This window comes from Virgibacillus sediminis (genome assembly GCF_042643265.1).
In the GTDB taxonomy this organism is placed as follows: domain Bacteria; phylum Bacillota; class Bacilli; order Bacillales; family Amphibacillaceae; genus Virgibacillus_O; species Virgibacillus_O sediminis.
The window spans coordinates 57,672-115,342 of the sequence record NZ_JBHRRZ010000038.1 but is presented as its reverse complement, the minus strand read 5'-3'; the positions used below and the strand labels follow the sequence as shown (position 1 = coordinate 115,342).

General features: G+C 47.2%; 52 protein-coding genes (2 of these 52 cut by a window edge). All 52 read left to right on the top strand.

What is annotated here, in order from left to right; translation table 11 throughout:
• Positions 1-794, top strand: the 3' portion of a protein-coding gene (locus ACFODW_RS15440; RefSeq protein WP_390307688.1) for an adenylyltransferase/cytidyltransferase family protein. It extends 28 nt beyond the left edge of the window; only the last 794 of its 822 coding nucleotides appear in the window; the start codon falls outside the window, past its left edge; its stop codon occupies positions 792-794.
• Positions 795-818: 24 nt separating this feature from the next.
• Complete coding sequence (locus ACFODW_RS15435) at positions 819-1,601, top strand: 2-keto-4-pentenoate hydratase (RefSeq protein WP_390307687.1); 783 nt, start codon at positions 819-821, stop codon at positions 1,599-1,601.
• 321 nt (positions 1,602-1,922) lie between these two features.
• Positions 1,923-2,876 carry a VOC family protein gene (locus ACFODW_RS15430; protein WP_390307686.1) on the top strand — a complete coding sequence of 318 codons (954 nt, stop codon included), beginning with the start codon at positions 1,923-1,925 and terminating at the stop codon, positions 2,874-2,876.
• A gap of 70 nt (positions 2,877-2,946) precedes the next feature.
• On the top strand, positions 2,947-4,326 hold the full coding sequence (locus ACFODW_RS15425) for an FAD-dependent oxidoreductase (RefSeq protein ID WP_390307685.1): 1,380 nt from the start codon (positions 2,947-2,949) through the stop codon (positions 4,324-4,326).
• 31 nt (positions 4,327-4,357) lie between these two features.
• Positions 4,358-5,224 (top strand): aspartate/glutamate racemase family protein, encoded by an 867-nt coding sequence (locus tag ACFODW_RS15420; protein ID WP_390307684.1) that lies wholly within the window; start codon positions 4,358-4,360, stop codon positions 5,222-5,224.
• A gap of 39 nt (positions 5,225-5,263) precedes the next feature.
• Entirely contained in the window at positions 5,264-6,040 is a 777-nt protein-coding gene (locus tag ACFODW_RS15415) for an SDR family NAD(P)-dependent oxidoreductase (protein WP_390307683.1), read from the top strand.
• 34 nt (positions 6,041-6,074) lie between these two features.
• Complete coding sequence (locus ACFODW_RS15410; protein WP_390307682.1) at positions 6,075-6,803, top strand: metal-dependent hydrolase; 729 nt, start codon at positions 6,075-6,077, stop codon at positions 6,801-6,803.
• 11 nt (positions 6,804-6,814) lie between these two features.
• The gene (tcuA, locus tag ACFODW_RS15405) at positions 6,815-8,242 is read left to right on the top strand and encodes an FAD-dependent tricarballylate dehydrogenase TcuA (protein ID WP_390307681.1); all 1,428 of its coding nucleotides are present in this window, start codon (positions 6,815-6,817) and stop codon (positions 8,240-8,242) included.
• Positions 8,243-8,432: 190 nt separating this feature from the next.
• A complete protein-coding gene (gene tcuA, locus ACFODW_RS15400; RefSeq protein ID WP_390307680.1) occupies positions 8,433-9,944 on the top strand; it encodes an FAD-dependent tricarballylate dehydrogenase TcuA in 1,512 nt (503 codons plus the stop codon).
• Between the two features lie 112 nt (positions 9,945-10,056).
• Complete coding sequence (locus tag ACFODW_RS15395) at positions 10,057-10,896, top strand: alpha/beta fold hydrolase (RefSeq protein ID WP_390307679.1); 840 nt, start codon at positions 10,057-10,059, stop codon at positions 10,894-10,896.
• A gap of 260 nt (positions 10,897-11,156) precedes the next feature.
• Positions 11,157-12,413, top strand: coding sequence for an MFS transporter (locus ACFODW_RS15390; protein WP_390307678.1), 1,257 nt, complete (start codon positions 11,157-11,159; stop codon positions 12,411-12,413).
• Between the two features lie 39 nt (positions 12,414-12,452).
• The gene (locus tag ACFODW_RS15385) at positions 12,453-14,747 is read left to right on the top strand and encodes an arylsulfatase (protein WP_390307677.1); all 2,295 of its coding nucleotides are present in this window, start codon (positions 12,453-12,455) and stop codon (positions 14,745-14,747) included.
• 89 nt (positions 14,748-14,836) lie between these two features.
• On the top strand, positions 14,837-15,778 hold the full coding sequence (locus ACFODW_RS15380; protein WP_390307676.1) for a formylglycine-generating enzyme family protein: 942 nt from the start codon (positions 14,837-14,839) through the stop codon (positions 15,776-15,778).
• Between the two features lie 120 nt (positions 15,779-15,898).
• Positions 15,899-16,906, top strand: coding sequence for a TRAP transporter substrate-binding protein (locus ACFODW_RS15375; RefSeq protein ID WP_390307675.1), 1,008 nt, complete (start codon positions 15,899-15,901; stop codon positions 16,904-16,906).
• A 75-nt stretch (positions 16,907-16,981) separates the two neighbouring features.
• Complete coding sequence (locus ACFODW_RS15370; protein WP_390307674.1) at positions 16,982-17,473, top strand: TRAP transporter small permease; 492 nt, start codon at positions 16,982-16,984, stop codon at positions 17,471-17,473.
• A complete protein-coding gene (locus ACFODW_RS15365; protein WP_390307673.1) occupies positions 17,470-18,747 on the top strand; it encodes a TRAP transporter large permease in 1,278 nt (425 codons plus the stop codon). The genes ACFODW_RS15370 and ACFODW_RS15365 overlap by 4 nt, the downstream gene beginning before the upstream one ends.
• 143 nt (positions 18,748-18,890) lie before the next feature.
• A complete protein-coding gene (locus ACFODW_RS15360; protein WP_390307672.1) occupies positions 18,891-20,087 on the top strand; it encodes an acyl-CoA dehydrogenase family protein in 1,197 nt (398 codons plus the stop codon).
• 179 nt (positions 20,088-20,266) lie between these two features.
• Complete coding sequence (locus ACFODW_RS15355) at positions 20,267-21,679, top strand: hypothetical protein (protein ID WP_390307671.1); 1,413 nt, start codon at positions 20,267-20,269, stop codon at positions 21,677-21,679.
• A gap of 393 nt (positions 21,680-22,072) precedes the next feature.
• Positions 22,073-22,501, top strand: a complete 429-nt coding sequence (locus ACFODW_RS15350; protein WP_390307670.1) for a MaoC/PaaZ C-terminal domain-containing protein — start codon at positions 22,073-22,075, stop codon at positions 22,499-22,501.
• 26 nt (positions 22,502-22,527) lie between these two features.
• Positions 22,528-23,499 carry an NAD(P)H-dependent flavin oxidoreductase gene (locus tag ACFODW_RS15345; RefSeq protein WP_390307669.1) on the top strand — a complete coding sequence of 324 codons (972 nt, stop codon included), beginning with the start codon at positions 22,528-22,530 and terminating at the stop codon, positions 23,497-23,499.
• A 160-nt stretch (positions 23,500-23,659) separates the two neighbouring features.
• Positions 23,660-24,076, top strand: coding sequence for a hypothetical protein (locus tag ACFODW_RS15340; RefSeq protein WP_390307668.1), 417 nt, complete (start codon positions 23,660-23,662; stop codon positions 24,074-24,076).
• A gap of 3 nt (positions 24,077-24,079) precedes the next feature.
• Complete coding sequence (locus tag ACFODW_RS15335; RefSeq protein WP_390307667.1) at positions 24,080-25,396, top strand: sigma-54 interaction domain-containing protein; 1,317 nt, start codon at positions 24,080-24,082, stop codon at positions 25,394-25,396.
• A gap of 270 nt (positions 25,397-25,666) precedes the next feature.
• Positions 25,667-26,983 carry a GntP family permease gene (locus tag ACFODW_RS15330; protein ID WP_390307666.1) on the top strand — a complete coding sequence of 439 codons (1,317 nt, stop codon included), beginning with the start codon at positions 25,667-25,669 and terminating at the stop codon, positions 26,981-26,983.
• Between the two features lie 18 nt (positions 26,984-27,001).
• Complete coding sequence (locus ACFODW_RS15325) at positions 27,002-27,439, top strand: MaoC/PaaZ C-terminal domain-containing protein (protein WP_390307665.1); 438 nt, start codon at positions 27,002-27,004, stop codon at positions 27,437-27,439.
• A gap of 131 nt (positions 27,440-27,570) precedes the next feature.
• Positions 27,571-28,794, top strand: a complete 1,224-nt coding sequence (locus tag ACFODW_RS15320; RefSeq protein ID WP_390307664.1) for an acyl-CoA dehydrogenase family protein — start codon at positions 27,571-27,573, stop codon at positions 28,792-28,794.
• Complete coding sequence (gene menB, locus ACFODW_RS15315; protein WP_390307663.1) at positions 28,781-29,581, top strand: 1,4-dihydroxy-2-naphthoyl-CoA synthase; 801 nt, start codon at positions 28,781-28,783, stop codon at positions 29,579-29,581. The genes ACFODW_RS15320 and menB overlap by 14 nt, the downstream gene beginning before the upstream one ends.
• Before the next feature lie 17 nt (positions 29,582-29,598).
• Positions 29,599-31,230, top strand: coding sequence for an AMP-binding protein (locus tag ACFODW_RS15310; RefSeq protein ID WP_390307662.1), 1,632 nt, complete (start codon positions 29,599-29,601; stop codon positions 31,228-31,230).
• A 29-nt stretch (positions 31,231-31,259) separates the two neighbouring features.
• Positions 31,260-32,009 carry an SDR family NAD(P)-dependent oxidoreductase gene (locus tag ACFODW_RS15305; RefSeq protein WP_390307661.1) on the top strand — a complete coding sequence of 250 codons (750 nt, stop codon included), beginning with the start codon at positions 31,260-31,262 and terminating at the stop codon, positions 32,007-32,009.
• 49 nt (positions 32,010-32,058) lie between these two features.
• Positions 32,059-32,805, top strand: a complete 747-nt coding sequence (locus ACFODW_RS15300) for an SDR family NAD(P)-dependent oxidoreductase (protein WP_390307660.1) — start codon at positions 32,059-32,061, stop codon at positions 32,803-32,805.
• A 230-nt stretch (positions 32,806-33,035) separates the two neighbouring features.
• The gene (locus tag ACFODW_RS15295; RefSeq protein ID WP_390307659.1) at positions 33,036-33,905 is read left to right on the top strand and encodes a 3-hydroxyacyl-CoA dehydrogenase; all 870 of its coding nucleotides are present in this window, start codon (positions 33,036-33,038) and stop codon (positions 33,903-33,905) included.
• Entirely contained in the window at positions 33,898-34,674 is a 777-nt protein-coding gene (locus ACFODW_RS15290) for an enoyl-CoA hydratase/isomerase family protein (RefSeq protein WP_390307658.1), read from the top strand. The genes ACFODW_RS15295 and ACFODW_RS15290 overlap by 8 nt, the downstream gene beginning before the upstream one ends.
• Positions 34,675-34,688: 14 nt before the next feature.
• Positions 34,689-35,852 carry an acyl-CoA dehydrogenase family protein gene (locus tag ACFODW_RS15285; RefSeq protein ID WP_390307657.1) on the top strand — a complete coding sequence of 388 codons (1,164 nt, stop codon included), beginning with the start codon at positions 34,689-34,691 and terminating at the stop codon, positions 35,850-35,852.
• Between the two features lie 68 nt (positions 35,853-35,920).
• On the top strand, positions 35,921-37,600 hold the full coding sequence (locus ACFODW_RS15280; RefSeq protein WP_390307656.1) for a sigma-54 interaction domain-containing protein: 1,680 nt from the start codon (positions 35,921-35,923) through the stop codon (positions 37,598-37,600).
• An 18-nt stretch (positions 37,601-37,618) separates the two neighbouring features.
• A complete protein-coding gene (locus tag ACFODW_RS15275) occupies positions 37,619-38,566 on the top strand; it encodes a ketopantoate reductase family protein (RefSeq protein ID WP_390307655.1) in 948 nt (315 codons plus the stop codon).
• 294 nt (positions 38,567-38,860) lie between these two features.
• Positions 38,861-40,009: an acyl-CoA dehydrogenase family protein gene (locus ACFODW_RS15270; protein WP_390307654.1), complete on the top strand. Its 1,149-nt coding sequence runs from the start codon at positions 38,861-38,863 to the stop codon at positions 40,007-40,009.
• An 8-nt stretch (positions 40,010-40,017) separates the two neighbouring features.
• Positions 40,018-40,788 carry an SDR family oxidoreductase gene (locus ACFODW_RS15265; RefSeq protein WP_390307653.1) on the top strand — a complete coding sequence of 257 codons (771 nt, stop codon included), beginning with the start codon at positions 40,018-40,020 and terminating at the stop codon, positions 40,786-40,788.
• Positions 40,789-40,806: 18 nt separating this feature from the next.
• On the top strand, positions 40,807-42,768 hold the full coding sequence (locus ACFODW_RS15260; protein ID WP_390307652.1) for a TRAP transporter permease: 1,962 nt from the start codon (positions 40,807-40,809) through the stop codon (positions 42,766-42,768).
• A gap of 18 nt (positions 42,769-42,786) precedes the next feature.
• Positions 42,787-43,788: a TAXI family TRAP transporter solute-binding subunit gene (locus ACFODW_RS15255; RefSeq protein WP_390307651.1), complete on the top strand. Its 1,002-nt coding sequence runs from the start codon at positions 42,787-42,789 to the stop codon at positions 43,786-43,788.
• A gap of 42 nt (positions 43,789-43,830) precedes the next feature.
• Positions 43,831-45,447, top strand: a complete 1,617-nt coding sequence (locus ACFODW_RS15250; protein WP_390307650.1) for a long-chain-fatty-acid--CoA ligase — start codon at positions 43,831-43,833, stop codon at positions 45,445-45,447.
• Positions 45,448-46,311, top strand: a complete 864-nt coding sequence (locus tag ACFODW_RS15245) for a 3-hydroxyacyl-CoA dehydrogenase family protein (RefSeq protein ID WP_390307649.1) — start codon at positions 45,448-45,450, stop codon at positions 46,309-46,311. It begins immediately after the preceding gene.
• Between the two features lie 17 nt (positions 46,312-46,328).
• Positions 46,329-47,102: an electron transfer flavoprotein subunit beta/FixA family protein gene (locus tag ACFODW_RS15240; protein ID WP_390307648.1), complete on the top strand. Its 774-nt coding sequence runs from the start codon at positions 46,329-46,331 to the stop codon at positions 47,100-47,102.
• Positions 47,103-47,141: 39 nt separating this feature from the next.
• Positions 47,142-48,119, top strand: a complete 978-nt coding sequence (locus tag ACFODW_RS15235) for an electron transfer flavoprotein subunit alpha/FixB family protein (RefSeq protein WP_390307647.1) — start codon at positions 47,142-47,144, stop codon at positions 48,117-48,119.
• A 16-nt stretch (positions 48,120-48,135) separates the two neighbouring features.
• Positions 48,136-49,326 (top strand): thiolase family protein, encoded by a 1,191-nt coding sequence (locus tag ACFODW_RS15230; protein WP_390307646.1) that lies wholly within the window; start codon positions 48,136-48,138, stop codon positions 49,324-49,326.
• Between the two features lie 33 nt (positions 49,327-49,359).
• Entirely contained in the window at positions 49,360-49,761 is a 402-nt protein-coding gene (locus tag ACFODW_RS15225; RefSeq protein WP_390307645.1) for a PaaI family thioesterase, read from the top strand.
• A 366-nt stretch (positions 49,762-50,127) separates the two neighbouring features.
• Entirely contained in the window at positions 50,128-51,708 is a 1,581-nt protein-coding gene (locus tag ACFODW_RS15220; protein ID WP_390307644.1) for a long-chain-fatty-acid--CoA ligase, read from the top strand.
• 73 nt (positions 51,709-51,781) lie between these two features.
• The gene (locus ACFODW_RS15215) at positions 51,782-52,957 is read left to right on the top strand and encodes an acyl-CoA dehydrogenase family protein (protein WP_390307643.1); all 1,176 of its coding nucleotides are present in this window, start codon (positions 51,782-51,784) and stop codon (positions 52,955-52,957) included.
• A gap of 27 nt (positions 52,958-52,984) precedes the next feature.
• Positions 52,985-53,749 carry a 3-oxoacyl-ACP reductase FabG gene (gene fabG / locus ACFODW_RS15210; protein ID WP_390307642.1) on the top strand — a complete coding sequence of 255 codons (765 nt, stop codon included), beginning with the start codon at positions 52,985-52,987 and terminating at the stop codon, positions 53,747-53,749.
• A gap of 18 nt (positions 53,750-53,767) precedes the next feature.
• On the top strand, positions 53,768-54,217 hold the full coding sequence (locus tag ACFODW_RS15205) for a MaoC family dehydratase N-terminal domain-containing protein (RefSeq protein ID WP_390307641.1): 450 nt from the start codon (positions 53,768-53,770) through the stop codon (positions 54,215-54,217).
• Positions 54,214-54,618, top strand: a complete 405-nt coding sequence (locus ACFODW_RS15200; RefSeq protein ID WP_390307640.1) for a MaoC/PaaZ C-terminal domain-containing protein — start codon at positions 54,214-54,216, stop codon at positions 54,616-54,618. The genes ACFODW_RS15205 and ACFODW_RS15200 overlap by 4 nt, the downstream gene beginning before the upstream one ends.
• 67 nt (positions 54,619-54,685) lie before the next feature.
• Complete coding sequence (locus tag ACFODW_RS15195) at positions 54,686-55,891, top strand: acyl-CoA dehydrogenase (protein WP_390307639.1); 1,206 nt, start codon at positions 54,686-54,688, stop codon at positions 55,889-55,891.
• Positions 55,892-55,909: 18 nt separating this feature from the next.
• A complete protein-coding gene (locus tag ACFODW_RS15190; protein ID WP_390307638.1) occupies positions 55,910-56,683 on the top strand; it encodes an SDR family oxidoreductase in 774 nt (257 codons plus the stop codon).
• A 39-nt stretch (positions 56,684-56,722) separates the two neighbouring features.
• Positions 56,723-57,671, top strand: the 5' portion of a protein-coding gene (locus ACFODW_RS15185) for a thiolase family protein (RefSeq protein WP_390307637.1). Its footprint extends 221 nt past the window's final position; 949 of the gene's 1,170 nt are visible here — the first part of the coding sequence; the start codon lies at positions 56,723-56,725; its stop codon lies beyond the right edge, outside the window.

Here is a 57,671-nt window from a genome sequence, read left to right as displayed (position 1 = left end):
ATCTTGAATACTGGCAACGGCAATCCGACAGGAATGTGATTGCATTAGGTTTTTTTGACGGTATTCATAAGGGACATCAGGAAGTGATAAAAACGGCAGGCAGGAAAGCGGAAGAACTGGGAGCATCCCTGGCAGTTATGAGCTTCTTCCCGCATCCGAAGACGGTGCTGTCCAATGGAGACGTTGCATTTGACTACCTCATGCCATTGGAGGAGAAAGCGCAAGTGCTCCGATCACTAGGGGTCGACCGGTTTTATATTGTATCATTCAATAAATCGTTCGCCTCCCTCTCTCCGGAGGATTATGTCAATCAATATCTTCTTCAGTTCGGCACGATCCATGCTGTTGCAGGTTATGATTTTTCCTACGGTTTTAAAGGAGCAGGCAATATTGACCGCCTGGAAGAAGATGCCGGTGGCCGGATAGGGACGACAAAGGTTGGAAAAGTGGAATATCGGGGAAGGAAAATCAGTTCGACTTGGATTCGCGAGTTGATCGCCGAAGGGAATGTCGAGGAACTGCCACAGTTGGTTGGAAGGCTGTATGAAGTCAAAGGCCAATGGAATGGCGACTCCCTCGAGGCATTTTCCTGCTACATGCTTCCCGCACCAGGATGCTATACGGCTACTGTAAAAACGAAAGACGATATTATCATGACAAACGTATGTGTAGAGCATTTGCAAAACCGCATCTATTTTCCGGCAGACAGTGAAGTGCGCTGCCAGGTCGGTGACGAGGTCTCTGTTACACTACGCCATCAGGTGCGTGAAGGGGCCGTCTACGCATATTCGTAAATTTAACGGAAAGTTGGTGCAAACATGCCAGTAACCATTGATGATGCCGTTTCCTCTTTAGTGGAAGCGGAAAGAACCAAGAAACCCATAGAAGCATTTCATTTTTCCTCAAGAGGAATTTCCGTTCAAGAAGCATACCAGATCCAACTAGGCTATGTACGAGAGAGAAAGGCCAAGGGGGCAGCAATTGTAGGGAAGAAAATCGGCCTTACTAGTAAAGCCATGCAGGAGATGTTGAATGTGGACCAGCCTGATTATGGCCATCTGCTGGATGATATGGTGCATGAGAATAATTCCGTTATCTCCCTAGACCCCTACATTAAGCCTAGGGTGGAGTTTGAGATAGCCTTCGTATTAAATAAAGATTTGAAGGGCCCCGGGGTGACTGCTGAAGATGTCATCAATGCAACTTCCCATGTAGTTCCGGCAATCGAGATTATTGACAGCCGGATCAGCGATTGGAAAATCAAGTTTGAGGATACAGTTGCGGATAATGGCTCATCAGCAGGCGCCATTTTTGGAGAAGGAACCCGTTCGCTGGATACTATTGATTTGCCGAATGTAGAGATGAAGGTATATCGAAATGGAGAATTCCTGGACGAGGCCACAGGGGCTGCTGTCATGGGGAATCCTATTTCTGCGGTAGCATGGCTTGCCAATGCTGTCGGTGAATATGATATCTCTCTTAAAGCAGGAGAAAAAATCCTAGCGGGCGCCCTTTCCAAGGCAGTAGATGTAGAAGGCGGGGATGAATTCAAGGCTGAATTTTTAGGACTTGGAACAGTTCATGCTGCGTTTGAAAAATAACAGGATAATAGAACAGACCCTAAAAAAAGAATGCATCGCGCATTCTTTTTTTGTGTGTACGGCAAACTGCTTATTGCCGATTGGTAAGAGGCTGCCGATAAAGGTCGCGTACCAGGCGATAGCCAGCACGTGCTGGAGATAAACTCATGCACCTGCTGATACCCTGCACGTACTGCCGATACATCTACTCACCTACCAATAAAAATCTCTTAAAAAGAAGAAGAAGTTGAATATTTTTTACTCTAGAAAGGGAATAACAAATTTTCTAAACTTTAAGTAAGATAATTTTTGATAGTAATAGATGAAAGAGGAGGTCAACAGATGACTTTACCAGAGATTGCTAAATTAGGACATGTTGCGTTGGTTACCCCGGACTTGGATAAATCCCTTTGGTTTTTCCGCGATGTCATCGGCTTGGAAGTGACAGAAGAAAAGGACGATACCATTTATATGAGAGCTTGGGGAGACTTTGAGCATCATACGTTTTCCTTGAAAGCGGGAGAGAAGGCGAAGGTAGATCATATAGGATGGAAAGCGAAGCGGCCAGAAGATGTACAAGGGTTTGCACTGCTGCTTGAGAAAGCGGGGAACGAGGTGGAATGGGTAAAGGCAGGGGAGGAAACAGGCCAGGGAGAAGCAATCCGTTTCAAACTGCCAAGCCAGCATGCCTTTGAGATCTACTATGATATGGATAAACCTCTGGCAGAGGAAGATAAGCGGTCCATTTTAAAGAACCAGCGATATAAATCCTGGAGGAAAGGGATTTCTCCACGAAGGATTGATCATGTCAACATAGCTACCTCCATGGATATTTCCGAGATTCATGACTATTTGGCCAATCAACTGGGATTCAAGCTGCGTGAATATGTGAGCGGCAAAGATGAACCAATGAAAGCTGCTTGGATGAGCGTTACAAATCTTGTACACGATATTGCCTTGAGTCCACGGCCGAATGCTGCCACTCCTAATCAGTTCCACCATATTTCCTATTGGCTGGACGACTCGCAGGACCTGTTAAGGGCAGCTGATATCTTGAGCGAACAAGGAATTAAGTTCATTGGGCCTGGAAAACATGGAATATCCCAAGCACTGTATCTATATGTTATGGATCCGGGCAGTGGATGCCGGGTGGAATTGTTCAGCGGCGGCTATTTGATTTTTGAACCGGATTGGGAGCCGATTGTATGGACAGAGGAGGAACGCAGTGTAGGTAACACATATTGGGGGGATACGGTACAGGACAAAGAGGAGAACCAACTGACCATCGAAGCGTGACCATCCAATCAGAGAAAAATATTCATTTAAATGAAACCGGTTCCAAACAAAGGTGAAGGATGTGAAGTGGATGGATGATTATGAGCTGGTGATTGTGGGAGGAGGTTTGGCTGGTCTTTGTGCCGCAGTGGAAGCGGGCGAACAGGGTGCTGAAGTTCTCCTCTTAGAAAAGGAGGGGAAAGTTGGCGGCAGCTCCGTTCTCAGTGGCAGGTATATGGCTTTTGCCGGTACAGCTATGCAGAAGGAACAGGGAATGGAAGACACTGCAGAGATGTTAGTCGACGATATGTTGGAAGTGGGGGGAAGAGCAAACGACGAGAAGCTTGTTGCAGCCTACGGAGAATTGCAGCTTGATACCTATAACTGGCTGGTGGAACACGGCGTTGAATTCCTCTCCATCCAAGCTGTGAGCGGACATAGTGTGCCAAGGGGGCATACCATTGATTCCAACCAGGCAATACAGGCGTTCTATGACCACGCAGTATCGATGCCGAATGTAACAATAGCTGTCGATTCCCCGGTGATCAGGCTGGGGAGAAGTGCTCGTGGCCATGTCGAACAGGTCTTCTACGAACAAGGAGGGCGGAGGAAGACGGCCAATGCAGCGAAAAGAATTGTCCTTACTAGCGGTGGTTTTTCCCAGAGCAAGGAGCTGCTTGGGCATTTTGCGCCACATCTGAAGCGGACCATCCGAATCGGTGGTCCTGGCAATAAAGGGGAAGGCATCCGGATGGCATGTGAGCATGGAGCCTGGATGAAGGATATTCCATATTTGAGCGGTACATATGGATTTCATCCAACAGCCGAAGGGCCGGAGAAATCCCAGGCTCTCGCGTTCTATAAAGGAGCAATTATTATCAATAGAAGAGGAAAGCGTTTCGTCAATGAATCCCTCTCCTATAAGCTCCTCGGAAATGCTGCATTGCGGGAGAAAGAGAACTCGACATATCAAATATGGGATCAGACGGTGATGGATCAAAGTGTTCCCGGGGACAAGCTTTATGATTTCGAGAGGCTGCTGAGGAAAGGGCTGATCAAGAAAGCGGAAAGCCTGCAAAAGTTGGCTGAACAGATCGATGTATCCCCTGATGCTTTGCGGCGCACGGTTGCTGAATACAATGAAGGGGTCCAGAATGGCGAGGATGAATTCGGCCGCCATACGCTCACCCACCATTTTGGAAAGCCGACTCCTATTCGCACTGCCCCATTCTATGCGTTTGAAACAAAGGTGGCTATGCTTGCTACTTACGCCGGCTTATCCGTCAGTACAAAAGCCGAAGTGTTGAACCCGTATGACGAACCGATTTCCGGGCTGTATGCAGCTGGTGAGATTGCCGGCGGGTTTCATGGTGCAGGATATATGACCGGAAGCTCTCTTGGCAAGGCGGCTATTTTCGGGCGTGTAGCAGTAAAAAGCGCATTAGGCAAGTTCCAGCAAACAATAACTTAAATTATAAAGCATTATCCAGGAGGTGTATTTAATGAAAATTTGGCATCAGAGCTTAACCACCATTGACCGTGTGCCGGCATACCGCGATGCCATCCTGCATCATATTGATAAGGTCGCACGCCCCGATGTCGAGGTGGTCATGCACGGAATGGACGAAGAAACGTATCCGACCCATTACCCGGGTCATTTTATTACACATTCCTATCTCCAGAATCTGCATAAAGAACAATTTGTCAGGGCAGCACTTATTGCCGAAAAAGCAGGGTATAATGCCATGTTCATTGCCACTATTCCGGACGTGGGGCTGCTGGAAGCACGAACCCTTGTGGACATTCCGGTGGTTGGCTATGGGCAGGCTTCCTTCCATATGGCCTCCATGCTAGGAGATAAAATCGGTGTAGTCAATTTCCTCCGTCCATTGGCCGATGAACTGCGTGAAAATGCCACCCGTTACGGACTGGGCGATAAACTCGGACCGATTGTTCCCTTAGAATCCGAATTTGATGACGTTCTTGCCGGATTTGAGGATCCAGAGCCAATCATCGCATCATTTAAAAAGTCTGCAGAACAAGCTATTTCTGAAGGCGCAGATGTAATTGTACCGGGGGAAGGCCCAATGAACGTCTTCCTTGCAACCCATGGCATTTCCCGGATCGGCGAGGTGCCGATTGTGGATTCCTTTGCATCCGGCATCAAAATGTGTGAATCCCTTGTCGATTTACAACAAAACTCCGGCGTCTATATGACCCGGAAAGGATATTTCAATGCCAAACCGCCCGCTGAAGCGGTGGATAGGCTTCGGGAAATGTACGGCTTTGACGGCAGTCCAGGGGTTGAAAAAGATAAGGGCCTGGCCGTGAGGGAAACACTGAAGAATCTTTCGGAAGCAGGAAAATAAATTCCGCTAACGCTAGGAAATATGTCGGGAGGAAATAGGATGTCATCATTATTCGATTTGTCCGGTAAAACGGCTTTTATCACCGGTGCAGGAATGGGAGGGCTTGGTGCCCAGTCCGCCATGGCATTGGCAGAAGCTGGATGTAAGATGGCGGTGGCTGACCTGCCTTCCCGGGAAGAGGATCTCCATCAAACAATGAAAGCCATTCAGGAAACCGGCGGGGAAGCAATCACTGTTCCCATTGATGTCACCAGCGAGGACAGCGTGGATCAAGCGGTCCGTACTGTCGTGGATACTTATGGAAACATCGACATTCTGCATAATAATGCAGGTGCCATGCTGCGTAAGCCTACTGTCGATACAAGTCTGGAGGAATGGCAGCGGATCATCGATGTCAATCTGACTGGATCATGGCTGGTGGCACGGCGGGTCGGCAGGGAGATGCTCGGGCAGAATTCCGGGAAGATCATCAATGTTTCTTCCCTGTATTCCAACCTGGTCGGACCGCTGCCGGAACCCGCCTACTATGCGTCCAAATCGGGGGTAGTCAACCTTACCCGCGGCCTGGCCTCCGAATGGGGCAAAAATAATATCCAGGTGAATTGTATCGCTCCGGGTGTCTTTTACCCGACCAATATGACGCAGCCGCTGGCGGATCAGCCTGGCCGTCTGGAATCCATGGCGGAACGGACCCTGCTTGGACGGCTGGGCAAGCCGGAAGAAATCAAAGGGGTTGTACTGTTTCTGGCATCACAGGCATCTGACTATATGACCGGCCAGCTTCTGCTGATAGACGGTGGATGGAGTGCCTGGTAATAAAGGAAAAACATGTAAAGGAGAGGAATAAACAATGGCAGAAAATTATCTTAAAACAAGGTGGATGGGACATTCCTCCTGGGAATTGGAAACCGCAAAAGGAAAGAAACTGGTCATCGATCCATGGTATACGGACAATCCAAAGAACCCCGGCGATGTGGAGGAGGTCGAGGCCGATTATGTCTTGATCACCCATGACCATTGGGATCATGTGAAAGACGTTCCGGAGCTGATTAAGAAAGGGGCCAAGGTAGTGGCACAGCCGGAAGTGGAGAAACGGTTCGTGCAGGACCACGGAGTGAGCGGAGAGTCCTTTATCCGCATCAACATGGGAGGAACAGTAGGATTGGAGGAAGACTTGAAAGTGACCCTTTTCCATGCGTTCCATAGTGCGGACAGCGGGGCGCCGGGCGGTCTCATCATCCGCAGCGGTGGCGTCACCATCATGAATGTGGGGGATACGGCACTTCATAAGGATTTGGAACTCTATGGGGAAATCTATCAGCCTACTTTATTGATGCTGCCGATCGGGGACCGTTTCACCATGGGGCCTCGTGATGCTGCCCGGGCCGTCTCCATGGTGCAGCCGAAGCATTATGTGCCGATGCACTATAGCACATTCCCGGCTATCGATCAGAATCCAAAGGAATTCGAAAAGTTGGTGAAAGAAACCGGTGTGAAAGCAGACAGCTGGATACCAGAGCCGGGCGAAGAAAAATCCTGGACAAAAGATGGCTCGAAAGAAACGACATCTGTTAAATAAGGAGGATTATCATGGCAAAAAATACCGAGGAGATGGATTTCGATATAGTTGTAGTGGGATGCGGTGTGGCCGGAACCGCTGCTGCATTGGCAGCAGCTGAACAGGCAAAGGATCTCGGCAGGCCATTGCGTGTGGTGGTCCTAGAACGCTCCGGCTATGAAACAAGAGGAGGAAATTCTCGTGATACCGCAGCCTATCTGCGGATGGAGGATGAAACGAAGGTGGCCGAAAACTTTGTCGAAGAAATGATGGAGTTTTCCGGAGGACGCAGTGATGAAAGTTATATCCGCACGCTCAGCGAGAAAGCAGGAGAAACGATTTCTTGGATAAAGGAAAGAGGAGTGGAATTTGATTATCTGCCGACCCTCTTCTTGACTGCCAACAGGCCGCGCCTCTTGCCTGTCGGCGGTGGGAGGGCCATCCTCGACCAGCTTTCCAAGCATGCAGAGCGGCTCGATGTACAGATTGCCTACCATTCTACCGCATGGCGGCTCGGTATTGGGGAAGACGGCAGTGTCAGTGAAATCTGGATCCGCGGAGAAGACGGAAGGTCGACAAAGGTTACGACAAGGGCTATCATCCTTGCTAATGGCGGATTTCAAGGAAATGCAGAAATGCTCACCAGATACCTTGGAAAAGAAGCCTATAAGCTTCCTACTATCGCACCAGGCGGCATGTTCAACAAGGGTGAAGGCATTCATATGGCATTCAATATTGGGGCGAAGAGCTCGGGGCAGCTCGATTCCTTCCATGCGGAGCCATCAGACCCACGCAGCAACCGTGGAGATGCTGCCGTTATGACCTATCCATACGGCATTCTCGTGGATCAATCCGGCAACCGCTTTGTTGATGAAGGGATATCCACCATTGATGAGCAGTACGAAGCAGTAGCTAGAAGAATATTTGATCTTCCAGAGCATGTTGCGTATATGATCAGTGACCAGAGGATGTTTGATATAGAGGATTATGAAAATGCGATCCAAACGGAGAAGCCGCCAATAGAGGCGGATACGATTGAAGAGCTTGCCGAAAAAATCAATATTCCCCCGGAGCAGCTGAAGAAAACAGTAGAGGACTATAATACAGCAGTCCAGCCGGGTGAGTTTGATCCGAAGAACCTGGACGGTAAGTGTACGAAAGGGCTGTCACCGGAAAAGTCCAACTGGGCTGTCCCGATTGATAAGGGGCCATATATCTGCTACCCAATCCAATGCTCCAATGTATTCACCTATGGAGGTGTTGCGACGGATAACCGGAGCCGTGTCCTTTCACAGGATGATTATCCAATCCCCGGCCTGTATGCAGCTGGAGAAATAACAGGGCTTTACCATGGCAAGTATCCGGGCGGAACCTCCGTCCTACGTGGGGTAGTCTTCGGCAGGATTGCTGGAGAGGAAGCAGCTAAATACATTGTCAGTGAACCGGAAACAGTACGGTAAGGCAAAACATATGAACAGGAGGACTGGGTTCCTCCTGTTTTTTTAACAATCGAGGAAGCTGTTTAGCAATGGGCAGCCAAAAGGGGATGCAGGCTGACTTGCAAACCTGTGCAGATCAGATTGCACGCACCGTGCTGCCCACACTGACACAAGCCAGTAAATAAAAATCAGGAAAGGCAGGGGATTTCATTTGAGTGAACGAGAATACTTGGAAACAGACGTAGTGATCGTAGGTGCCGGTAACGCAGCCATGTCCGCCGCTATTTCTGCGAGTGAGCAAGGTGCCCGGGTGCTGGTTCTGGAAAAGTCGCCTGAGAAATATAAGGGAGGGAACAGCTCACATACCCATGGATCGATCCGTTTTGCATATGATGGAGTGGACGATATAAAGGAAATTGTGCCGGATCTGACTGAACAGGAATTGCAGACGACTGATTTTGGCAGTTATCCGGACGAACAGTTTTTTGAGGATATGTGTCGTTTGACGGATTATCGGACTGATCCGGAACTGGCTTCATTGCTGACCAGTGAGAGCCTGGAGACGATGAAATGGCTGCATTCTCATAAGGTTCGTTTTGTACCTATATATGGGCGGCAGGCATTTAAAATTGATGGCATGTTCAAATTTTGGGGAGGAATGATCCTTGAATCTGTAGGCGGCGGACAAGGACTGGTGGATATCCTTCATAAAGAAGCGGTTGAACATGGAACGAAGGTACTGTTCAATGCTATGGCAACAGAACTGCTGCACGACGATGAAGGGGTCTATGGAGTGGTGTTCAAACACAATGGCAAAACGGCAGAGGTACATGCCAAGGCGGTTATTCTTGCATCGGGCGGCTTCCATGCCAATAAAGAGATGCGTACCAGGTACCTCGGACCGGGGTGGGATATTGCAAAAACCCGAGGAAGCCGCTATAACACAGGAGACGGTATTCGAATGGCCCTTGAGATAGGGGCAGGATCGACAGGAAACTGGTCCGGGGCCCATTCGGTCGGCGGTGATATGAATGTGCCGGACTTTACAGAAGGCTTTCAGAAGCTCAGTTATCCATTCGGCATCATCGTTAATGCAGAGGGAAAACGATTTGTGGATGAAGGAGCGGATTTCCGGAATTATACGTATGCCAAATACGGCAAGAAAATCCTGGAACAGCCTCGTCAGTTTGCCTGGCAGATATTCGACCAAAAGGTGACTGGATTGCTTCGTGAAGAATATAAGGGCAGACAGGTCACGAAGGTAAAAGCCGATACACTGGAAAAATTGGCAGAAAAACTGGTAGGAGTTGATCAACAGACCTTCCTGAAGACTGTCGAAGAGTACAATCAAGCAGTGCGGGAGGATATTCCTTTTCATCCGAATGTGAAAGACGGCCGCCGTACCGAAGGATTGGAAGTAGAGAAGACCAACTGGGCAAACACGCTGGATGAAGGACCGTTCGAGGCATATCAGGTCACTTGCGGAATTACCTTCACCTATGGCGGTCTGAAGATTAATACAGCCGCGGAAGTGCAGGATCTTCTGGATCACTCGATACCTGGCCTGTTTGCGGCAGGAGAATTGGTCGGCGGCTTGTTTTATTTCAACTACCCTGGTGGTGCAGGATTGATGGCAGGATCCGTATTCGGAAAGATCGCCGGCAAGAATGCGGCAGAACTAATGAAGAGAAGGCAAGAGCAGGAAGCAGCCATGAATAATTAAAATTAAGCAACTAGTAAAAATTGTTGGAAATTATATAAGACTTGAGTAATTTTTCACCTAGATTTAGTAGGTGGAATCTTCCTAAAATTATAAACAAGGAGGCGGAAATAATATGACCAACAACACAATGCAAACCATTCAAACAAAGAATTTCAAAACATATGTGAACCGGTCCGGGGAAGGAAATTCGGAAACGGTTCTATTCCTCCATGGGTCGGGGCCAGGAGTGACGGCATATGCCAACTGGAGATACCAATTAGAAGAATGCAGTGGCCAATACGACTGTCTTGCACCGGATCTATACGGGTTCGGCGACAGCGGCCATCCGGATCCGCTGCCGGAAAATAGGCAAGGTTGGATGCGTTACTGGGTAGACCAGATGATCGAGCTTCTGGATGAATTGAAGGTGGAAAGAGCCCATGTAGTCGGAAATTCTTTGGGCTGTTCCGTAGCACTGGAACTGCTGCTTGAACATCCGGAAAGATTCGACCGGGTGATATTGATGGGGCCGGGGGGCACCCCAAATACCAAACTGAGCCCGGAATTGGCCCGTGCAAAAGGCTTCTATAATGAGCCGTCCCCACAGAAAATGCGTCAGATACTAAGTTGGTTTGTCCATGATTATAAGGGTATGGCCGATGAAATCGAATCCGTCACGGAGATGCGCTATGAAACGGCAATGCGCCCTGAAATCAAGCGTTCCAATGCATCCATCTTCTCTACAGCAGCCGTTCCGGTTCCTATTACTGCCTTGGAGCGTATTGAACAGGAGGTCATGCTGGTTCATGGCCGGGACGACTGTGTTTGCTCCATAGATTCCAGCTATTATTTATTATCACATTTGCCGAATGTCCAAATGCATGTGTACAGCAGATGCGGCCATTGGACACAGATTGAACATCATGAGAGTTTCAGTAATCTGCTGAAGGATTATTTTTCAAGAAGTATCTGAAGGAATAGGTAAAGCTAGCTATTTCCAGCCGTGGTTTGTTTAGTACAGCAGGGCAAATCACGGCTATGATATAGGGTGGAAGGAGGGGCTGTTAGTAAAGGTGGAAGGGATGTTTATGGCATAAATTCACAGAATCTTCCGCGTATAATACATTTTTTGATAGCGTTTTCTAAAGTGCTGGACATGTAAGGTTGCATCGGACGGGTATTCTGTATCATGAGCAGCTAAATAAAAATCAAATATGGGAAGTAGGTCTGTTAATGAATTTGAAAACGAGTGAAGCAAAGTATGAGTCCATGCTTGTCCTGCTGTTTTTTCTAGCCTGGGGATTTTTGTTTTTGGATAGACAGGCCTTATCGATGCTGATGCCCTTGATAATTGAAGATATTGCTTTGACCAATACGCAGATCGGCCAGGTGAACATGTGGCAGACCATTGGATTTGCTTTATCTGCTCCAACCTTTGCCATATTATCAGATAGGCTCGGCCATAAAAAGCAGATCATCTTCTGGGCGACGATGGTTACCTCCATTTTGGCTCTGATCACCATGTTTGCCAATTCATATGGCTACTTATTGGTTGTTCGCACTCTGTTGGGAGCGAGCGAGGGGGTCATTCTGCCGATTGCTATTTCGATGCTCGCTGCAGTATCCCGGCCGAAAAAGCTGGGCAGGAATATGGGGCTTATCTATGCGGGGAGTGCGGTAATTGGAGTAACCATAGGGCCCGTAGTAGTTACCCAGTTAGGAGAACTGTTCAGTTGGAGATGGTCCTTTTTCTTTGTAAGCTTCCCAAGTTTTGTAACCGCTTTATTAATGCTCAAATACATTAAGGACGAGCTTTCATCAACTGCAGGGCAACAGACAGGCAGTGAGTCGGTCAGTTTCCAGCAGATTCTCTCCGTGCTGAAAAACAGAAATATCCTTATCTGTGTGCTGCTAAGCATTTGCTGTATGGGGGCTATGTGGACATTCAACTCGTTTATACCTTTGTATCTGACACAGGTCAGTTTATTATCTGTAACTAACATGGGGTTAGTTATGGCGATGTTCGGCTTGCTCACCATTTTCTGGCAGGTGTTCATCCCTTTTTCTTCGGACAAAGTGGGCAGGAAACCGGCAATGATCGGGTACGCTTTCTTGGGAGTAGGTGCGCCAATTATGCTCTTTTTGTACCCGGAGTCATGGATGAGCCTGGCAATATACGTGATGATCGGCGGAGTGATTCTCGCACTGAACACGATTTATCAAAGCATTATTCCGGTGGAAAGTGTACCTGGATCAGTAATGGCTACCGCAAATTCCCTCATTATGGGAACTGGAGAGTTGATTGGCGCCATCTCTATCGGCGTCTCAGGAGTACTGGCTGATGCCTATGGGCTAACGGCAGTCATGCTGGTGATCGCCGTCTGCTTTACCGCAGCCTCCATCATATCTTTTACCTTGAAAGAAACATTGAAAGGAAAGGAGAAAACGAAGGAAAATGTCCCATTGCCTGAAGTGGCTGGCGGTGACTAGAAGTGAGGAGAATTATAAATGAAGGAGTGATTGTTTCAAATGCCAAAGGAAATATCTTGGTCATCACCGACTAAAAAATTAACCGCAACGGTGGCAACGTTAGCTATGATCTCGGGTTGCGCCACTGGTAATACAGCTCCTGATCTTGCGGGAGAAACGGCAGCTAAATCGGCATCCGAAAACCAGAATGCAAGCAGAGAGAGCGAAATAAAACCTGATACCAATATTGCCTATATCGTGCTGGATGATTTGGGGTTCTCAGATCTCGCAAGTTATGGGTCAGAAATAGAGACACCTCATACGGATGCGCTTGCCGACGAGGGTCTACGTTACAATAACTTCCATGTGAATCCGACCTGCTCACCGACCAGAGCAGCTTTACTTACGGGAAGGCAAGCCCACTCAGTAGGAATGGCTACGGTGGCCAATTTTGATATGGGGCCTGATTATCCAAACAAGCGAGGTAGGATCAATCCTGAAGCAGGAACCATTGCCGAGGTGTTGGGCGAGGAGGGGTATACCAGTTATGCTTTGGGCAAATGGCATCTGTCCCCATCCCATCAGGCGACCCCGTCTGGTCCATATGAAAATTGGCCGCTCGGGAAAGGGTTTGACCGGTTCTATGGATTCCTGGAGGATTCTACCGATCAATTCCAGCCTGAAATTGTAAATGATAATAGCTTTGTGGATGTCACAGGGGAAGATGATTATCATTTCTCCGAGGCAATGGTCGACCAAGCTAACCAATACATTACCGACCATGTATCGACAAATGATGCCCCCTTCCTTATTACATTGAACTTCGGTTCCCAGCATCAGCCGGTACAGGTGCCGGATGAATATATTGAAATGTATGAAGGGAAGTATGATGAAGGCTGGGATGTTATAAGGAAACAACGGTTTGAGAGGCAGAAGGAACTTGGAATCATTCCGGAATCAGCAGAATTCGTGGATAGAAACCCGGGAATCCCAGCGTGGGAGGATCTGTCTGAGGAGGAGCAGAAGCTCTTTGCCCGTTTTCAGGAAGCTTATGCAGGGATGATGACACATACGGATGAGCAGATTGGCCGGTTTGTTGAACATCTCCGTTCAGTAGGTGAGCTCGATAATACCATCATCATGATCATGTCCGATAATGGTGCAAGTGTATTGGGGGGGCCAAATGGTTCTGTTAATCACACATTGACCTATAATGTGATCCCGCAGGAAATGGATATGCTTATGGAACATTATGACAAGATTGGCACCAATGCAGCAAAGGCAGAGTTCCCGAATGGCTGGGCACAGGTTAGCAATACCCCATTCAAGATGTATAAGGCAACGACATATGAAGCAGGCATCCGTTCTCCGCTGATTGTCCATTATCCAGAGGGGATCAAGGATAAAGGAAAAATTAGGGACCAATATGCACATGTCAGCGATATTACTCCAACCATCTATGAGCTTCTTGGTGTGGAGCCACCGAAAGAAATTGACGGGGTCAAGCAAATGGAACTTCATGGAGAGAGTTTTGCTGAGTCCCTAACTAATCCGGAAACAGAAGGTAAACAAACTCAAGTCTATGAATCTAATGGGGTCAGGGCTATTTATGATGATGGTTGGAAAGCAATAGCCAATCATCAGCTTGGAGAACCATTCGAGGAGGATCCATGGGAACTCTACCATGTAGCTGAAGATGCAACTGAGTCTAATAATCTTGCTGAAGCAGAGCCGAAGAAGCTTGAAGAGATGAAAAAGTTGTTTGAGAAGGAAGCAAAGCAGTATGATGTACTGCCGATGACGGACCTAGGGCCGGATGGATTTCTTTCTGTGCCAGAGGATTCACAGCGGGCAAAAGATAGATTTGTCTTCTATCCCGACATGTCCCAACTTCCGGAAGCTGCCAGTCCATTCATTTTGAACAGGTCCTTTTCTATTACCGTACCACTCTTTAGGGACAGTACAGAAGAGGATGGTGTACTTGTAGCCTTGGGAGGATACCAAAGTGGTTATACTTTCTACTTGAAGGACAATCGGCTGGTCTATGAGTACAACATGGGAAATGAAATCTACCGGGTGGAATCAGATACGGAAATACCTACAGGAGAGACGACCGTAAAAATGCAGTTTGATAAAACAGGAGACCATATTGGCACAGCTTCTATATATGTGGATGGCAAACAGGTCGGCAGCGGAGAAATAGATCAGACACATCCATTTAAACTCTCCTTCGAAGGACTGAGTGTTGGAAAGGACAGTCTCTATCAAGTAACACCTAACTATGGAGAAGAAGGCATATTTGAGTTTGAAGGCGAGATAGAAAAGGTCATCTATGAACTAGAAAGTCAAAAATAAGTATAACTAATTCAGGTGCTTCTATCCGGAACCTAGAGGTACGGGTGGAAGCAACCTTGCATGTTGGAGAGAAGGGGGGACACTTAAGGATGGAAAAAAGTTGCTGTGCTGCCAGCCGAGGGGGGACCCAAGGAAATATAAATATTAAAGAAATGACCGAAACTGATTACGCGGACAAGCGGGGTATGGCCTACATTCCCGGCAGAAAATTTTTAATGGGAACGGATTATAAATACAGTTTTCCGGCAGATGGCGAGAAACCGGTTCTTGAGATGGAAGTATCTCCTTTCTATATGGATACCCATGCGGTGACCAACAGGGATTTCCAGCAATTCGTAATGGACACAGGTTACAAAACAGAGGCCGAAAGATTTGGATGGTCCTTTGTCTTTTATCAATTTATTAGTCATAGGACAGCCAAAAAAGTCACTCAAAAGGTAGATTCCACCCCATGGTGGTGGGTGGTGCAAGGAGCATATTGGAAAAGGCCGGAGGGACCAGACTCCAATATATATGACCGGATGGACCATCCGGTAATCCATGTGTCCTGGAATGATGCTAACGCCTATTGCAGATGGGCAGGGAAGCGGCTGCCAACTGAAGCAGAATGGGAGTTTGCAGCCCGGGGAGGATTGGAGCAGAAAATGTTCCCATGGGGAAATGAACTTACCCCGGACGGCATTCATCAATGTAATATTTGGCAGGGGAAGTTCCCTGTTAAGGATGAAGCAGGAGATGGATATGCCGGGACATGTCCCGTAAACACGTATGCTCCCAATGACTATGGATTGTATAACATGGCCGACAATGTATGGGAATGGTGTTCGGATTGGTTCACCAACCGCTCCGGTAAACGCGGGGGACCTAGAAACCCGAAAGGTCCGAAAAAAGGTGAGACAAAAGTGATGAGGGGAGGATCCTATCTTTGCCACCACTCTTACTGTAACCGCTATAGGGTGGCGGCCCGCACATCCAATACACCAGACAGCTCAACAGGGAATATTGGCTTTCGTTGTGTAGCGGACATCTGAAAATGTTCAATGGAGGGAGGAGGAAAATTAGAAATATACTCTCTCATAATTCAATGTCCGAGGATAATACCAAGCTGAATAGGTAGAACAACTAAAAAATATGAAAAGGGAGGGTACTATATGAAGAAATTGATGTTATTGGCTGTCACGGTACTTTTCGCCACAGTAATTACAGCCTGTGGGGACGGCTCGGAGGAGACAAATGCCAATGGGGAAGCCATTACACTGAAATATGGACATTCGGCCCCGGCTGAGGATCCGGGCGGCATGTTTGCGGATAAAGTAGCTGATGATGCAAGGGAGGCAACTGGCGGAGGATTGGAAATAGAGGTGTTCCCGGCAAGCCAGCTTGGGGGAGAAGTGGAAATGGTGGAACAGCTGCGTTCTGGCACCATAGATATTACTTTTGTGACGAGCGGGGCATTGTCCAACTTCGTCCCAGAAATCGGTGTACTGGACATGCCTTTCCTGTTCCGGGATCTTGATCATGCCCACAAGACATTGAATGGGGAAATCGGAGAGGAATTGAAAGACCTGGCCCGGGAGCAGGGATACGAGATTCTGACCTTCCTTGATTATGGCGAGGGCCATCTGGTAAATAACCAACAGGAGATACGTACACCTGAGGATGTGAAAGGGCTGAAAATGAGGACACTGGAAAATGACATTTTCGTTGATACCTTCAAAGCACTTGGAGCGGATCCAGTACCCATTCCTTTTCCTGAGTTGTATACCTCGATCCAGCAGGGGGTCGTTGATGGAACAGATGCTGTCAACGTAGTGATGACGGGAGGCAAGCTGTACGAAGTAACGGATCATTATACGGAAATTGCGATGAATTACCGTTCCGGTGTCCTGCTGATGGATAAGGAACAATTTGATTCCCTTGAGGAAGGGATACGGGAAACATTGATGCAGGTCGTGGATGATAATAACACTTATTATCACGACGTCATTTATAAAGAGTATGAAGAAGGAGCACAAGAGCTGATCGCTGAAAATGGCGTAAAAATTATTCCGAAAGAGGAGATTGACCGTGAGCCATTCAGAAAAGCTGTACAATCTGTCTATGACAAGCATGAAGACAGGTTTGGAGATCTGGTGGAAAGAATAGCGGAAGTGAAGTAAGACAGGAAAACCAGAAAATGCTCAGAAGCAGAAAGCAGGCGTCCAGCTTGCTTTCTTGCATGAAGGGGGAAGTTGATGGGTAAAATTTTGCATGCTGTAAACAAAGGGACGGAAATGATTACCATGTCCCTGCTCTTTGCCATGGTTCTTTTGGTTTTTGTACAAGTCTGTACCCGTCTCCTGCTGGATTCTTCTTTTTCCTGGACGGATGAACTGGCACGCTACATGTTTATATGGGTAGTGTTCTTGGGAGGGGGCATTGCTTTCCAGCACGGAGCACATATCAGCATCGAGGCTGTAAAGGAACGGCTTCCCATCCATTTGCAGCGCTGGATGCGGGCGCTGGTAGCGGTTCTGTCCATTGTTTTTTTTCTTCTGTTAATAGGGACGGGTATCCAGCTGATCAGTTCCTCGATGAACCAGACTTCACCGGCACTGACACTGCCGATGGGTGTGGTTTATTCCGTCATACCGCTTAGCGGAGTCCTGCAGATTTGGAATGTGATAGATATTAGTAGAAGACACTGGAACAATTCATCTGCTGACACAGGGAGGGTGGAACTATGATTATAACCCTGCTTGTCATCCTGTTCATCCTATTCATCATTAACGTGCCGATCGCTGTAGCATTGGGGCTGGCTACGTTTATTGTTGTGTTTTTATCAGGAAGTGTGGATGTCAGTACGATGCCGCAGCGGATGTTTTCGGCGCTTGATTCTTTTCCGCTTCTCGCCGCCCCTTTCTTTATCCTGGCTGGGAAAATCATGGAGCACGGGGGGATTTCGGAAAAGCTGGTCCAGTTTGCCGGAAGTCTGGTAGGTCATCTGAGAGGCGGACTGGCACATGTATCGATTGTTACATGTATGTTCTTTGCCGCATTGTCCGGTTCCTCTGTCGCCACGACTGCTGCAATTGGGGCTATTTTGATACCGGCGATGGTCAAGGCAGGATACGACCGTAATTTTTCAGCGGCTGTACAGGCTGCTGGCGGGACTACAGGAATTATCATTCCCCCGAGTGTGCCGATGGTATTATTTGCTGTTACAGGGGGAGTTTCGATTGGAGACCTTTTTCTTGCAGGAATTATTCCCGGTATCATTGTTGGGCTCTCACTTATGGTTGTTGCCTATATTTACTCGGTCATGAAAGGCTATAAAACAAGCGAACGGCAAAAATTCGGGCAAATGGGCAGAAGTTTCCTTGATGCGATTCTGGCACTCTTTATGCCAGTAATCATTCTTGGTGGCATCTACGGCGGCTTCTTTACTGCTACGGAAGCCTCGGTGGTAGCAGTTGTCTATGGACTGCTTATCGGAATCTTTGTCTACCGGAAAATTACGCTTCCCGTCTTTAAGGAAATACTGCTCAGCACTGTGCTTACGGTTTCGGCCCTTTCCCTGATCATTGCTTCGGCATCATTTTTTGGCCTATGGCTGACAGTGGAGAGAGTGCCTCATATGATGGGAGAATATATCACCAGTGCAAATCTGCCGGCCTTCGCCATCTTTTTGATGATTGTAGCTGTTCTGCTGGTAGTGGGGATGTTTATGGAAGCACTTTCGGCGATCATTATCCTCACACCAATTCTGCTGCCGATTGTCACCACGCTGGGAATGGACCCAGTTCAATTCGGCATTATCATGGTGGTCACCCTTTCCATTGGATTAATCACACCGCCGATTGGGATGAACCTGTTCGTTGCCGCCAAGGTTGGCAGCACTGGTTATGAATCGTTGATCAGACCAGCAGTGCCATTTATCGCCATACTTATTCTGGACGTCATCATTTTCATCCTGTTTCCGCAGATCAGCGCGGGTATAGCCGCATTCGTGAATCAATAAATGCTGGAATCGCCAAAAACAAGTAAATTTCCTTTGAAACGCAACAAATGTTCAATGCTTTTTCATCTATCATTGGAAGTATTTATTACTTAAAATTTACTTATAGATAAATTTACGAGTCAGGATGAAAAGGAGAGATTATTATGGCGAATATGACACAAGTGGAAGTATCCTTTCTGGAAAAGGCCAAGGCAATGGTTCCGAAGCTGAAGGAAAGGGGAAAAGAGACGGAGGAATTGGGGAAACTGCCACAGGAGACGATAGATGAGTTGAAGGAGAGCGGGCTGTTTACCCTGCTGCGCCCGAAAAGGTACGGAGGCCATCAAACGAATATCCAGACATATGCAGATTGTGTCGTGGAACTATCCAAAGGATGTGCTTCCACCGGATGGATCATGGCTCTTTGCGGCATCCGCGAATTAATGGTGGCAGAGTCCTTCTCGGAAAAGGCCCATGAAGAAATTTTCGGCGATAACCCGGAAAATGTATTGTTTGCAGGGGTATATGAACCAAGGCAATGCAAAGCCCAGAAAATTGAAGGCGGTTACATGGTGGAGGAAGGTTTCTGGATGTTCTGCTCCGGTTCCCGCCATGCAACTTGGGGGTATTTCGGCATGCCGATCACCAATGAAAAAGGAGAACTGGTTGACCAGGTGCTGATGACCCTGCCATTTGATCAGATGGAAATCCAGGATGACTGGTATGTCATGGGATTGAAAGGTTCGGGAAGCAATAGTGTCAAAATGCATAATGTCTTTATTCCGGATCATCGGGCGGTTTCGTTTACAGAGGCATTGAGCGGCAACTTCGAATCAGATCATCTGCGTGATATCCCTTTATACAATACGGCTCTGTTTCCGGCATTGATCCTGTCATTGGGACTGCCTGCACTTGGTCTGGCCAAAGCGGCTCATGAATCCGTCATCGAATTCCTGCCGAAGCGGAAAGCGGCCCATATCGGAGTGGAATATTTGCGTGATGCACCAAGCATGCATCTCCAATTATCCGATGCTGCCATGAAAATTGATTCAGCTGAAATGCACTTTAAACGAGTTGCGGAGGACCTCGATAAATGGGCAGCCAGTGGAAAGTACATGGACCGCCATGCACGGGTGAGGACGCTCGCTGACATCGGCCATGCCAATGAACTATGCAGGGAGGCATTTGATATTGTAATGCTTTCAAGCGGATCGGGCTATGTATATGAAGGACACCCGCTACAACGCTTATTCCGAGACTTTTGGACCCTGCATTCCCATCGTTCCCTCTCCCCATCCATCAACAAAGAGAATTATGGACGGGTCCTTGTTGGCTTGGAATCCAATGCATTAAGGTACTAGAATGCCAATATAATAGATATGAAGGCTGGGGTCCCAAGGATTTCCAGTCTTTTACTATGTTCTTTTTTTCTTCCGTTCACATAAAATGCATAGCACCTACGGCATCTTGCGCTTTTATCCATACATGGTACCATGGAGAAGTCGAAGTTCGTTAATTATCAGGAAGAAGGGGAAGGAATATGCAGGCTTATATAAAGGCAGCTTTACGGGTGTTCATCATTATCTATGCTTTGCTGCATTTCTTTACATATTTCTATGAAATTGAGTTTTTGATACTGCTGTTGGGGTTGGCCGGTTTCGGCATTTTTCTTTGTGCTGTGCTTTATTATTCACCAGGCAAAATCAAGATGCCGCTATCCCTGTTTCTTACAGGAGCCGTGCTGATTGTCTTTTCGGAAGGTTCATCTATCAGTGGCCTGCATGGCGGTTTGATTCAAATGCGGGATATGATTGGGCTGATTGTGGTCATTCCCCTGATCGGGTGGGTGCTGCGCGGAGAAGCATATATGGAAGCTATTATGCAGGCAGGCCATCGGTTTCTGAATACCAGCCGGAAATTCTATGCCGGCATGCTGTCATTGACTCAGGTGATTGCCTACTTTCTTATGTTTGGTGCCATTCCAATGATGCTTCAATTTGAGAATTGGCTGCTGAATAAGGAGAGAGGGGAGGCATGGGAGCATATGAAGGGGACTGCTGTCCTGCGGGGATTCTCCCTGTCCGTCCTTTGGGTGGTAAGTATTCCGAGTTTCGCCTTTGCAGTTGAAGTCATGGATGCACCATTGGGAATTTCTATTTTCCAAGGGATGGCTGTATCTGTTTTTGGTGTGATTCTAGCGATTGTTTTTTCTAAATTTGAAGAAAAGCGCTATAAAGTAGACTTGACGGAAGGGTTGCAGCGGGAAATCGGAGAGGTGCTTAAAGGATCTGAAAGCAAAGAGGAGATCCATCGGCTGGTAAAAGAGTTCATCGTCCTATTCGTCACTTTGTTCGGAACTATTTTCCTAGTGAACAGCCTGGCGGATATGCCGCTGCTCGTGCTGATTCCGCTGGTGGTTGTGGTTTGGATTGCCGCTTACTATACCGTGAAGGGAAGGATCCCGACACTGGTGTTGGAAGCGAAACGGCATTATGCCGATGGCTTGGCACCCCAGGCCTATCAATTGTGCATCATGCTTGGAGCGGGAACAATGATTTTCGGACTGAATCAAACAGTATTTCCGGATATGATGGTGAATGGACTCTATGCCTTTCAGGAAGCATTGCCTTTTATCAATGTCCTGCATATACTGCCGTTCATGGTGATCATCCTCGGCTTCTTCGCATTGGGTCCGCTGACCGTCATGGTCCTGGTCGGAGGCATCCTGGAGAGTATCCACCTGCCTTATCCGCCGGAACTAATCGTACTATCGATCACTACCGGAAGCGCCATATCCATTCTGCTCTCTCCACTGATCATGCCGCTGATTATCCTTAGCGGTGCCAATGGTTTAAGCGGATTTAAAAACGGTATTTTATTTAATTGGAAATATGCGCTTGTATTGTATATTGGTGTACAGATTTATATACAGATGAGGATAGCCCTGGGTTAATGTGTGCAGAGGAACCGGTCATTTTATAAATGGCCGGTTTTTGTGAGGAGCAGAAATAACAGTATAAGTAGAGTGCGAGTAAGTCCATAAGTGAAAAAGAGCGCTGGAGATCTAGCCCAAAAGACGAACACAGCATTGAATTAGCGACTATAAAATTCTAGGATGGACGATAATTGTATTTAGGGTGTCCACTTCTAGTACCCAGCTCCTTCATCTTCCTATATATGTTTAAATTTTCTAAAATTTGACTTGACATCACTCTTTTTACTTAATAGTATGAATGTAGGCGGATTTGTAAACGGTTACGGGGATAGCTGGTTTCTTCCTCTTTCTTTATCTTCAGATGGACAGCTATAATTAAAACATGACAACTAACGAGAGAGGAGCGTCCCTATGAAATTTCATGAATTTACAGTGGACGATACATTTTTTACAGATGAGGTACATATGACAAAGGAGAAAATAATAGAATTCGCCCAGGCATATGATCCGCAGTTTTTACATACAGATGAGGAAGCGGCGAAAGAAGGGCCTTATGGGTCCATCACTGCATCCAGTTTCCATGTCCTTATCGCCGTCTGGAGTGAATTCATTAAGATGGATATTCTCGGTGAAGACAGCAGAGGCAGTCTTGGCGTGGACAAGATTCAATGGCAAGGACCGGTCCGCCCGGGAGACACACTCACAGGTATATTCAAAGTGATTAATATCAAGGAGATCACGGATAAAACGAGAGGAATCGTTTCTCTGGAAGCGACCATTCTGAATCAACGCGGCCAGGAGGTTGTGAAAGGGAAAATCGAGGTGTTTGCAGCAGTATAAACTGTATGGAGAAGGGATGTTTCGTTATGGCCAATGATAAGATCCGTTCACTGAAGGAATCGATGAAACTGCCGGTGATTATGGCACCGATGTTTCTCATCTCCCAGCCGAAGATGGTGGTGGAAGCCTGTGTGAATGGTATTGCAGGAACTTTTCCTGCCTTGAACGCCCGTACAGGAGAGGATTTTGAGAAGTGGATGGATGAGATCAGCACATCTTTAGAAGAGCGGAAAAAGGAGGAGCCATCTGCAAAAATTGCCCCATGGGGAATCAACTTTATTGTTCATCGTTCCAATAAACGCTATGAAGAGGATCTGAAGTTGATTGGAAGTTATCAGCCTCCGATCGTCATCACTTCCTTGGGAGATCCGAGTCCTGTTGTGGAGGTTGTCCACCAGTATGGCGGCATGGTGCTGTCCGATGTTATCAATCCAACATTCGCCAGAAAGGCAATCGAAAAGGGTGCTGACGGCCTTATCTTGGTATCTAATGGAGCCGGCGGCCATGCAGGCGTACTAAATCCTATTTCCTTTCTGCATGAAGTGCGGGAATTCTTTGATGGTCCAATCGTATTGGGAGGCGGCTTGTCCAAAGGAGAGGACATTCTTGCAGCAGAGGTGCTTGGTGCGGACTTTGCGTATATGGGAACCAGGTTCATTCCTGCTTTAGAGAGTGGAGCTGCGGAGGATTACAAGGAAATGATTGTCGGATCGGGAATTGAGGACATTATCTATACTGATGCATTCAGCGGCATCAACGCCAATTATCTAATACCCAGTATTATCAAGGCAGGACTTGATCCTGCAAATCTGGAGAAAAAGAAAGAGGTAAACTTTAATAAAGCCGGATCCGATGCAAAGGCCTGGAAGGATATCTGGGGGGCAGGGCATGGCCTCGGCTCGATACGGAATATCCAACCCCTCGCGAAAATCGTGGATGAACTGGAACAAGGCTATCGAAGGGCTTCTGAGAAAGCCAGCCGTAGAATTGGCGTATGATATAGGCTGTGGTAGTGACGGATTCATCATTGAATAATTAATATCCCACAAAGAACAAGACATAACAATGAAAAATGTCTTGTTCTTTTATTCTATAAGTAAGTTTGGGAATGACTCAGAATTCATGCAACATATCTTGAACCAATGGGAGAAGGTAAACATGACGTATACGATAGCTGAATTATACAATGGGCAGACAGAAAAGCTGAGCAGGGTGTTTACGGCAGAGGACGTTGGGAGAACCAGTGAACTGACCAAAGATTACAGTCCGGTCTATGAGCAGGCATGGGAAGGACAGTACAGGCAGGCTGTAGTGCCTGGCCTGCTGACGGAAGGGTTGATTAATCAAGTGATCAGCGAAAAATTACCGGGAGTTCCCTGCATTCTTGTCCAAAAGGATCTTGTTTTTTATTCACCAGTCCATGTAGGGGAAGAGATTACTGCTGAACTCGTGGTAATTGATATAAATAAGGAAAGAAACTGGGTCACTCAAAGAGTAACCTGTGTTAATCCGGCTGGGATTGAGGTAATCAAGGGCCAGGTCGTGGTATTCATATTATCCAAAGAGGATGATTAAGGGATGAAGCTGACCAAGCATGTTGATCAACTGGACAACCATATACAGGCGGCTAAGCTGATAACTGACCATACAGGAAGAATAAGGGATGCAAGCCCGGAATTTTTACAGTACTTTTCTTTGAGGAAAGATAAAGTCCTGGGTTCCAATGTACGTAACCTCTTCAAGGGAACCTGTGCACATGACAGAAACAGAATATTTCATGCGGTGATCACCGGGATTTCCTGTCTTCTTCAAGTGAAAGAAGTTGCGCATGGATTGGAGTACCAAGTGCTATTGAGAGAGAATGAGATACATAATCGGGAATTGCAATCCATGCTGCAGGCGATGGAAATGAAAACAAGCAACAAAAAGAAAACGAGCCGCTATGGCTTTGGTGAAATATTGGGAGAAAGCCGTTCTATCCGACAGGTAAAAGACTTGGCCGCAAAGATAGCCACGAGCAATTCAACAGTGCTTCTGACAGGCGAAAGCGGAACAGGCAAGGAGTTGTTTGCCCAGGCCATCCATGAATTAAGCACACGGAAAAACCATCCATTCATAGCCATCAACTGTGTGGCCATTCCCGCTGAGTTATTTGAATCAGAAATCTTCGGCTATGAAGCCGGGGCCTTCAGCGGTGCCAAAAGAGAGGGGAAACCAGGTAAGATCGAACTAGCTCAGCATGGCACCTTGTTTCTCGACGAAATATCCGAGCTAACCTATCAGTCACAGGGAAAGCTGCTCAGAGTCCTGCAAGAGAGAGAAGTAGAAAGGCTTGGAGGAACTGGTAGCAAGAATGTTGATATAAGGGTGATTGCCGCCACCAATAAAGATTTGAAATCCCTGGTGAAAGAGGGCAAATTCCGGCAGGACCTATTTTATCGGCTGTACGTTTTTGATTTGCAAATCCCTGCATTGCGGCAAAGGAAGGACGATATCCTGCTGCTGGCTCGCGCATTCATTGAGGAATACAACCGGAAGATGGGAAAGGATATTGAAAAAATGGACAAAGACTTGGAAGAATGGATGCTCCGCTACGACTGGCCCGGAAATGTAAGGGAATTGAAGTCGTATATTGAACGGGGGATGAATATAGCGGAAGGAAGGACACTACACTTGGATAGCTTGTCCTTTCCTTCCTTTACAGACACGGAGGAAGAGGAAGGAAGACAGCCGGCTCCATTGGCGAGCTTGGAAGAGGAAGTGCGCACCGCAGAAATCCGGGCGATTCGCAAAGCGCTGAAGGAGGCAGATGGAGACAGGTCGCTGGCAGCAAACCTATTAAAAATCCATGTCGCCAGCTTGTATCGGAAGATTTCCAAATATAACTTGAAATAAATGCGAGAAGCGCCCTAACAACCTTGAAATCCAGATTTTGAGGTTGTTTTTTTGTTGTTCAGGACCATTCTAGTATGGTGGTGCTCAACTGACGGATTAATGCTGAACTCCCAATAGATTGCTTGAGCTTTTGTCCTTGCTTTCGCAGTTCAGTTTCTCAATGGCAATAAAATGATCAGATGTGAGAATGCAAGCGCCCTCCCCTTTGATAAGAGTGGACTGGCATGAAATTTGCATATCGATAGGCAAATGGATGGAAGGGGAGATGTTATGGAGTTTTACAGTGTGGCAGTGATCACTTTTTCCCTAGCTTTATTGATGTTTCTTGCCCTGAAAGGAATCAGTATTATTATCATTGCACCAATCGCCAGTCTTGTAGTGATATTTCTGACACAGATGCCTCTGTTGGAAACATTAGAAGAAACCTATATGGGCGGGTTTATCAACTTTGCAAAAAACTTCTATCTTATTTTTCTGTTTGCAGCATTATTTGGCAAATTCATGGATGACAGTGGGGCTGCACGCGTTATTGCCGAAGGAATCTTGAAAACAATCGGGCGAAAGAGCAAATTGAGAGTGCTGATAGCTATCGTGGCTATTTGCGCGATATTAACCTATGGAGGAATTAATGTTTATGTGGTAATCTTTGCAGTCCTTCCGATTGCTAAGCCTTTATTTAAGGAAATGGATATTCCTTGGCATCTATTTATGGCTGCCTTCTTCTTCGGATCAGCTACTTTCACGATGACGATGCTACCTGGCACTCCCTCTATTCAAAACATTATACCTACTGAATATTTCGGCACCACTGTAAGCGCAGCTCCCCTGACAGGAACTGTAGCAGCAGCCACACTAATCATTCTAAATTTCTATTATCTTAAACATGTACTGAAAAAATCGGAAAACAGAGGTGAGTCTTATCATTCCATGAAAAATTTGGAAGCTGCCACGGATGAAGAGGAAGAAAAATCCTACCAACTGAAAAAGAAACCTAGATTCTTTGTCAGTCTCATCCCTCCTGTATTCCTGCTGGTAGTATTGAATTTTTTCCAGGTAGAAGTGCTTTACGCTTTAATGCTCTCTGTTTTACTATGTATGGCGGTTTTTTGGCCATATATTGAGAAGAAGATCCGTACCATCAATATGGGGGCTACTAATACTGTCTTACCTATAGTCAATACGAGTGCAGATGTGGGGTATGGAGCAGTTATTGCCGCATCTACCGGTTTTAGCGTTCTTTCCCAAGCACTGACTAATATTCCAGGAAGTCCTTTATTTTCCCTTTATCTATCCACATCCATGCTGGCTGGTATTACCGGCTCTGCTTCTGGAGGGCTGGGAATTGCCATGGAGGCATTGTCTGCCACTTATTTGGAATTGGACATAAATCCAGAAGTGCTGCACAGAATTGCTGTGATTGGTTCTAGCGGGTTTGATGCGTTACCACATAATGGTGGAGTGATTACATTCTTAGCGGTTGCAGGGCTGACCCATAAAGATGCTTATAAACATATCTTCGCGACAGGAATAATTGCTCCTACGGCTGCTGCAATCCCGGCTATCTTAACAGCAATACTAATTTATTAAAAAGGCTGGTGGCTTGAGTTGATTGATAAATTTTACGAGGAATTATCAACTGGTGAGAGGTGGGTGTCCGGTGGGAGAACGATAACTGAGACAGATTTGGTGATGTTTTCAGCTTTCAGTGGAGATTGGTTTCCCATACACTCAAATATCGAGTATGCCAGGGAGACTCCATATAAAAAACGGATTGCCCACGGGATGCTTGTTTTATCTGTTTCTACCGGATTGATGAGGTTTGATGCTTCGAAAGTAGCTGTTTTCTATGGAATGGACCGTATCCGTTTTGTAAATCCCACATTTATTGGAGATACGGTTTACGTAGAAGCAACCGTGAGAGAAATGGCAGACCATAGTGAACACCAGGGGCTGGCCATTTTGGAAATCACGGTAGAAAACCAGCATCGAAAAGATGTAATGATAGGGTCAATGAAATTGATGGTAAACAAAAGAAGGAAGTAGATTTGCACACTCATTTCGCAGTTTTGCAAAAATATGTAAGAATGCAAAACCTTGTAATCTGAAAAGCTGTCATACCAGGAAAACATCTTGGCATGGTTTTTGCATTATAGAACATGAATAGGAGGGGTAGCATGGTAGATTTTTCTTTTACAGAGGAACAGGATTATTTTCGTAAAATGCTCAAGGGGTTTGCAAAGGAAGAGCTCCTCCCGAATTATACCAAGTGGGACAGAGAAGGTATTACCCCAAAACATTTATGGAGAAAACTTGGGGAGCTTGGGGTCAACGGCCTGCGGATTCCTGTTGAATACGGCGGGAGCGGCGCCGATTGTGTGACTACTGGCATTGCGGCAGAAGAAATTGGCCGTGGAGATTTCAACCTAACCTATGCGGTGATGCTGAATGGCTTGATCGGGGAGATCATTACCAATCATGCTGATGAACATTTGAAAAAGGAATGGCTTCCTGAGATTGCATCCGGTAATAAGATCTTGGGAATTGCAATCACGGAACCGGAAGCAGGAACAGATGCAGGCGGCATAAGGTCGACAGCGGTTCGTGACGGTGACAGCTATGTCCTGAACGGGGAGAAATCAGGTATCAGTGTCGCCGTCTCGGCAGATGCATTTATCGTATTTGCGAAAACGGAACCAAGGAAGGGAAACCGCGGCATCAGTGCATTCATTGTACCTTCTGATCTTCCGGGAGTGGAAGGCAAGGGCTATGAGGATATGGGCAACATCCCGATTGGTAGAGGTTCTGTTTACTTAAATGAAGTCAAGGTGCCTGCGGATCATTTGATTGGTTTGGAGGATAAGGGCTTTTCCCAGGTAATGAATGGCTTCGACCTTTCCAGGCTCCTGATTGGACTGCAATGTGCTGGAGCAGCTCTTCAAAGCTTGGATGAGACGATTGAACATGTGAAAAACAGGAGGTCCTTCGGGAAACCATTGGCGACATACCAGGGGGTCTCCTTCCCGCTGGTTACTCACTACACCAAGCTTGATATGCTTAAATGGCAAGCATACCGAGGGTTATGGCTGAGGGACCAGGGAATGGAGCATTCCAAGGAATCAGCCTCTGTAAAATGGCTCGGGCCATTGTACAGCCAAGAGGCCATCCATGAATGCCTGCTGCTGAATGGCCATTACGCTTATACAAAGGAAATGCCGCTGGAACAGCGTCTTCGTGACGTGATCGGGCTTGAAATCGGAGATGGTACTGCACAGGCAAATCAGATGGTCATTGCCAAGCATTTGATTGGCAAAGAATACCGTTCCTATGAGCCGCAAGTACCGGCTAAAAGCACGAATGGACAGAATTATGAAGGAGGTTATCAGTATGGAATTGACTGATATTTTATATGACAAACAAAATGGCATCGCTAACATTACGATCAACCGCCCGGAGGTTTACAATGCTTTTCGGGCTAAAACCATTCAGGAACTAATCTGGGCCTTCCGTGATGCATGGGATGATAAACGGATCGGAGCGGTAATTCTTACCGGTGCCGGCGAGAAAGCATTTTGTGTCGGCGGGGACCAGAAAGAAAAGGGAGATGAAGGCGGTTATGGCTACAGTGGCGGTCTCGGCGGCGGGATTGGTTTGGAAGTGGAAAATCTGCATCAAACCATCCGGAATATACCAAAACCGGTGATCGCGGCAGTCAATGGATATGCTATTGGTGGAGGGCATGTCCTTCATGTGATCTGTGATTTGACGATTGCTGCTGATACAGCGAAGTTTGGCCAAAGCGGCCCAAAGGTCGGGAGCTATGATGCTGGGTACGGGTCTGCGTACCTTGCCCGGATTGTCGGAGAGAAGAAGGCGAGGGAGATTTGGTATCTCTGTGAACAGTATACGGCAGAGGAATGCATGGAAATGAAACTCGTTAATAAAGTGGTACCTGCTGCTAACTTGCAGGAAGCAGCACAAGAGTGGGCAGAGAAGATCCTACAAAAGAGTCCGACAGCAATTAAAATGCTGAAATACTCCTTCAATGCTGATTCTGCCAGTATCCAGGGCATCTCCCAGTTGTCGATGGGGAGTTTGGCTATGTTTTATGACACAGAGGAGTCCCAGGAAGGAAAAAATGCCTTCATTGAAAAAAGGCCTGTAGAGTTTAATAAATTCCGTAAATAAAAGGGAGGAGTCTGCCGATGAACGTAGAAACATTGCTGACAGATGAATATATCCGTAAGTATGAGGATGTTTGGCCGAACAAAACCATTCTGGATTACCTGGAAGCGGCCATTGAAAAAAACCCGGATAAGGATGCCATTATTGATAAGAAAAGCCGCTATACCTATAAAGAATTGGGAGAAATGGTGGAAAGAGTTGCACTGGGATTGCTGGAGTACGGCATTGGAAAAGGGGACGTCATATCGATTCAACTGCCCAATTGGAATGAATTTGTCATCCTTCATTATGCGGCGACACGAATTGGTGCTGTAACAAATCCGCTGATTCCGATTTATCGCGACCGGGAAATCGGATATATGGTCAGAATGGCAGAATCCAAAATGATTGTAGTTCCCGATACCTTTCGAGGATTTGACTATCCGGCGATGATTCAAAGGCTTTGGCCGGAATGGGAGAACCTGGAGCATGTATTTGTAATAGGGGAGAATGTTCCGGAAAAAATGGAAGCGTTTTCTGAGTTGATGGATATTCCATGGGAACGAATCAATGATCCCTCTGTGTTGGAAGATGTGGAACTTGACCCGAATGAACTGACCGAAATCATTTTCACTTCAGGGACTACTGGCGACCCTAAGGGTGTAATGCATACCCATAACACAATATGTGTCTCTACAAACTATTGGATCGACCGACTTCGTCTAACGGATGAAGACGTCATGTTCATGCCTTCTACTTTCGGCCACCAGACAGGGTTCGGTTACGGTATAAGACTCCCCACCCATTATGCAGGAACTGTTGTTTATCAGGATATATGGAATCCTGAGGAATTTATCGAACTTATAAAGAAAGAAAAGATAACATTTACGGCAAGTGCTACTCCTTTCCTTCAGGACATTGTGGAATTTGAAGGGATTGAAAACCATGATATCCAGTCATTAAGGGCTTTTGTGTCCTTAGGAGCCCCTATTCCGCGTCCGCTGGTCAGGGAAGCCAAGAAAAAAGTTGGGTTCAGCATCCTGTCCGGCTGGGGACAGTCGGAGAATGGTTTGGTGACCTTGACCTCCCTGGATGACTCAGAAGATAAGCTCATCAACACAGATGGGTATCCATTCCCGGGGATGGAAGTAAAAGTGGTCGCCCCCAATGGAGAAATTTGTCCCCCAGACGAGGAAGGTTCTCTGCTGAGCAGGGGGCCCGCACAATTCATCGGCTATTTAAAGCGTATGGACATTACCCGCCAGGAGCACGTAGACGGCTGGTTCATTACCGGTGATCGGGCAACCATGGATGCAGATGGGTATATCCGCATTACCGGCCGAAATAAGGATATCATCATCCGGGGAGGAGAGAACATCCCTGTAGCCTCTATGGAAAATACGCTATATGAACATGAAGACATCCAGGTTGCCCAGCTTGTAGCTATGCCAGATAAACGGCTGCAGGAAAAAGCCGTCGCCATCATAAGCATGAAGCCGAACAGAAAGCCGCTCACACTGAAAGATATCCAAGAATTTCTGGAGAGCAAAGGAGTGACAAAGCAGTACTGGCCGGAGCATTTGGAAGTAGTCAAGGATTTCCCGCGGACACCAAGCGGAAAAATCCAGAAATTCAAACTAAGGGAAATGATTAAAGAAAAAACAAATGCCTGAGCAGCAAAAATGTAACGGGAGGGATAGGAATGGTAGAAAAGGTAGCATTCATAACCGGAGCTGGTCGGGGAATCGGCCGGGAGATAGCTAGAACTCTAGCAGCAAAAGGAATGAACATTGTGGTCTCCGATATAAATATGGAAAATGCCGAGGAGACGGTTTCCATATTGAAAAAGGAGGAGAATGTGGAGGCAATTGCTGTAAGATGCGACGTTACCAGTTTGGAGAGTGTCCGGGAAGCCGTGCAGGAAGCAGTATCCCGCTTTGGTACCATTCATGTACTGGTGAATAATGCCGGTTGGGATAAGGTGGAGCCTTTCCTGAAAAGCGAACCAGAAACATGGAAGACGATCGTGAATATCAACCTGATGGGGCAGATCCATACTTGTAAAGAGATACTGCCGGTAATGATTGAAAATGGTTCAGGAAAAGTAATCAATGTAGCTTCCGATTCAGGCAGGGTCGGGTCCAGCGGGGAAGCCGTTTACTCCGCAGCAAAAGGAGGCATCATTTCCTTTACTAAAACCATTGCCCGGGAGATGGCCAGACATAAGTTGAACGTTAATTGCATCGCCCCGGGCCCAAGCAACACCCCCCTTATTGAAGAAATTGGCTCTTACAATGAAGGGATTGTGAAGGCTTTGGAGAAGGCCATACCATTCCGCAGATTAGCAGAGGCAAGGGATATTGCAAATGGTGTGGCGTTCTTTGCCTCGGAAGAAGCAGATTACATTACCGGACAGACACTTTCGGTTAATGGCGGGCTGACCATGGTATAACGAATATCGCCATCTCTTGAAGCAAACAAGCACTATGGGAGGTGCCTGGATGAAAGTAGATTTAAGTGGAAGAAACATCTTGGTTACAGGGGCCGCTAAAGGTATTGGCCGGGAGATAGCTCTGGAAGCTGGAAAGAATGGAGCTAATGTTGCCGTACATTATCGGACGTCTCGTCAAGAGGCTGAACAGACGGCAGAAGAGATTGCTTCCTATGGAGTGAAAACGGCAATCGTACAAGGGGATATTTCTGATTTTGAGCAGGTGAAAGAGGCAAAAGAAGAATTGACTCAGAAACTAGGCACCATTACTGGCATTGTGAACAATGCAGGAATGGCTCAGGTTAAGCCATTCTTCAGCTATGAACCTCAAGAGTGGAAAAGGGAGGTAGATGTCTGCCTGCACAGCGTCATGAATCTGGCATATTTGTTCATACCGGCAATGAGGGAAGCAGGATATGGGAAATTGATTAATATTGTTGGGGATTCGGCAAGGTTAGGGGATAAAAATTTAATTGTTTCGGGCGCGGCTAGAAGCGGGGCGATCAGTTTTATGAAATCGCTGGCGAAAGAGACAGGAAAAAACAATATCCAATGTAATAGTATAGCCTTGGGGATGATTGACCAGGGAGATTTTGACGAAGAAATCAAGCGTAAATTGGTCAAACAATATCCGCTAAGGAAGCTTGGGAGCGCCGAGGATGTGGCCGGTATGGCCATGTTCCTGCTTTCCGGTTCAGCCGATTGGGTCACCGGCCAGGTAATGGCAGTAAATGGCGGATACAGTATGATTGGCTGAGGAGAACCGGGGGCATTCCCGGTTCTTTTTAGGTAAGTGAAACCGGATTCCGACCCAGGAAGCAATTTCGGGGAAAGCTGACAAATGGCTTGTGTTATTATAATATTTTAATTAAAATCAAAAGTGTAAATAGACAGAATTTTATAGAGCTATTCGATCGGTTAGGTGGAGGAGTGTACAGCAAGTTTTCTGCATGTTCTTGGAAGCGCATTCAATAGAGGAGGCTAATAATGAAACAGGTTACCGTGGTAGGGTCCGGAGTAATGGGAAAAGGGATAGCTTATGCATTTGCCACTTCTGGTTTTAATGTGGTGCTCAATGATCTAAGTCAGGAGATACTTCAAAAGGCATCGGCCGATATTGCCGGTTTGATGGAGAAAAGTCACCAAAGAGGCTTTTTGTCGAAGGTTGAACTGGAGGCCGCCCAAGCCAACCTGCATATTGAAACAGATTTGTCTAAGGCGGCAGCACAAGCAGAATTGGTCGTGGAAGCGGTACTGGAGAAGATAGACCTGAAAATCAATATTTTTCAGCAGTTGGATGAAATTTGCCTGCCGCATGCCATCCTGGCAACTAATACATCAACCATGAGCCCCACGGAAATTGGGGCACAGACATCCCGCCCGGATAAAGTGATTGCCATGCATTTCTTTAATCCGGTCCATAAAATGAAATTGATAGAAGTCATCCGGGGGTTGGATACCTCTGAAGAAACGGTCAGCAAGGTCATGGGAATTTCGAGGCAGTTGGATAAAGAGCCGGTCGAAGTGAATGAGTTCCCAGGATTCGTGACATCCAGAATGAATTGCCTTATTGGGAATGAAGCAATGAATATGCTGATGGAAGGAGTCGCCACTGCCAAGGATATCGATAAAGCGATGAAGCTCGGATTGAATCACCCGATGGGACCGCTCGAGCTTGCGGATTTGGTGGGTCTGGACACCAGGCTGAGGAATATGGAATACCTTCACCATACGCTGGGGGAGAAGTACCGCCCATGTCCATTGCTCACGAAGTATGTAAAAGCCGGAAAGCTTGGAAAGAAGAGCGGAAAAGGATTCTATGACTACTCAAAAGGGAGAGTGGTCCACAATGTATGAAAATATAAAAACAGAGACGGATGAAGGGATATTTCGCCTGACATTGAATCGGCCGGACTCACGTAACGCGCTGGATGCCAGTATGCTTCAGGAAATGGAACAGGCGTTGAAAGAGGCGGAGAGCAATCCCGATATCAAGGTGATTGTCATCCAGGGAGCAGGGGGAAAGTCTTTCGCCGCAGGAGCCGATATAAAGCAGTTATATGAAAAACAGCCGCTTGACGCCTTGGTGCCGGGTATGCAGGGGCTGTATAACCAGATAGAGAATTTTCCGAAAGTGACCATCGCAGCGGTAAATGGGTTTGCGCTTGGTGGCGGCTGTGAATTGGCAATGGCCTGCGATATACGGGTGGCAACAAAGAAAGCAAAATTCGGTCTTCCTGAACTGAATCTGGGCATCATCCCAGGTGCGGGAGGAACCCAGAGGCTGGCGCGTCTCATCGGTAAGGGAAGGGCGATGGATATGATCCTTACCGGCCGCATCATCGATGGGGAGGAAGCGGAAAGAGTTGGACTGGCCACCTATTTCGTAGAGGGGGAAAGCGACCTTCTTTCGCAAATCGCCTCCATTTCAGACGCTATTGTGAAGAAGGGTCCGGTTGCGGTTCAGCTTGCCAAAATGGCCGTCCATAAAGGGTTTGATGTGGATGAAGGAACAGCCCAATGGATTGAAAAACTTTCACAGGCAGTGGTTTTCGGTACGGAAGATAAAAAGGAAGGAACCAAAGCGTTTATCGAGAAAAGGGATGCAGTATTTCAAAATAAATAAAAGGGGTTGGAAATATGGATTTCAGTATACCGGAAGACATTCAATTTCTTCGTGAAAATGTAAGGAAATTCGTAAGGGAAGAAGTAGAGCCTGTTGCCATGCAAATAGAAGAGGAAAACGAGATTCCTGAAAGCATTATTGAACAGTCGAAGGAAATGGGGCTCTTCAGTCTAAGCATCCCGGAGCAATATGGCGGTTTGGGGCTTGATATGGTCGGAAAATGTGCTCTATATGAAGAACTCGGAAAAACACATAACGGTTTTACGACGTTGATAGGAGCCCATACGGGGATAGGAAGTGTGGGGATTGTCGAACTCGGAACAGAGGAGCAGAAACAGAAGTACCTTCCCAAAATGGCTACGGGAGAGTGGATCGGAGCATTTGCGCTGACGGAGCCGAGTGCAGGATCCAATGCCGCCAACTTGAAAACGAGGGCTGTAAAAGAGGGAGATAAGTACATCATCAACGGCTCCAAGCATTATATTACCAATGCCGTGGATGGTCATGTATTTACCGTAATGGCAGTGACAGATCCAGATAAAGGAGCAAAAGGGATCACTTCCTTCATCGTAGAAAAAGATTTCCCCGGCTTCAGATTGGGTAGTGTAGAGGAAAAAATGGGGCTGAGGGGCTCCCACTCTGCGGAACTCTTCTTTGAGGATATGGAAGTTCCTGCAGAGAATGTACTTGGTGAAGAGGGTCAGGGCTATGTCAATGCCTTGAAAATATTGGCAAATGGCCGTGCCGGACTGTCTGCCCGCAATCTTGGATCCTGTGAACGTCTGCTGGAACACTGCTTGTCTTATGCAAGTGAGCGTGAGCAATTCGGTAAGCCGATCATCGAGGTGCAGACCGTACAGAATATGCTGGCGGATATCAGCATGCAGATTGAAGTGCTTCGCTCCATGACTTATCGGGTAGCTTGGATGACCGACCAGAAACAACGGGTGGTAAAAGAGGCCGCTATCGCGAAACTATTCGGTTCAGAGGTATACAACAAGGTAGCAGACCTTGCTGTACAGATCCATGGAGGAATCGGGTACATGAAAGATTATCCTATTGAACGCTATTACCGTGACGCACGTATTACCAAGATATATGAGGGAACTTCCGAAATTCAACGGAATATCATTGCAGGGGAACTGATTCGTGGAATGAAGAAGAGCCCCGTTTCTTAAGTCCTTCCCTATCTAAGATACGGTAGGGTGACGATGCAACAGCTTGTAAGAAGAATGGGGGGATTGCGATGAACGGCACACAGTCCTTGGCCATGCTGTCTTTTCCAGCCCTTGTCTTGGACGGAAAAGATAGATTGCTTGAATATAATGATCGATTGGAACAGCTAATCGGAGGGGCACCGGCCTCCGAGACCCCAATTAGGGCTATATTTTCTGCCTGGAAGAAAGAAGAAGATTCTAAATTAATAGAAGCAGCACATGGGGATAAGAGCTTTATTTTTATAGAAAGCATACAAGAAAAAGAGGGAGTCCGGTTTCTGGTGGGAACAGAAACCGACGAGCTCTCGCGCCTGCGGATGGAAAATAAAGAGCTTAAAAATTTGAACAGAGAATTGGATGCGGTGATAGAAAACTCCTATGACGGAATCTATATTACCGATCATAAGGGCAAGACATGGAAGACCAATTCTGCGATAGAAAGAATCACAGCTATCCCTAAAGAATACTATATCGGTAAAACTGTCGATGAACTGGTGGAAAGGGGCATTCTTAAGAACTCTGTTTCCAAGAAAGTAATGGAATTAAAACGGACGGTCTCCTATGTTCAGAAAAACTATGCCGGAAAAGAGACCCTTTTGACAGGTACACCGGTGTTCAATGAGGAAGGGAATATAGAAAAGATCGTTACGAATATCAGAGATCTTTCCGACCTTAACGAATTGCAGGAGAAACTGTCCAAGCTGAACCGATTGAATGACAAATATAAAGAAGAATTGTCACAATTAAAAGGAGAGGAAGGGCAGCGAAAAGGGGTGGTCGCCCAGAGTGTGTCCATGAAAAGAATCTTTGAAACTGCCGATCGGATCGCTAATATCGATGCCACAGTTCTCATCCTAGGTGAAACTGGGGTGGGGAAGGATGTATTGGCGAAGTATCTCTACGAGGAAAGTGTCCGGTCCAAGGAAGGGGAATTCCTGAAAATCAATTGTGGTGCCATCCCGCCGGAATTACTAGAATCAGAGTTATTTGGCTATGAGGGAGGTGCTTTTACCGGTGCCAGCAGAAACGGAAAACCGGGGATGTTTGAGCTGGCAGATAACGGGATGCTGTTTATGGATGAAATTGGAGAATTACCGTTGAATCTCCAAGTGAAGTTGTTGAGAGTCATCCAGGAGGGGGAGATACAGCGGATTGGAGGAGTCCAGACGAAGAATGTCGATGTCAGAATCCTCGCAGCCACTAACAGAAACCTTGAGGAAATGGTCGCTGCCGGTGAATTCCGCGGGGATTTGTATTATCGGTTGAATGTCATCCCGATCCATATTCCGCCTCTCCGGGAACGAAAGGATGATATCCTGCCGCTGATTCGGATGTTCCTGAATCAGGTCAACGATAAATATCAATTGAAAAAGGAGTTCGACAGGGGATTGAAGGAGTTTTTCCTTTCCTATGGCTGGCCGGGCAATATCAGGGAGTTGTCCAATCTTATTGAAAGGCTGGCAGTGACGTCCGATGGGGATATCATTCGTATGGATGATCTGCCGCCCGAGTACCAGCGGCGGGAGGGAGGAAAAGCAGAACCTGAGATCATTTCCTTGAAGGATGCTGCTGAAGCGGCGGAAAGGGAAATGATTGCCATTGCCGTGGAAAAATACCCAAACACATACGAGGTCGCCAAAGCTTTGAAAACCAGTCAGCCAACAATTGTAAGGAAAATGAAAAAATATGGAATCAAGTTCCACCACTGACAAAAGGGGAGAAGGATGATGAAAATAGGGGTAGCCGGGACAGGAGCTGTCGGCAGTTTTTTTGGCGGGAAATTGCAGCAGGGAGGATATGACGTAACATTTCTTGCAAGGGGAAAAACGTTGGAGGTATTAAAGGAGCAAGGACTGGTCATCAAGGGAGAGAAGGAAGACTTACATATTAACGGAAGGTTTACAGGAGACCCGATGGACCTTGCTGAAGCGGATCTTATATTATTTTCCGTAAAATCGAACGATACTGTTGCAATGGGCAGAAAGCTGCATTCCATCCTTAAAGAAGACGCATGTGTAATGACTCTGCAGAATGGTGTAGATAATGAAGAGATCCTTCAGGAGATATTCGGTCCAGATAGGGTATTGTCTGCTGCTACGTATGTTCAGGCGTTCAAGGAGCGCTCAGGGCAGGTGCGTCAGCAAGGAAGAGTAAAATTGGTGATGGGCGGATTAGCTCCCACAACGGCGGTAAAAGCAGAACAGGTAGCTAACTTGCTGAGCGCTGCTGGTATTGATACCAAGTATACTGGGAATATTTTGGAGAAGAAATGGCGGAAACTATTATGGAATGTGACCTTCAATCCTATATCTGCAGCAGCTGAATCGAGGATCGGTGAAGTTCTTGATTCCCGGGAACTTAGGCAGACAGCGGAGACCATTTGCAGAGAGGCGCTGGATACTGCAGCTGCACTTGGTATCGAAATGGACAGGGAGCGGGCTTTTGCGACCATTTTTTCCAATGCTGAATTGGCAAGGGAGCACCGGACTTCCATGCTGCAGGACCGTATGCAGGGAAAGGAGATGGAGGTTGAGTCGATGTGCGGGTATGTCGTCAAAAAAGCAAAGGAATTAGGAGTTCCTGTACCGGCACTGGAGACAATCTATCATCTGCTCACGTTTGTCAATGCTAGAAATTTGAGAAAGCAGAATGCAGAGCAGGCTCCAACTAAATAGAAGTGAAGCAAATGACCTTACAGTTGTTCTGTAAGGTTTTGTTTTTTTAGCAAACGAAGCTCGATTCAAAAATGGATTATTAATTCATTTTTGAATCGATAAATCACCCAATCATGATATTATTAATTCAATTATGAATTTTTTATAAATTCATTAAGGGGGTACCGAGATGGTCAAAAAATTTTCAAACCTTGTTATGAAAGCGTTTACTTAGTGTGTTCGGCAAGGCTAGATTAAGTTGGCACAATATTTGCTATATATTTAGTAAATACGATAAGCGGGGAGGAAAGTTTTATGACAGTGGCGGTTACTGACGAATTGCAGCAAATGAAGACCATGATAAAAAACTTTGCAGATAAAGAGGTGGAACCGTTCGCCCAGCAAATTGAGGATGAAGATGTAATTCCACAGCATTTAGTAGAAAAAGCAAAAGAATTGGGGCTGTTTGGCATCAGCATTCCAGAAGAATATGGCGGGATTGGGTTGAACGCTGTGGGGAAGACCGTCGTACTGGAGCAGCTGGGAAGGACCCACAATGGCTTTGTCTCCTTGATCAGCGCCCATACAGGGATTGGAAGCACCGGTCTTGTAAAACTGGCATCCGATTATTTGAAGCAAAAGTACCTACCGGATATGGCGGCAGGAAGCAGGATAGGTGCATTTGCACTTTCTGAACCAGGAGCCGGCTCTGACGCAACCAATCTTGCTACACAAGCAGAAAAAAGGGGAGGAAGCTGGATCCTGAATGGCACGAAGCACTTTATCACGAATGCCCCTGTGGCTGATGTTTTTACTGTATTTGCCTTGACCGATAAGCAAAAAGGGGCAAAAGGCGGCATCACAGCATTCCTGGTAGAACGTGACTTCCCCGGCCTCACCATTGGCAAGAAAGATAAGAAAATGGGGTTGCGTGGATCCTATACTGCCCAGTTGATCTTCGAAGACTGTGTCGTGCCGGAGGAGAATGTGATTGGTGAAGTGGGCATGGGCTATATGAATGCATTGAAAATTCTTGGAGAAGGCCGGGTCGGATTGGCTTCACGTGCAGTGGGTTCATGTGACAAATTGATCGAGTTATCCGCTTCCTATGCGAAGGAGAGAGTGCAATTTGGCAAGCCGATTGCCGGAAATCAAGCCATCCAATGGATGCTTGCAGATATGGCAACTGAAACAGAGGCAGCTCGTGCACTGACAATGAAAGCAGCTGAAATGATTGACGACGGTAAAAAGGTAATCAAAGAGGCGGCGATGGCGAAGTTATTTGCTTCCGAGGTATTTAATAAGGTTGCCGATAAAGCATTGCAGATTCATGGGGGAATTGGTTATATCGGAGAATATCCAGTGGAGCGTTTCTATCGTGACGCAAGGATTACAAAGATTTACGAAGGAACGAACGAAATACAACGTCTGATTGTGGCACGAAAAATCCTGGATGAAAATTGAGGTGTAAAATGAATACTTTCGACTTATTTCAATTAAGAGGGAAAGTTGCTCTTATCACTGGCGGAGGAAGAGGAATCGGCTATCAGATTGCCGAGGCATTGTCTGATGCGGGTTGTTCGATAGCGGTTTGCTCAAGGAAATTGGCAGCATGTGAAGCCGCTGCAGCAGAATTGTCTGCGAAAGGGATAGAAGCGAAGGCGTATGCCTGTGACCTGGGAAATGAGGAGGACGTTCAGCGAACCGTTCAGGATGTCATCAGGGATTTCGGTAAAATCGATATTCTTATCAACAACAGCGGCACCACCTGGGGAGCCACTGTGGAGGATATGCCTTTGGAAGCATGGGAGAAAGTGATGAAGGTCAATGTAACCGGAACGTTTCTTATGTCACAAGCAGTCGGCAGGACCATGATCGAGAGAAAAAGCGGGAAAATCATCAATATAGCCTCTGCCGCCGGGTTAAAGGCAGAGCCGCCGGAAGTTTTGAATGCCATTGGCTATAGTACGAGTAAAGCGGCTGTCGTGCATTTTACCAGAGACCTGGCAAGGAAGTGGGCGCAGCATGGCATTTATGTCAATGCAATTGCACCGGGATTTTTCCCGACTAAAATGACGAAAGCAGTACTGGAAAAAAGCGGTGATACAATAAAGGGTAAAAATCCGCTCAACAGAATCGGCGATGACCATGCCATCAAAGGTGTTGCTTTACTACTGGCAACGGAAGCCAGTGACTTTATGACCGGTCAAATCATAAGTGTGGACGGCGGAAGCACTTTATAGGAAATGGGGTGAAATGACATGTCGGCAGATGCAGTGAATGCAGGAAAAATTGATACTACCATTGAGGAGCAGCCGTCGTACGCGGAGAAGATTTGGAAGGATAGAAAAGCTAAATGGAATGGTTCCAGGATGATTGTGCTGCTGATTTCTCTATTGGCTATAGGGCTGTCTGTTTTTCACATTTATACGGCAGGCTTCGGTACATTGCCATCTTGGGAGCAGCGGAGTATCCACGTCCTATGGGCAATGCTGCTGATCTTTCTATTATTTCCGTTCCGAAAGGGGAAAAGCTTCGGAATCATCGATGTCGTCGTTGTATTGCTGACCGTAGCTACAGCGGGATACATGATAGGCCAGGCAGAAGCGATTCAAAGCAGACAGGGTAATATCAATAGTACGGATATGCTGTTCGGCTCCTTGTTTATTGCTTTGGTACTGGAAGCCACGAGAAGGACGAATGGAATCCTGATGGCGGGGATCGGTGTATTCTTCCTAGTATATACCATGTTTGGGCAGTTCTTTCCTGGGGCCCTTGCACATCCGGGCATCCGTTATGAGAAGATGGTGGATCACATGTTCAGCGGAACACTGGGAATTTTCAGCGAACCTATCTATGTGAGTTCCACCGTTCTGATTTTGTTTGTCATCTTCGGCTCCTTCCTGATGAGGTCAGGGGGAGGGCAGTTTTTTACCGATGCTGCGTTCGGCCTGCTTGGCAATAAAACAGGGGGGCCGGCTCTTTCCTCCGTTGGATCGAGTGCCCTTGTGGCGACCATCACGGGAAATGGGGCCGCAAATGCCGCGATAACTGGTTCGTTCACTATTCCGTTAATGAAAAAGCTTGGGTATAATAAGAAGTTTTCAGCGGCAGTGGAAGCGGTAGCTTCCCAGGGTGGTCAGATCATGCCGCCGATTATGGGTGCTTCCGTGTTTATCATGGCGGAGACTGTCGGCATTCCGTACATACAGCTGGTTTTGTTTGCATTGATACCAGCTGTCATCTACTTCTTTATTGCAGGAATGGTTGTCTATTTTCATGCAAAGCGCATGAAAATGGCCGGCATCCCGAAAGAGCAGCTCCCGGATTTTAGGATTGTCTTGTTAAAGCAGGGATATCTGTTCCTGCCGATCCTTCTTATCATCGGATTAATGATCTATGGCTTTAGTCCAATGAAGGCCGGCTTCTATGCTGTCATTGCCACTATTGTCCTGAGCTGGATCCGAAAAGCAACGAGAATGAACTTACTGGATATTCTTGCTGCCCTGGAAAGCGGGGCAAGGAGTGCTCTTACCGTCATCGCCGCCTGTGCGACCGCCGGCATCATTGTCGGTTCCGTATCATTGACAGGGCTTGGAATCACTTTCTCCAGGTTTGTCATTGATGTGGCAGGACAGAATCTATTATTGCTGCTCATTCTGGTGGCAGCGGCCTCCATCATAATGGGAATGGGCATGCCGACTGTTTCAGCCTATGTAATTTTGGCCGTCCTGGGAGCACCGGCCTTGATTGAACTAGGGGTAAATGTAGTTGCTGCACATATGTTTGTTTTCTATTTTGGTGTTCTGTCCGGGCTGACACCACCAGTTGCCATCACGGCTTACACAACGGCCGGAATTGCCGGAGCGGATCCATTCAAGACAGCGCTTTATTCGATGAAAATAGGTCTGGGCGGATTTTTTGTCCCATTTATTTTCGCTTATAATCCTGTCTTGCTGATGCAAGGGGGAAGTACAGGGGAAATTATCCTTGCTATTGGAAGCGCATTCATCAGCTGTGTATTTTTTGCAGCTGCCTTGGAGGCGTATCTGTTTGGGGAATTGGGGTCATTCAAGCGGTCCATTAGTATTCTTGCAGCAATATTCCTTGTAATGCCTGGAGTTTATGGGGATATCGCTGGCCTGGCATTGGCTATTGGATTAGTTGTATGGCAATGGAGGCTTAGGAAGACCAGCATGGAAGAAGCAAAAAAAATAATTTGATAAATGGAAGGTGAAAATATGAAAAAACTTTTGACGATTGCCATCTTGTTTATTGCGGTTATATTGACTGCCTGCGGTGGGGAGGAAACTTCCGGATCAGACGGCCAGCCATCTGCCCCTGATAAATTCCTGCAGATCGGATCAGGTCCCATGGGTTCAGGCTGGTATCCCATCACGACGACCATGACAGAAATATACTCTTCAGAGTTCAATGGATTGAATGCCACACAGTTGGAGGGGGGATCCACGGCAAATCTGAAATCACTGCAAGTGGGAGATATTCAGATGGGGTTGAATTACACACCGGATTTTATTGCGGCACTGGAAGGGGGAACCGGATTTGATGAACCAATTGAAGATATTGCAGCTATTGCGGCTATCTATCCGGTTTTTCAAACGATTGCTACCACTGCAGATAATGACGACATCGAGTCCATTGAGGATATTGTCGATAAACATATCTTTCTTGGGCCTAAAGGCGGTGGAGGGCCGGTAGCCTTCTGGAAGATGATGGAGGAATATGGAATTGATGAACAAACCATTGAAGAGGCTGGGGGGAAGGTTTCCTATGGTAATTACTCCGATGGGGCTTCGATGCTGAAGGATGGGAATGTCGATGTATTTCTCGGCGGTGGGGCGCCATTCATCCCGGCATTGCAGGAAATAGAATTGACCAGCCCAATCAAAGTGATCCCAATTGATGAAGAGAAATTGGAAAGCATCGAGGAAAAAGGGATTGGCATCACAGCCGGTGAACTGCCGGCCGGAACGTACGATGGAATAGACGAAGAGGTTCCGACATATGTGATGGAAACGATGATTACCGTGAGGGCTGACCTGGAAGAAGAGTATGTCTATAATTTGACTAAAATATTCTGGGAAAATCTGTCCTCTTTTGAAGAGCAAGTTCCAGAACGTGCAGAGAATTTCACCTTGGATACAGCTTTAAATGGAATCGAGACAGAAACCCTCCACCCAGGAGCCAAAAAATACTATGAAGAAGAAGGGGTGCTTGAATAATAGTCAGCAATTATTAAATCACAGGGGGAGGTTGAGAACCTTTTGCAGAATCTTAAAGAACGTAGATGGTATAAGGCCTATCCGGAGGCAATGAAGAAGGAGCTTCGAATACCAGAGGTTTCTGTCTATTCCCTTTTGGAGGAAACCACTGTCCGCTGTCCTCACCGTCAGGCCGTCATACAGGACGGGGATTCCCTCACCTATCAGGAGTTGAAGGAGCAAGCCGACCGCCTTGCAGGGGCTTGGAAGCGTCTTGGATTAGCTAGGGGGGAGCGGATCGGTTTAATGGTATCCAATGACCCAAGCTATATTATTGCCTACTATGCTGCCATGAAATTGGGGATGGTCGTGGTTCAAATCAATCCGCGATATACGGCAAGGGAATTGCTTCAGATTGCAAGTGATGCTGAAGTGGCTGCCATCACCGTGGAGGAGAATACGGCTGAAACAGTGAGACAGCTGGAAGGATTATATGAATTTAAGCATATATTCATTGCCGGATCACCGCACCGGACAGAAGCTTCTTTGGAATCACTGATAGCCCAATCCAAGCCGTTGGAGAAGGAGGCACCAGTCACCCCAAAGGAGGATACGGCAGTTATCCAATACACTGGGGGAACCAGCGGGGTAATAAAGGGGGCTAAGCTGTCCCATTATAATCTGGTTGCCAATGTGATTCAGAGCTATGCGATGTATGGGGAAGATATGGAATTTGGAAAGGAAACCGTGCTGACTGCTACTCCGCTCTATCATGTGTATGCTATGACAAGCGGCATGAATCTAGGAATATATATTGGTGCGACCAATCTATTAATCAAGAAATTTGCTGTGGATGATGTACTGGAAAAAATCAAAGAATACCAGCCGACATTTTTTCCAGGTGTGCCGCGCATGTACAATGCATTCATTAATCACTCCAAGGTGAGAGAGTATGGCCTTGATTGCCTGAAATTCTGTTCCAGCGGTTCGGCGCCCTTGCCGATGGAGGTCATCCGTCAATTTGAAAGCATCACCGGTGCCGTGATCGGAGAAGGGTTCGGCTTGTCGGAAGCTTCCCCTTCCACACACCGCAATCCGCCAAAGGGGATCAGGAAGGTGGGAAGCATCGGTATTCCGCTGCCGGGAACCGACAGCAAGATCGTGGATGAAGACAGCAAGGAACTGCCGGCAAATTCCGTAGGCGAATTGGTGATCAAGGGTCCGCAGATTATGAAGGGATATTGGAACAATGAAGAGGAAACAAGGAAGAGTTTAAAAAATGGATGGCTATATACCGGTGATTTGGCCATTCAGGATGAGGACGGCTATTTCTTCATCGCGGGCAGAAAAAAAGAAATGATCATCAACGGCGGTTTCAATGTCTATCCCCAGGAAGTCGAAAATGTGCTGTATGAGCATCCGGACATCCAGGAATGTGCAGTGGCAGGTATACCCGACCCACAACAAGGAGAGGTCGTCAAGGCTTATATTGTCGCCAAACAGGGGGCTTCCATCGACTTGGAAGAATTGAAAGGGTTCTGTTACCGCAGTCTCACCCCTTATAAAGTGCCAAAGCAGTTTGAAGTCATGGAAACACTGCCAAGGAATACCGTTGGGAAGATATTGAAGCGCAAGCTGGTAGAAGCCGAGGAGGGAAGGGATCAGAAGGAGGAGATATGAGTGACAGTGGAGAATATTAAAACTATTGGGGTAATTGGTGCTGGAACAATGGGGGCACAGATTGCCATGGTCTGTGCAGTAAGCGGATATGATGTAGTGCTTCAGGATATAGATGAAGCCAGCCTACAAGGTGCTAAACAATCGTTAAAACCCCGGATGGACCGATGGGTGGAGAAAAACCGGCTGACAAAAAAGGAGGTGGATCAAGCCTTTGGACGATTGTCGCTGGTGACAAATCTGAATTTTGTTAAAGAAGCTGATTTCATCATCGAAGCTGTGGTGGAAAAAATCGATGTCAAAAAAAGCTTGTTCAACAAGCTTGAACAAGTCACCAAGGAGGATGCCATCCTGGCTACGAACAGCTCGACGATTGTCAGCTCCAAAATCGCCGAGGATCTAAAAAGGCCGCAGAATGTCTGTAATGTCCATTTTTTCAATCCGCCACTGAAAATGGAGTTGGTGGAGGTAGTCAAAGGACAGCATACTTCAGATCAAACAGCTGATACGGCGGTGGAATTGATCGAATCTCTAGGGAAAATCCCCGTCCTGCTGAAGAAAGAGATTTCGGGATTTATCGCCAACCGCATTCTCGGCAAGCTGATGGATGAAGCGGTCTTTCTCCTGGAGAACGGCTATGCCACCCATGAAGAAATAGACTTGGTCTGTAAGAAGGCATTGAACCATCCAATCGGCCCGTTTGCCCTCATGGACCTGACAGGAATTGATGTGAATTACTTCGTCAGGATGCAGCGTTACCAGGAAAGCGGCAAGGAGGAGGATAAACCTGCGCAAATTGTAGCTGAAAAAGTAGAAAAAGGTGAGTTAGGGCGTAAGACAGGCAAAGGATTCTATCAATATACTTAACGAAGAGGAGTGGGAATATGAATATCTATGTTTTATTGAAAAAGACGTTTGATACCGAGGAAAAAATCAATGTATCCAATGGGCAGATTGAAGAGGATGGTGCTGAGTTCATCATCAATCCATATGATGAATATGCCGTGGAAGAGGCCATTGTCCAGCGAGAGGAACATGGAGGCGAAGTGACTGTGGTGACCGTAGGGGATGAGGAGTCGGAGAAACAGCTGCGTACCGCCCTTGCCATGGGTGCCGACAAAGCGGTGCTGATCAATACAGAAGAAGACTTGGAAGATGGTGACCAGTACACGACGGCAAAAATTTTGGAAGCTTTCTTTGAGGATAAAGAAGCAGACCTTATTCTGGCGGGGAATGTAGCTATTGATGAGGCAAGCGGGCAGGTCGGTCCGAGACTGGCAGAAGCTTTGGATATCCCATACGTGACAACAATTACCGGCCTGAAGATTGACGGGGACACAGCCAGCATCGAAAAGGATGTAGAAGGAGATGTCGAAGTAGTCGAAAGTACGCTTCCATTGCTTGTCACCTGCCAGCAGGGGCTCAATGAACCAAGATACCCATCCCTCCCAGGCATCATGAAAGCCAAGAAAAAGCCGTTGGAGGAATTGGAAATTGATGATTTGGATCTGGAGGAAGATGAATTGGAGCCAAAGACTAAAACCATTAATATTTTCCTTCCGCCCGAGAAGGAAGCAGGAAGAGTTCTGGAAGGCGAATTGGATGACCAGGTAAAAGAGCTGGTAACACTTTTGAAAGAAGAAAAGAAAGTACTGTAACGTCGGATAAATCTATTAAAACCTGGAGGGAGAATAAACATGACTAAACTATTGGTTATCACTGAAAATAGAGATGGAGAATTAAGAAACGTATCCTTTGAGGCGGTGGCAGCTGCGAAAAAAATGAATGAGGCTGCAGAAGTAGTCGGGGTCGTTTTGGGCAGCGGAAATCTCGAGAAGTTGGGGAATGAAATCATTCGATTTGGTGCAGACCGTGCGATTACGGTGAGCCATGAAAAGCTGGAAGACTATACATCAGAGGGCTATGGCCAGGCAGTTCTTGCTGTAATTGAAGATGAATCCCCGGATGGAATAGTCATGGGGCATACTTCCATCGGAAAAGACTTGACTCCGAAGTTGGCTGCTAAATTGGATAGCGGGCTCATTTCCGATGTGGTTGATATTTCTGATGAAGATGGTCAGCCAGCCTTCACCCGCCCTATATATTCCGGCAAGGCTTTTGAAAAGAAAGTCATTGCGGAAGGGTCTACGTTAGTGACGATCCGCCCGAATAATATAAAACCATTGGAGGAGGATGAATCACGCAATGGGGAGGTCATCTCCAAGGATGTGGATATTGCAGATGCCCGCACCATTATCAAAGATGTTATCCGCAAAGCTTCTGAAGGGGTGGATCTTTCCGAAGCGAATGTGGTTATTGCCGGTGGACGCGGCGTGAAGAGCGAAGAAGGCTTCCGGCCATTATATGAACTTGCGGAAGTATTAGGCGCGGCAGTTGGTGCTTCCAGAGGGGCATGTGATGCCGAGTATTGCGACTATGCGCTGCAGATCGGACAGACAGGAAAAGTGGTGACACCGGATCTGTATATCGCTGTCGGCATTTCCGGTGCAATCCAGCATCTCGCAGGTATGTCCAATTCCAAGGTCATTGTAGCAATCAATAAAGACCCGGAAGCAAACATTTTCAATGTGGCCGACTATGGCATTGTCGGCGATCTCTTTGAAGTGGTGCCGAAACTCACGGAAGAGTTGAGGCAGTTGAAGGTCGGAGTCTGATAGAACATAGGGGGGGATGAGGGTGAAGGAAAGCTATGTAATTGTCAGTGCAGTCAGGACGCCAATCGGGACATACGGGGGTTCTTTGAAAGATATTGGCTCCGGACATTTGGCATCCATTGTTATTAAGGAAGCAGTGCAGCGCGCCGGCCTGCCTGCTGACCAGGTGGATGAAGTAATTATGGGGGAGGTGCGGCAGACCACGGAATCTTCCAATATTGCAAGGGTGGCTGCATTAAGGGCTGGTGTCCCGGAAACGGCGCCGGCCTATACAGTGAACCGCCTGTGTGCATCAGGCATGCAGGCGGTCACCTCCGGCATTCAGCAGATTGCGTTTGGTCATGCTGATATCGTAACAGCCGGCGGCACCGAAAGTATGAGCAGATCACCGATTTACTTGAGGCATGCACGGTTTGGCGGGGACAGGCCGGAAATGGTGGATTCCAATAAAGAAGCGGGACAACAGCCGAAGGAAATCTATGGCAGCAATTTGGGAATGGGCATCACTGCGGAAAATGTCGCAGAAAAATATGAAATATCAAGAGAGGATCAGGATGCTTTCGCCCTAGAGAGTCAGCGGAGAGCAAGCAAGGCCATCGGAGAGGGGCGCTTTAAGGATGAAATTGTTCCGATAGAAGTCAAACAAAAGAAAAGCTCTTTCCTGTTGGAACAGGATGAACATCCACGTCCGCAGACGACCTTGGAGAAACTGTCTAAATTGAAGCCTGCCTTCAAAGAGGGAGGTACGGTTACGGCAGGAAATGCCTGTGGCCGGAATGATGGTGCATCTGCCTTAGTGATCTTGAAGGAGGAAAGGGCGAAGGAGTTGGGTTTGAAACCGCTGGCTCGGATTGTCGACTGGGCCACATCGGGAGTATCGCCGGAGATTATGGGGATTGGCCCGATTCCCGCCGTGAACAGTTTGCTGGAAAGAACCTCCAGGCAAATAGGGGATATTGATCTGTTTGAGTTGAATGAAGCATTTGCCGCACAGTCACTTGCCGTCATCCGGGAACTTGGCCTTGATCAGGAAAAGGTGAATGTAAATGGTGGAGCCATCGCCTTGGGGCATCCGGTGGGGTCCAGCGGCGCCAGAATTATTACAACGCTCCTCCATGAGTTGATCAAAAGGAAAGAACAAACAGGGATAGCGACACTTTGCGCTGGCGGTGGCCAGGGGATGGCCATCATGATTGAGCAATTGTAACTATACGAGAGAATTACAGAAAGGTGAAGGTTGATGTCCAAGCGAATAGAGGACGTAAGGAAAAGCTTCGAAAACAGTCCATTCTTTACCCATATTGGCTTTGAAATAGTGGAATTTGAGGAAGGAAATACACGCCTTAAACTTCCCATTACTAGTGAACTGTTGAATGCCAATGATTCCCTGCATGGCGGGGTGCACGCCACGATGCTTGACCTTAGTCTAGGTATGGCCGTCCGTTCCGTAACGAAAACCCGCTGTACGACCATCAGCCTCAACGTGAATTATCTCTCTCCTTCAACAGAAGGCGTGGTTTTCGCCACGGGGAGAATTCTGAAACAGGGGTATCGTATGGTGGTGGCGGAAGCGGAAATGGTGGATGAAGCTGGGAACATGCTGGCAAAGGGGATAGGAACTTATAAACTAATCAGGGATTAGAAGAATGAGGTTGGGACGAACTAAAACTTTTTACTTAAAAGAGAATTAGCAAAGGGAATTTGCGTAGACACGTACGGGAGGAAGGCCTGGTTGAGCCCCGGGGACGTAGCCCTCGGAGGCTCAGGCGCCGCCCGTGGAAAATTCGGGGCACATTTCCGGAGCGGCTACTCCTACATAAGATTTCCAGCTAGTTCTTTTTTTCTTTTGATTTAACATTTTTGGTCCCAGGCTCTTTTCTTAAAATAGTTCGAAAAACACATTGTAATATTCACATGCTTTGTTATAATATATATTAAATATTCAGAACATACTAACCGGTCAATATGTGAGCGGTCCTAAAAAATTATTCAAAGGAAGGAAATGTGAATGGAAAAGCCATGGCTAAATCACGTCGCCGAAGGGAATCCACAGGAAATAGACATTCCTGAAATCCCTCTGACGAAGTTATTTGAACAGTCTGTGCTAAAGTTTCCGAATCATACTGCTGTTACATTCAATGGCAGGGCCTATACTTACAGCCAGCTGGATCGGCTGATAAAGAATGTGGCAGCCTCCTTGAAAAATGTAGGAGTCAAGCAAGGGGACAGAGTCGCCCTGATGCTCCCAAACTGCCTGCAATACCCGATCAGTTATTATGCCACCTTGCTTTGTGGCGCTACCATTGTCCAGGTGAATCCCATGTATAAATCTTCGGAACTGCTACACGTCTTGAATGATGCAGGAGCCGGGGTGCTGATCGCACTGGATAGATTACTCCCGGCTGTAGAAGAAGTGATCGGCCAAACAGGAGTGGATGCACTTATTCCGGTTTCTTTTGAAAGCGATTGCAAGTTCAATGATTATATGAAAGATAATGGTCATCCACTCCCCGACGCAACTATAGATCCGAAAGAAGACATAGCAGTCCTGCAATATACGGGGGGTACTACAGGTCGTTCCAAAGGTGCAATGCTGACTCACTATAATCTGGTGGCGAATACGCTGCAGAGTTATGCCACATCCAAGGTGCGGACACAGATTGGAGAAGAAAGGGTGCTCACCATTTCTCCGCTGTTCCATGTGTATGGCATGACCAGCTGCATGAACCTGACCTTTTATATTGGAGGAAACTTGATCCTGGTCCCGAAATTTGATGTGGAACAGACCGTGGAAATCATAGAAAAGCTCAAACCGACCATCTTTCCAGGAGTGCCGACCATGTTTATTTCACTGTTGGATTATTATAAGAAAAGGAAATTTGATTTAACCAGTCTGCGGACATGTACGAGCGGTTCTGCACCGCTTCCGGTAGAAGTATTGAAGAAATTCAACGAAACGAGCGGTACCAATGTAGCAGAAGGATATGGCCTGTCCGAAGCTTCTCCGGTCACCCATCGGAATCCGATTACGGGCATGCAGAAGCCTGGAAGTATAGGCATTCCCATTCCGAACACGGATGCCAAGATAGTCGAGTCTGCAACAGGGGAGGAAGAACTGGATATAGGAGAGGTCGGGGAACTGGTGATAAAAGGTCCGCAGATTATGAAGGGTTACTGGAACATGCGGGAAGAAACAGAGAACGTGCTCAGGGATGGCTGGCTGTACACCGGTGATTTGGCAAAAATGGATGCTGATGGTTTTTTCTATATTGTAGGCAGGAAAAAAGAGATGATCATTGCCAGTGGATATAATGTTTATCCAGTAGAAGTGGAAGACGTGATTTATACCCACCCTAAAGTGCTGGAGGCCGCTGTGATTGGTGTGCCGGATAAATATAGGGGAGAAACGATCAAGGCAGTAGTAGTCCCAAAGGATAAGGAAAAGCTTGGGGAAGATGAGCTGATGGACTATTGCCGACAGAGACTCGCAGCCTATAAAGTACCCCGGTCGGTGGAAATTGTCAGTGAACTGCCGAAAACCACGGTAGGCAAAATATTAAAAAGGTCGTTGGTTAAAACATATTCATAGATTGGCTGCGCATATAAAATACTGACTAGTTAGTATGCGGTAAATAAATCTTATAAAAACAGGAGGGAAATACATGCATTTAAGGCTTACGGACGAACAGAAAATGGTTCAGGAAACGATTCGTAAATTTGTAGAAAAAGAATTGATGCCGTTGGAAAATGAGGTGCTGCGTAATGAGCGGGAGGGGCGGCCGAGCCTGCCTGCTGAGAAGCAGGAGGAGCTCCAGCAGAAGGCGAGAGAATCGGGGTTCTGGGGGATCAATACCCCAAGTGAATATGGTGGAGCGGACCTTGGGCAGATGATGCAGGCAATCGTATCCATGGAAGTCGCCAAAACGTTCGTGCCCTTCTCTTTTGGAGGTTCAGCGGATAATATTCTTTATTATGCCAATGAGCAGCAAAAGGAGAAATACTTGCTTCCTACCATCAATGGGGATAAGAAATCCTGCTTTGCCATGACAGAGCCCGATGCTGGTTCAGACACCCGCAATATTAAAACAACTGCCGTGAAAGATGGAGATGAATGGGTGATCAACGGGGAGAAGACGTTTATTACCGGAGGGAACGAAGCGGATTTCGTCATGGTCATTGCCATCACAGACAAAGAGCGCCATCAGGAGACGGGAAGGGAAGGCGTTACCTGCTTTATTGTCGACCGTGATATGGGGTGGAGATCGGAGTACATCGATACCATGGGAGAATGGGGCCCGGCTGCCCTTGTTTTCGATAATGTGAGGGTGCCGGAAGAAAATATCCTTGGCGAACTGCACGGCGGGTATAACCTTGGACTGGAATGGATTGGTTTTGCGAGATGGATTGTAGGGGCACGTGCTGTAGGAGCTGCCGAGCGTCTCTTGCAGATGGCAATCGACTACTCCAAGGAACGAAAGACATTCGGCCGGCCAATCGGTGACAGGCAGGCGATCCAATGGCAGATTGCCGATTCAGCAGTAGAGATAGAAGCGGCAAAATGGATGGTTCTTAATGCCGCCTTCACACTGGACCATGGAGAAGACAACCGGCACCTTGCATCCATGGCCAAGTTATACGGATCCAATATGGGCAACAGGGTTGTCGACCGTGTCATGCAGATCCATGGCGGTATGGGCTATACAAGGGAACTGCCGATTGAGCGCTGGTACCGTGAAGCAAGATTATGGAGAATCTATGATGGTACAGATGAGATACAGCGGATGATTATCGCAAGGAATCTATTAAAAGGCCATGTGAAAGTAGGACAGTTCATCTAAAAAAACTATCATTCTGGAGGTATTAACATGACGGGAAGGTTTGAAGGAAGAGTAGCTTTGGTAACAGGCGGAAGCCGGGGAATCGGAAAAGGAGTAGCCAAACGGTTTGCCGAAGAAGGGGCTAAGATAGCTATCCTTGATATCAATGAAGAGGCGCTTGGAGAAGCCGAACAAGAGTTTAAGGAGCAAGGAGCTCACGTACTGGCAAAGAAAGCAAACGTGGTTGAAGCAGATGAAGTGGAAGCGGCAGTCGAAGATGTGGTAAACAGTTTCGGCAAGATTGATATCCTTGTAAATAATGCAGGAATCATCCGCGATAATCTGCTATTTAAAATGACCGACAGTGACTGGCAGCAGGTAATGGATGTTCATTTGAAAGGGTCATTCAACGCTGCTAGAGCCGCTCAAAAATATATGGTGCAGCAAAAATATGGAAGAATCATCAGCATTTCATCCACATCTGCACTTGGAAACCGTGGCCAGGCGAACTATTCCACCGCTAAAGCAGGATTGCAGGGCTTTACGAAAACATTGGCCATTGAGCTTGGGAAATATGGGATTACAGCAAACTCCGTAGCACCTGGCTTTATTGAAACCGAGATGACGAAAGCGACCGCCGAGAGGGTCGGCGTTCCATTTGATGACTTTGTGAAAGGGGCTGTCAGTCAGATTCCAGTTGCCAGAAGCGGCAGGCCGGAAGATATCGCCAATGCAGTCGCATTCTTTGCGGATGAGAAATCTTCATTTGTCAACGGACAGGTCATTTATGTTGCAGGTGGGCCAAAAGATTAATAGAAAGGGGCTGTAACCATGTATAAAGACATGGTTGGAAGGAAATCCGACAAGGTAAAAAATGTGGTGGAGCGTGGGCTGGTCCGGCGCTTTGCCGAGTCCATTGGAGATCAGCATCCGATTTATCTGGATGAAGAGACAGGGGAGAAATCCAGATATGGCCGGAATATTGCACCACCGACCTTTCCGAGGGTCTTTGATTATGGAACGGTAGAGGGGCTGGATTTGCCGAAAAAAGGCTTGATCCACGGTGAGCAGAACTACCATTATACCCGTCCCCTATTAGTAGGAGAGGAAATCTATTGTCACATCGAAGTAGAGGATTATTACGAAAAGTCCGGCGGTAATGGGCGAATGGGGTTTCTTGTCATGAAGAGGTATGGAGAAGATGCTCAAGGAAATGTCGTATTCACGGAAGAAATGATTACCATTATTACGGAAGCGGTGAGGAAGGCGATGAATGTATGAAAAATTTTGCAGAGCTTCATACGGGTGATTCACTGCAGGAGATAACACTCGGTCCAGTCTCCCGAATGGATTTGATTAAGTATTCTGGGGCCTCCGGCGACTTCAACCCAATCCATACCATCGATGAAGAAGCTGAAAAGGCAGGACTTCCCGGGATCATCGCCCATGGGATGTGGACGATGGGCAATCTGGCAAAGCTGTTCACGCCGTATTATGAAGAAGGGTTTATCCAGGATTACAGCATACGGTTTTCCGGGATGGTCTTTCTTGGGGATGTTCTTACATTGAAGGCCGAGGTGGAAGACCAATCCGATTCGTTCTTGGATTTTCGGGTAAGGGCCGTGAATCAAAAAGGAAAAGATGTAATCAAAGGGAAGGTGCGTTTTTCCAAATATGCCTGATATTTATCAGTGCGAGATTTGATTCCGAAAATGGCGGAGGACTATATAAAAACAGGGAGTGTCAGCCATGGAATTCGATTATTCCAAGAAAGTAAAGGACTATCAGGAAAGACTGAATCAGTTTATGGAAAATTATATCTATCCGAACGAGCGGGTTTACATGGAACAATTGAACGAAGAAGACCGGTTTTCTTCCATTCCACCAATAATGGAGGAGTTGAAGCAAAAAGCAAAAGAGGAAGGATTGTGGAATCTTTTTCTTCCGGAAAGCGAGTATGGTGCTCGACTTACTAACCTGGAATATGCGCCATTATGTGAAATCATGGGCCGGTCGGCGATGGCACCGGAAGTATTCAACTGTGCTGCCCCGGATACAGGAAACATGGAGGTGCTGGTACGGTATGGAAGTAAAAACCAAAAGGAAGAGTGGCTGCGCCCGCTTCTGGATGGAGAGATACGCTCATGCTTTTCAATGACCGAACCCGATGTGGCTTCGTCTGACGCCACCAATATCAAAGCAAGCATTGTGCGGGAGAATGATGAGTATATCATCAATGGCACGAAATGGTGGTCATCCGGTGCAGCCGATCCCCGCTGTAAAATAGCGATTGTGATGGGCAAGAGTGACCCGGAGGCTCCCAGACATAAACAGCAGTCGATGATCTTAGTCCCACTTGATACTCCTGGTGTAACGGTGAAACGGCCGTTGCCGGTTTTCGGTTACGACCATGCTCCTCATGGACACGCGGAAATTGAATATAACGATGTACGTGTTCCTGCTTCTAATATGCTCCTGGGAGAAGGAAGAGGATTTGAGATCGCCCAAGGAAGACTAGGGCCGGGAAGAATCCATCATTGCATGCGTACAATCGGGGCAGCAGAAAGAGCATTGGAACTTTTGTGCAGACGTGCCCAGGATCGGGAGGCATTTGGCAGGAAGCTGGCCGAACAAGGAGTGATTCGTGAATGGATAGCAGATGCACGCATCAATATCGAGCAGGCTCGGCTGCTTACTTTAAAGGCCGCCTACATGATGGATACGGTTGGAAATAAAGAGGCAAAAGCAGAAATTTCCATGATCAAGGTAGTTGCCCCTAATATGGCTCTGGAGATTATTGACCGGGCCATTCAGACATTCGGGGCAGCAGGGGTAAGTGATGACTATCCGCTTGCTTCCAGCTGGGCAAACATCCGTACACTGCGATTGGCGGATGGGCCGGATGAAGTGCACCGGAGGACGATAGCCAAACAGGAATTGAAAAAATACCAATAATATGGGGAGGACATGGGGATGCATGTTAAGGATCTGTTCGATCTGAGCGGTAAGACGGCGATTGTTACCGGCGGCGGACGTGGCCTTGGCCAGCAGATTGCCGAAGGGTTTGCAGAGGCTGGAGCAAATGTGGTCGTCTGTTCAAGGAAAGAAGAGAACTGCAGGGAGGTAAGTGAGGAGTTGAAGAAGATAGGGGCGGAATCCCTTGCGCTTGCCTGTGATGTTACGGATCCGGCTGATGTCCAGCGTGTAGTAGATAAAACCATGGAGACATTCGGGTCTATCGATATTCTGGTCAATAACAGTGGCACCTCTTGGGGAGCCCCGGTAGATGAGATGCCACTCGAAGCCTTCCAAAAGGTGCTTCATGTGAATGTAACAGGGACATTCCTTATGTCGCAGGCTGTGGGCAAGGTAATGACAGAACAGAAATCCGGAAAAATCATCAATATTGCTTCCACAGCCGGGCTGAGAGGTTCTGACCCTAGGTTCATGGATGCTATTGGATATAATTCCAGTAAAGGTGCTGTCATCACCTTCACAAAAGACCTTGCTGTTAAATGGGGGCCACGGGGTATTCTTGTAAATGCAATTGCTCCCGGCTTCTTTCCTACCAAGATGTCGAAAGTACTGTTGGAAAAAGGAGGGGACAAAATTCTGGAAGGGACACCGCTTCGGAAATTCGGAGGGGAAGACGATCTGAAAGGTGTAGCCTTGTTCCTGGCAACGCCTGCTTCCAATCATATAACAGGAGAGACGATTGTCGTGGATGGAGGATCAAATGCAATGTAGTAGTCGGCTTATAAAATTATTTGGGGAGTGGATGGATAGATGAACAGAGAAGCTGTAATTGTATCGGCGGTCCGGACGCCGATTGCCAGGCAGGGTGGTGCGTTGGCATCCGTACCCGCCCATATCTTCGGTGCAGAAGCCATCAAAGAGGCAGTCAAGCGGGCGAAAATTACTCCGGACGCAATTGATGATGTGATTTTCGGCAATGTATTAAGCGGAGGAGGAAATATTGCCAGGCTCACTGCTTTGCAATCTGGTTTATCGACAGAATTGCCGGGGCTCACGGTGGATCGGCAATGCGGCTCCGGTATCAATGCGATAGTACTTGCTGCCCAGGCTATCCGCGCGGGGGAAGGCGATGTTTTCATTGCCGGCGGAACAGAAAGCATGTCACGTGCCCCTTATCTGATGGACCGCCCGTCCAAGGCATACAGTCCGGCGCTGCCAAAGTTCCGGAAATCCCAGCTGTCCCCAGAGGAGATCGGTGATCCGCCGATGGGCACCACAGCGGAAAATCTGGCAGATCAATATAACGTTTCCAGGGAAGAACAGGATGAGTTTGCAGTAAGAAGCCAGAAGCGAATGGCCACTGCAATGGAAGAAGGGCGCTTTGACGAACAGATTGTTCCAATCACTGTACCTGTCCGTAAAGGAGAGCCGGTTGTTTTCAAGCAGGATGAGCATCCCCGTCCAGGCACTACCAAGGAAAAACTGGCAAAACTGCCTCCTGCTTTTAAGAATGGCGGCAGTGTATCTGCGGGGAACAGCTCCGGACTTAATGACGCAGCCTCTGCACTTGTCATCATGTCCAGGGAGAAGGCAAACCAATTGGGGCTGGCCCCGCTGGCGACAGTCAGAGCCTCTGCAGTGGCCGGGGTGGATCCTAATTTTATGGGAATTGGGCCGGTTCCAGCTACAAGAAAAGTAATGAAACGATCCGGTTTGAAACTTGAGGATATGGACCTTATCGAGATTAATGAAGCTTTTG

Excerpts from the sequence above, each read along its gene's own strand:
- ACFODW_RS15305 (WP_390307661.1), top strand. The coding sequence starts at position 31,260 with ATGGTAGAAAAGGTAGCATTCATAACCGGAGCTGGTCGGGGAATCGGC.
- ACFODW_RS15365 (WP_390307673.1), top strand. The coding sequence starts at position 17,470 with ATGATTATAACCCTGCTTGTCATCCTGTTCATCCTATTCATCATTAAC.
- ACFODW_RS15340 (WP_390307668.1), top strand. The coding sequence starts at position 23,660 with ATGACGTATACGATAGCTGAATTATACAATGGGCAGACAGAAAAGCTG.
- ACFODW_RS15225 (WP_390307645.1), top strand. The coding sequence starts at position 49,360 with ATGTCCAAGCGAATAGAGGACGTAAGGAAAAGCTTCGAAAACAGTCCA.
- ACFODW_RS15265 (WP_390307653.1), top strand. The coding sequence starts at position 40,018 with ATGAATACTTTCGACTTATTTCAATTAAGAGGGAAAGTTGCTCTTATC.
- ACFODW_RS15390 (WP_390307678.1), top strand. The coding sequence starts at position 11,157 with ATGAATTTGAAAACGAGTGAAGCAAAGTATGAGTCCATGCTTGTCCTG.
- ACFODW_RS15355 (WP_390307671.1), top strand. The coding sequence starts at position 20,267 with ATGCAGGCTTATATAAAGGCAGCTTTACGGGTGTTCATCATTATCTAT.
- ACFODW_RS15320 (WP_390307664.1), top strand. The coding sequence starts at position 27,571 with ATGGTAGATTTTTCTTTTACAGAGGAACAGGATTATTTTCGTAAAATG.
- ACFODW_RS15290 (WP_390307658.1), top strand. The coding sequence starts at position 33,898 with ATGTATGAAAATATAAAAACAGAGACGGATGAAGGGATATTTCGCCTG.
- ACFODW_RS15240 (WP_390307648.1), top strand. The coding sequence starts at position 46,329 with ATGAATATCTATGTTTTATTGAAAAAGACGTTTGATACCGAGGAAAAA.
- ACFODW_RS15260 (WP_390307652.1), top strand. The coding sequence starts at position 40,807 with ATGTCGGCAGATGCAGTGAATGCAGGAAAAATTGATACTACCATTGAG.
- ACFODW_RS15385 (WP_390307677.1), top strand. The coding sequence starts at position 12,453 with ATGCCAAAGGAAATATCTTGGTCATCACCGACTAAAAAATTAACCGCA.
- ACFODW_RS15425 (WP_390307685.1), top strand. The coding sequence starts at position 2,947 with ATGGATGATTATGAGCTGGTGATTGTGGGAGGAGGTTTGGCTGGTCTT.
- ACFODW_RS15310 (WP_390307662.1), top strand. The coding sequence starts at position 29,599 with ATGAACGTAGAAACATTGCTGACAGATGAATATATCCGTAAGTATGAG.
- ACFODW_RS15215 (WP_390307643.1), top strand. The coding sequence starts at position 51,782 with ATGCATTTAAGGCTTACGGACGAACAGAAAATGGTTCAGGAAACGATT.
- ACFODW_RS15270 (WP_390307654.1), top strand. The coding sequence starts at position 38,861 with ATGACAGTGGCGGTTACTGACGAATTGCAGCAAATGAAGACCATGATA.
- ACFODW_RS15435 (WP_390307687.1), top strand. The coding sequence starts at position 819 with ATGCCAGTAACCATTGATGATGCCGTTTCCTCTTTAGTGGAAGCGGAA.
- ACFODW_RS15330 (WP_390307666.1), top strand. The coding sequence starts at position 25,667 with ATGGAGTTTTACAGTGTGGCAGTGATCACTTTTTCCCTAGCTTTATTG.
- ACFODW_RS15375 (WP_390307675.1), top strand. The coding sequence starts at position 15,899 with ATGAAGAAATTGATGTTATTGGCTGTCACGGTACTTTTCGCCACAGTA.
- ACFODW_RS15345 (WP_390307669.1), top strand. The coding sequence starts at position 22,528 with ATGGCCAATGATAAGATCCGTTCACTGAAGGAATCGATGAAACTGCCG.
- ACFODW_RS15380 (WP_390307676.1), top strand. The coding sequence starts at position 14,837 with ATGGAAAAAAGTTGCTGTGCTGCCAGCCGAGGGGGGACCCAAGGAAAT.
- fabG (WP_390307642.1), top strand. The coding sequence starts at position 52,985 with ATGACGGGAAGGTTTGAAGGAAGAGTAGCTTTGGTAACAGGCGGAAGC.
- ACFODW_RS15415 (WP_390307683.1), top strand. The coding sequence starts at position 5,264 with ATGTCATCATTATTCGATTTGTCCGGTAAAACGGCTTTTATCACCGGT.
- ACFODW_RS15285 (WP_390307657.1), top strand. The coding sequence starts at position 34,689 with ATGGATTTCAGTATACCGGAAGACATTCAATTTCTTCGTGAAAATGTA.
- ACFODW_RS15410 (WP_390307682.1), top strand. The coding sequence starts at position 6,075 with ATGGCAGAAAATTATCTTAAAACAAGGTGGATGGGACATTCCTCCTGG.
- ACFODW_RS15200 (WP_390307640.1), top strand. The coding sequence starts at position 54,214 with ATGAAAAATTTTGCAGAGCTTCATACGGGTGATTCACTGCAGGAGATA.
- ACFODW_RS15430 (WP_390307686.1), top strand. The coding sequence starts at position 1,923 with ATGACTTTACCAGAGATTGCTAAATTAGGACATGTTGCGTTGGTTACC.
- ACFODW_RS15295 (WP_390307659.1), top strand. The coding sequence starts at position 33,036 with ATGAAACAGGTTACCGTGGTAGGGTCCGGAGTAATGGGAAAAGGGATA.
- menB (WP_390307663.1), top strand. The coding sequence starts at position 28,781 with ATGGAATTGACTGATATTTTATATGACAAACAAAATGGCATCGCTAAC.
- ACFODW_RS15235 (WP_390307647.1), top strand. The coding sequence starts at position 47,142 with ATGACTAAACTATTGGTTATCACTGAAAATAGAGATGGAGAATTAAGA.
- ACFODW_RS15420 (WP_390307684.1), top strand. The coding sequence starts at position 4,358 with ATGAAAATTTGGCATCAGAGCTTAACCACCATTGACCGTGTGCCGGCA.
- ACFODW_RS15275 (WP_390307655.1), top strand. The coding sequence starts at position 37,619 with ATGAAAATAGGGGTAGCCGGGACAGGAGCTGTCGGCAGTTTTTTTGGC.
- ACFODW_RS15190 (WP_390307638.1), top strand. The coding sequence starts at position 55,910 with ATGCATGTTAAGGATCTGTTCGATCTGAGCGGTAAGACGGCGATTGTT.
- ACFODW_RS15195 (WP_390307639.1), top strand. The coding sequence starts at position 54,686 with ATGGAATTCGATTATTCCAAGAAAGTAAAGGACTATCAGGAAAGACTG.
- ACFODW_RS15370 (WP_390307674.1), top strand. The coding sequence starts at position 16,982 with ATGGGTAAAATTTTGCATGCTGTAAACAAAGGGACGGAAATGATTACC.
- ACFODW_RS15255 (WP_390307651.1), top strand. The coding sequence starts at position 42,787 with ATGAAAAAACTTTTGACGATTGCCATCTTGTTTATTGCGGTTATATTG.
- ACFODW_RS15220 (WP_390307644.1), top strand. The coding sequence starts at position 50,128 with ATGGAAAAGCCATGGCTAAATCACGTCGCCGAAGGGAATCCACAGGAA.
- ACFODW_RS15335 (WP_390307667.1), top strand. The coding sequence starts at position 24,080 with ATGAAGCTGACCAAGCATGTTGATCAACTGGACAACCATATACAGGCG.
- tcuA (WP_390307681.1), top strand. The coding sequence starts at position 6,815 with ATGGCAAAAAATACCGAGGAGATGGATTTCGATATAGTTGTAGTGGGA.
- ACFODW_RS15280 (WP_390307656.1), top strand. The coding sequence starts at position 35,921 with ATGAACGGCACACAGTCCTTGGCCATGCTGTCTTTTCCAGCCCTTGTC.
- ACFODW_RS15205 (WP_390307641.1), top strand. The coding sequence starts at position 53,768 with ATGTATAAAGACATGGTTGGAAGGAAATCCGACAAGGTAAAAAATGTG.
- ACFODW_RS15230 (WP_390307646.1), top strand. The coding sequence starts at position 48,136 with ATGAGGGTGAAGGAAAGCTATGTAATTGTCAGTGCAGTCAGGACGCCA.
- ACFODW_RS15360 (WP_390307672.1), top strand. The coding sequence starts at position 18,891 with ATGGCGAATATGACACAAGTGGAAGTATCCTTTCTGGAAAAGGCCAAG.
- ACFODW_RS15350 (WP_390307670.1), top strand. The coding sequence starts at position 22,073 with ATGAAATTTCATGAATTTACAGTGGACGATACATTTTTTACAGATGAG.
- ACFODW_RS15395 (WP_390307679.1), top strand. The coding sequence starts at position 10,057 with ATGACCAACAACACAATGCAAACCATTCAAACAAAGAATTTCAAAACA.
- ACFODW_RS15300 (WP_390307660.1), top strand. The coding sequence starts at position 32,059 with ATGAAAGTAGATTTAAGTGGAAGAAACATCTTGGTTACAGGGGCCGCT.